The sequence below is a fragment of the Asticcacaulis sp. genome, from assembly GCF_027484505.1.
Lineage (GTDB): Bacteria > Pseudomonadota > Alphaproteobacteria > Caulobacterales > Caulobacteraceae > Asticcacaulis.
Window position 1 is genome coordinate 1 of the sequence record NZ_JAIXSV010000279.1, and the last position, 43,675, is coordinate 43,675.

Here is a 43,675-nt window from a genome sequence, read left to right on the forward strand (position 1 = left end):
ATTTTACAGGCGCTGGCCGAAGCGGGGGCCAGTCCGTTCGGCGCCTTTATGCGCTTTGGCGACCGCGCCGTCGTGTCGAACAGCCCGGAACGCTTTATCCGGCTTGAGGCCGACGGGCGGATGGAAACGCGGCCGATCAAGGGGACACGCCCGCGCGGGCACACGCCGCAGGCCGATGCGGCGCTGGGTCAGGATCTGCTGAACAGCGCCAAGGACCGCGCCGAAAACCTGATGATCGTCGATCTGATGCGTCACGACCTGTCGAAGGTCGCTGAGGTCGGGTCGGTGCGCGTTGAGGCGCTGAATGCGCTGGAATCCTATCCCAATGTACACCATCTGGTGTCCGTGGTGACGGCGCAGCTCAAGGCGGGACACACGGCGGCGGATGTGCTGCTGGCCACCTTCCCGCCCGGCTCGATTTCCGGGGCCCCCAAGGTGCAAGCGATGAAGGTCATTCAGGCGCTGGAGGCGCCGCGCGGTCCCTATTGTGGCTCACTGTTCTGGGTGGACGCGTCCGGGGCCATGGACTCGAACGTGCTCATCCGCACGGCGGCCTGTGAACGCGATGCGCAGGGTCGATGGCACTTAAGGGTCAGCGCCGGGGGCGGCATTGTCGCCGACTCCGATCCGGCCGATGAACGCCGCGAAACCGAAACCAAGCTGTCCCTGTTCCGACAGGTGCTGGAGCGCAGATATTAAGGTTTCAACGGGATCTGACTGCCCGACCGCGGATGATGGTAGGTCGTCGATTTGAACGTCGTATTGATGGGCAGGAACTTGCCGATCGGCGGCGTGAAGTCGTAGATGACCTCGGTGACGATCAGGGTCTGTCCCGCGGGCAACTGATCGGTGGTCAGGCCTTTGGTGTCAAACGGTAGGGTGCCCTGCCAGTTTTTGCTCGGAGCCGGTGTCCAGTCGGCGGCGATAACGCCGGTGGTCGCATTTCGCGTTACACTGGAGATGCGCATATGTAACTTGGTCCCGGCAGGAAAGGGATCAAGAATACTGCTGCCGATTTCAAAAATATCGTCCACATTGGCCTGAGTCAGGCTTTCGGACTGTGCGACCAGGTCTCCCATGCTGGCGGCCAGGTGCGACGTGCGGCGACTGGCCATCAGGCCGAGGCTGAGATCGGCCAGCCCCCAGTAGATGACAATGAGAACCGGCGCGATCAGGGCGAATTCCACTGCCGCCGTACCGCCTTGCGCCCGGAGGCCAAACCGCAGGTATTTACCCAGACATCTCAGCATCAGAAGGGCTCGTTTCTGAAAACGATAGTGGAGGAGACAACCATTTCCCCGCTGCTCAGAGCGCCGAGACCGGGCTTCATAAACGGCGAAACGACCCGCCAGGGATAGTAGACGCGCACCAGTTGGATCTGGCTGCTGGACCCTGCCGTATATTGCAGGTTGGCAAATTCACCGTTCACGATGACGTTGGGGGCTTCGGTCACCATCTTGAAATTGGTGAAGGTGCGGACATCGGCGCGCATCTTGGATGTGCAATCCGACCCCAGCCACGCCATTTCCGCGCAGACCTTGGTGATGAAAGCGCTGGACGTGGTCGGCTTGGTGGACTGGCCGGTCCGCAGCTCACGCGACACCTTGCTGGCGGCCAGATCGAGCGACACGCCGGCAACCAGCACGATCGCCAGTTCAAGACAACCCATGATCAAACCAAAAAAGGGCAGGGCAATAATGGCAAATTCCACCGCGGTTGAGCCCCGGCGGTCACGCCATAAGCCAAACCGGGCGCGCGTTGCGGAAGGTGTGAAGCGGCTTTCGCCGGGCGCTCCGGGGCGGCGGCGAAAAATCGCGATTTTGGTCAGAAGTCTGCGCACCCTGTCAGCCTCGTCAAAAGAAATGTATCCACATCCTAAACGAGAGGGAGTCAACAGGGGGTTAAATTGAGGGATTAACTCGCCGGCGTGGGCTGCGGTGCCGGCGCGGGCGTGGAAGACGACTGCATCCCGTCGGTCTGCTCAATACAGGTACGACCACAGATCAGGGTGCTGGACTTCATGCCCTTATAAACGGTAACGCCGCCCTCGACCGGCGTGCCCACCATCACATCGGCGTCAAAAATATTGCGACCCGTGCTGTCGGTGACCGATACCGAAGACCGGCCAAAGCCACGACCGATTATATATATAGTGCGCGAATCGACGACGGTCACATCGGCCACATCGGGATTTCCGACGATCACCGATCCGGCAGGTGCCGGCAGGACCACCCGTGCGCTGTGATTTTTCTCGACCACGATCTTGCTGGCGGCCTCGGCCGCACCGACAGGTAAAAGCGCCGCCACAGCCAGATATGCGGCCATTATCATCTGTTTCGTCATCTTTGCCTCCATCTGCAAAGGCGCTGGACGATTGTGCCCCCGGCGCAGCTTCCAGCCTGCCTCAGGAATATGAGCTTCAGGTTAGGAACACAGGTAAACAAGATATGTTTAAAAATGCTGAACGTAATATTAATGGAAAAAATTTCGACCAAATTTCAATATACAATATCATTTACAAGAATTAACCTTAACGAAAATTTACAGTAAATCATTATTAACTATAGAAAAATCGCATAAAATTTTCGTTGTTTACTTCATATTAATTGCGATTGCCTATTCTGCATTCGTGTTCGGGAGCAAGTGAGCCAAACAACTCACCACCCCGGTACAAAGTTAAACCTCACTTGCTTAGCATTCTACTCTAATGGAGACTCTCATGACCAATCTCATCAAGAACTTTGCCAACGACGAATCGGGCGCCACCGCTATCGAATACGGCCTGATTGCCGCCCTGATCGCCGTCGTTCTGATCAGCGTGCTGACCACCATCGGCACCAACCTGAAGGGCAAGTTCGAAGAAATCAAAACCGCCGTTCAATAATTGACCGCGGTTTAGCAACCCAGGCGAAGGGCCGCAGATCGATGTCTGCGGCCCTTTTTTTTCAGGACCTCGTCGATGCCCACGCTCAAAACCTTCTGGACAGATGAGACCGGCGCAACCGCTCTTGAATACGCCCTGATTGCGGCCCTGATCTTTCTGGTCGCATCGACAGCTATACTGGCCTGGGGCGACTCGATGAAAGATCACTATGAAACGCTCGGCGATAAAATCGGTGGCGCGCTGACTGACTAAAGCAGCGGTCAGGTCTTTAATTTTATCACCTCTATTGGCAGCAAAACACTCTCTTAACCCTGTTCGGTCTATGGCTTAGCCTCTGTGAAATCGCCATCGAGAGCCTCTGACCGATGCCTGCCGTTCTGATCCCCGCCCTGTTCTGCATCGTCTATCCGGCCTGTCTCGTCTGGGCGGCCATCAGCGACCTGCGTTCGATGACCATTCCGAACCGCCTGAGCCTGATCCTTGCCGGCGTCTTTTTTCCCGCCGCTTTGCTTCTGGGCCTGACACCCCTCAGCATAGCCGTCCATACCGGCATCGGCATGGGCATTCTTGTTGTGGGCTTTGCCGCCTTCGCCTTCAAGGTTTTAGGCGGTGGCGATGCCAAACTTCTGGCGGCAACAGCTCTGTGGTTTCATCCGGAAGGCGTTCTGGCCTTTCTGACCTATACCGCTCTGGTGGGCGGGGCCTTTACCCTGTTGCTACTGCTGGCGCGGCAGTTCCTGCAAATCTATACCCCCACCCTGCCTCAGTGGCTGCAAACCCTGCTCAAGCCGCAAGGGGACATCCCCTATGGCGTGGCCATCTGTGCCGGGGGCCTGCTGGCCATTCCCTATAGCGACCTATGGCCATTGCTGAGCAAGCTGGCCGGATAGGCAGGTCAGACGGATAAATGGGTGTTTCCGGTATCATTTTCACAAATTCGTCCGGCCGTTAGCTTTCTTTAGGCTCCCGTTAACCACCGTTAAGCCAAGATTCGTTGCAATTGCCAATTGACTGGCTATCCGTGCGCGCCAGAACGCCGCCGGGGCTTTGAAGGGGAACCTCCATGAAGGCGTCACGTTTTGTCGTAATGGGCATAGCCGCGGTCGCAGCGCTTCTGCTGGCGCTGGTCGTGCGCGGCATGATCGGCGGCAATGGCGCATCCAACGCCAATGCCTCGCAAAAGGTTTCAGCCGAGGCCCCTGCCGTGAAGGTGCTGGTCGCCGCGCGTCACCTGAAGGTGGGGGAACGCATCGCCGAAGCTGACCTGGCGTGGAAGGCGTGGCCGGAAGATGGCATCACCGAGTCCTATTTCACCGACCGGCCGGTAACGCCCGTGGCCGCTGCCGAAGCCAAGTCCGCCGAAGACAAGGCGCTGGACAAAAAAGTCCAGACCGGGGCCGCCAAGGTTGCCGATGCCGCTGACAAGGTGCTGAACCCGACGCGCGGCATGGACGCCGTGCTGGGCGGGGTGGTACGCGAGGAAATGCTGGCCAATGAGCCGATCGTGGCGCGCAAGGTCGTGCGCGCCGATGCGGGTGGCTTCATGGCCGTCATGCTGGCCCCCGGTATGCGCGCCATGGCCGTGCCGGTGACCGTCGAAAGCACGGCCGGCGGCTTCATTCTGCCCGGCGACCGCGTCGATATCGTCGTGTCGATGGAGGTTCAGAATAATGGCCAAAGCTCGCACGTGGCCAAGCCGGTCCTGCGCAATGTCAAGGTGCTGGCCGTCGATCAGACGGTCGAAGCCAAGTCCGATCAGCCCTCGGTCATCGGTGCTACCGCCACCTTAGAGGTTCGTCCCGAAGAAGGCGAGGCTCTGGCGCAGGCCAAGGCGCAGGGGCCGCTGTCGCTGATGCTGCGTTCCTACGCCGATGTCGGCGGGCCCTCCGGTCGCGTCGGGCCTTCCCCAGCCGGCGCCGGCAACAAGGTGGTCGTCTATCGCAATGGCCAGGGCACCGATGTGCCGGTATCCCGATGAGAGTTTCGATGAAGAGACGTTTTGACATGGCACGCGCCCCTCTCGCCGTTACCGTTTTTGCCGCTGGCCTGCTGATGAGCAGTCTGGCGGCCACCGGCGTTCAGGCCGCCCCCAAACCCTATACCTCGCTGGGCGGCCCCATGAGCGTGCAGACCCAGACCTCAGGTGCTCGCACGCAGGTGCTAAACCTCGCCAAAGGGCGCTCGGCGGTGATCGACCTGCCCGTGGATGCCGCCGACGTCTTCGTCTCCAACCCGGCTGTCGCCGATGCCGTACTGCGCACCCCGCGCCGAATCTTCGTTCTGGGGGTCACCGCCGGTCAGTCGGATGCCATCTTCTTTGACGCGACCGGCCGTCAGATCCTGAACCTTCAGGTCCGCGTCGGTGTCTCTACCGATCAGTTGTCGGACACGGTACGCAAGCTCTATCCGCAGTCAGATGTGCAGGTGCAGAGCGTCAATGGCTATGTGATCCTGTCGGGCGTGGTGGCGAACGCCAGCGAGTCCGAAGCGATCCAGCGCCTGTCGGTAGCCTTCGCCGAAAAGCCGGAAAACATTATCAATATGCTGGCCATCGCCGGCAAGGATCAGGTCAGCCTCAAGGTCCGTATCGTCGAGGTCCAGAAGTCCTCCATCAAGCAGATGGGCTTCAACTTCAACGGCCTGTCGGGACAGACCGGCGAAGTGCAATACGCCCTGCAAAACACGCCGACCTATGGCACCAATGGCAAGGCGCTGGGCGGCATGAAGATCGGCTATGCCGACAACTTGCTGTCGGCCTCGCTTCAGGCCTTTGAGCGCGTCGGTCTGGTGCGCACGCTGGCCGAGCCCAATCTGGCGGCGGTTTCGGGTGAATCGGCCAAGTTTCTCGCCGGTGGGGAATTCCCCGTGCCCGTGGCCAAGGATGCACAGGGCCGCATTACGGTGGAATTCAAAACCTACGGGGTGGGACTGGGGTTCACGCCGGTGGTTCTGTCCAACGGTTCAATTTCGCTGAAACTTTCGACCGAAGTATCCGAGATCGTGAATACGGGTGCCTTCACGCTGGATGACACCTTCACCATTCCCGGTCTGTCGGTGCGTCGCGCCGAAACCACCGTCGAACTGCCGTCGGGCGGCTCGCTGATGATCGCCGGTCTGCTGCAATCGAAATACAAGCAGAGCATTGACGCCCTGCCCGGCATGACAACGATACCGGTGCTGGGGGCCCTGTTCCGCTCACGCGACTTCCTCGATGAGCAAACAGAAATGGTCGTCATCGTCACGCCCTATATCGTGTCTGCAAAATCACCGGACGCCTTCCAGACCCCGGCTGACAACTTCCAGGTCGCCTCCGACCTCGAATCCGTCTTCCTCGGACGCCTGAACAAATCCGTGCGGGCCAAGCGGGGCGAAGTCGCCGAAGCGCCACCTCCGGCCGGCAGCTATCAAGCCCCCATCGGCTATGTGATCGAATAGGAACCCGCGACATGCCCATGAACCGCCCGGCCACCTTCAGACTCACCGCCCTTATCCTCGGTACCGCCCTGCTGTCGGCCTGCGCCTCAAACGCCCCGCCCAGCCTTCAGTCTCTGGCACCGACGCCACTGGACCAGTATCCGCTTCAGGCCGAGTCGCGCACCGATGCCCTGCATTTCAAGATTCACCCTAAGAGTGGCCTGTCCGAAAATCAGCGCCGCGCCCTTGATCAGGTGGCCCGCAAGGCCAGTTGGAACGGCGGCGAGGCGGTTGATATCACCATCCTGACTGCCAATACGCCCGACGCCCTGCGCGCTGGCGCGGCCATTCGCGCCTATTTCAACGACCATCAGGTCAGCGTCCACGCCGTATCGCAAACGACCAGCACAAGCCAGCCCGCCGATGTGGTCAGCCTGATTACGCGGGAATACCGCGCCGTGGTCAACGACTGTAATCAGGAATGGGAAAATCTGGCGGCCACCCGCCACAATGCCGCGCCACAGAATCTGGGCTGTGCCATCAATGCCAATCTGGCGGCGCAGATCGACGATCCGCGCGATATCGCCGCGCCACAGCCGGCGACACCCGGCGACGCGGGACGCCGCAGCATCATTATCGACAAATATCGCAAGGGCGAGGTTACCTCGGCGGCCAAGGATGATGCCGCCAAGAGCAATGTCGCCCAGGTCATCAAGTGAGCCCGTCCATGTCCTCTACTGCCAGACAGACCGACCCGTTCGACAACTTCGACGACGCCGACGACAGCTTCACGCAGAATTACGAGGCGGCAGATGCCCTCGATCTGGGCGACCCTTTCGAGGATCTGCCAGAAGAGGATCTGCACCCGCTGACGCCCGCGCCGGGTCTGCCGCGTCAGGCCCTAACCGCCGCCAGTTTCGCCGCCGTCGAGCCCACGGATGAACTCGGTGCGGTGTCCATCCCGCGCATCGGCATCCACTTCTTCCCCGAAAATGACGCCACGCTTCAAGCCTGCGACACGGCGGCACTCGACCGTCGCATGGCGCGCGCCCAGTCTCTGGTCCGCCGCGGCGGCATCGAAGAAGCCATCGCCGTCTATCAGCACGAACCGACTCCGTCGCTGCTGATCGTCGAATCGAAGCAGGCGGCGCATGGTCTGCTGGAACAGCTTGGGCGGCTGGCCGAAGTGTGCGACACTAATACCAAGGTGGTGGTGATCGGCGCGCACAACGACATTTCTCTGTACCGCGAACTGATCCGTCAGGGTGTGTCGGAATATATGGTGGCACCGGTCAAGCCGCTGCAACTCATCAAATCCATCTCTACCCTGTTCAACGATCCGGAAACGCCATTCGTGGGCCGCGCCATTGCCTTTATCGGCGCGCGCGGCGGGGCCGGCTCCTCCGTTTTGGCGCACAATTTCGCGCACAGCCTGTCGGAAGTGATGCAGGCCAATACGGTCATTGCCGATTACGATCTGCCGTTTGGGACCGCCGGGCTCGACTTCAATCAGGACCCGCTGCAAGGCATGGCCGACGCCCTGAACGAGCCCGACCGCCTCGATCAGGTGCTGCTGGACCGCATGCTGACGCGCTGCACCGAGCGCCTGTCGCTGTTCTCGGCGCCGGCCTCGCTCGATCAGGACTATCTGGCCGATGAGGAGGCCTTCGAAGAGGTGACGCGCAAGGTTCGTTCCGTCGCGCCGTTCATCGTGATGGACCTGCCGCATGTGTGGACGCCGTGGTTGAAAAAGTGCCTGATCGCCGCCGATGAGGTGGTGATCGTCGCCACACCGGACCTCGCCAGTCTGCGCAATGCCAAAAACCTGATCGAACTGCTGAAATCCTTCCGCCCGAACGATAACCCGCCGCGCGTCGTCCTCAATCAGGTCGATATGCCGGGTCGTCCGGAAATCCCGGTCAAGGACTTCACGGCGGCCCTGGGGGTTGCCCCCGTCTGCACCATCAGCTTCGATGCCAAGACCTTCGGTCAGGCCGCCAATAACGGACAGATGATCGGCGAATGCGCCCCGGCGTCCAAGGCGCACGAGGCGCTTCTGACCCTGACCGCCACCATCACCGGCCGTACGGCGGAAACGAAAAAGAAGGCGGCCTCCACCTCGCTGATCGGGAAATTCTTCCCGAAGAAGAAGTGAGGCTGACAGGTGTTCGGAAAGCGCCCCACGGACTCATCGGGTAAACCCGCCGGCTTCGGTGCCGCGCGCGCGGCCGCCCCGTCACCGGGCGCGCAGGCCGCCGCACAGATGCGCCCGCAGGCGCTAAGTGGTGGCAATGCCTCCGCTGACAAGCCCAAAGACATCAAGGGTGCGCCCCCGCCTGCCAAGCCGGCCGGCGATATTGCTACGCGTCCGCAAGGCGTCGCTGAGACCTCGCCCGCGGCCGAAGACCGCCGCAGCACCGACAAACCGGCCGTCAAAGGCGGCAAGCTGGCCGCCGGTATCGACCAGATGCACAAGGCGCAGGCGGTCACTGAGATCGTGCGTGAGCAGTCGGACTATTATCACGCCACCAAGACGGCGATCTTCAACGCGCTTCTGAACACTATCGACCTGTCACAACTGGCACAACTGGACCAGAAGGCGGCATCGGAGGAAATCCGCGACATCGTCTCGGAACTGGTGACGATCAAGAACGTCTCCATGTCCATCGCCGAGCAGGACGCGCTGGTTCAGGACATCATCAATGATGTTCTGGGCTATGGGCCGCTGGAACCGCTGCTGGCGCGCGACGACATCGCCGACATCATGGTCAATGGCGCGGGCCGCGTCTTCATCGAAGTTTCGGGCAAGGTGCAACTGACCAATGTGCGCTTCCGCGACAATGGGCAGTTGATGAACATCTGTCAGCGCATCGTGTCGCAGGTCGGTCGCCGCGTCGATGAAAGCTCGCCCATCTGTGACGCCCGTCTGCCGGACGGTTCGCGCGTTAACGTCATTGCGCCGCCTCTGGCGCTGGATGGCCCGACGCTCACCATTCGGAAGTTCAAAAAAGACAAGCTGACCATGCGCAATCTGGTGGAGTTCGGCTCCATCAGCCCGGAAGGGGCGCGCGTTTTGGGTGTCATCGGGGCGTCGCGCTGTAACGTGCTGATCTCTGGCGGTACGGGTTCGGGCAAGACAACGCTGCTCAACACCATGACGGCCTTCATCGACCCGACCGAGCGCGTCATCACCTGCGAAGACGCTGCCGAACTGCAACTTCAGCAGCCGCATGTGGTGCGTCTGGAAACCCGTCCACCCAACCTCGAAGGTCAGGGCGCGATCACCATGCGCGATCTGGTCAAGAACTGTCTGCGGATGCGCCCCGAACGCATCATCGTCGGCGAAGTGCGCGGCCCGGAGGCCTTCGACCTCCTGCAGGCCATGAACACCGGCCACGACGGTTCGATGGGCACGCTGCACGCCAACTCCCCGCGCGAAGCCATTTCGCGCCTGGAGTCGATGATCACCATGGGCGGTTATGGCCTGCCGTCGCGCACCATTCGTGAAATGATCGTGGGCTCGGTGGACATCATCGTTCAGGCCGCGCGTCTGCGCGACGGGTCGCGCCGCATCACCCACATCACCGAAGTTCTCGGCCTTGAAGGCGACGTCATCATCACGCAGGACCTGTTCCTGTATGAGATCGAGGGCGAAAACAAGGAAGGCAAGATCATCGGTCGCCACCGTTCGACCGGGATCGGTCGTCCGCGTTTCTGGGACCGTGCGCGTTATTACGGTCTGGAGCGCGAACTGGCGGAGGCGCTCGATGCTGCGGAATAAGCCCGTCATCTGGTCCTGCGCCACAGGTGTCCGGCCATGATGATCGTCCTCATCGCCTTTCTGAGCTTTGTTATCCTCGCCTCGCTCGGCTTCGTGCTGACCGGTGGTGGCGGCTCAGAGGTTGCGACCAAGCGCGCGCAGGCCATCGCGGTGGGCGCCACCTCGGCCGCCAAGCGCAAGAGCCAGCGCACCGCCGCCAGCCGCACCCCTGAGGAGCGCCGCAAGCAGATTCTTCTGCAACTCAAGGAATCCGAGCAGCGCGAACGCAAGGCACGCCTGTCGCTGACGGCGCGTTTGCAGCACGCCGGCCTGACGCCCAATGTGAAAACCTTCTGGATCTGGTCCGTTGTCGGGGGCCTGATCGCGGCGGTGATCGTTCTCGTCCTCAGCCGAAACGCTCTGGCGGCGCTGGGGGCCGGTTTCGCCTTTGGTTACGGCGCGCCGCGCTGGGTTCTGTCGTTTCTGGCCAAGCGCCGCATCACCAAATTCACTGCCAGCTTTGCCGACGCCATCGACATTCTGGTGCGCGGCATCAAGTCGGGCCTGCCGGTCCATGACGGCCTGAAGGTCATTGCCAGGGAACTGCCCGCGCCTCTGGGGCCGGAGTTTCAGCGTCTGAACGAAAATATCGCCATCGGCATGGGGCTGGACATGGCGCTCGAAAAGATGTGCGAGCGCATGCCGACCCCGGAACTGCGCTTTTTCACCATCGTCATCGCCATCCAGCAAAAGACCGGCGGCAATCTGGCCGAAGCGCTGGGCAATCTGTCGCACGTCCTGCGCTCACGGCGCATGATGCGCGAAAAGATCAAGGCCCTGTCGTCCGAAGCCGTCGCCTCGGCCTGTATCATTGGCGTCCTGCCGCCCGGCGTCGGCACTATGATCTACATCACCAATCCCGGCTACATGGCGCCGCTGCTGTCCGATCCGCGCGGCAATCTGATGCTGCTGGGCGGGGCCGTGTGGATGGCCTCCGGCATCCTGATGATGCGCAAAATGATCAATTTTAAATTCTAGGGCGGGTGATTTTCAGATGAAAGACCTGGCCTACACCCTCATGCAGCCGGCCAATCTGATCGCCATGGTGGTCGCGATACTGGCCTTCTTCGCCGTGCTGACGCTGATGCGTTCGTCCCTGTCCGGTGAGCAGTTGGACAAGCGGATGAAGGCCGTGGCGCAACGCCGCGAAGAACTGCGCCGGCAAGCCCGTCAGTCCATGGTTCAGTCCGGCAGCAGCGGCCTGCGTCAGACCGATGAAAGCCTCTATAAGCGCATCGTCGATCGCCTGAATCTGAAGACCCTGCTCGAAGACCCCAAGGTGGTGGACAAGCTGGCCATGGCGGGCTTCCGCGGCCCCAAACCGGTCACCACCTTCTATTTCTTCCGTTTCCTGATGCCCTTCGTTCTGGGGGCGTTTGCGGCCTTCTACATCAATGTGGTCAACGATTTCGGTCAGCCACAGAACATCAAGCTGCTGATCTGCGTCGCCATGTTCGTTGCCGGCTATTACGCGCCCAACATCTATATCAGCAATGCCGCCTCCAAGCGCCGCGCCTCGATCGTCGCCGCCTTTCCCGATGCGCTGGACCTGCTGCTGATCTGCGTCGAAGCCGGCATGTCTATCGAAGCTGCCCTGCAAAAAGTGTCGCAGGAAATCGGTTCGGCCTCCATCGAACTGGCCGAAGAACTGTCTCTGCTGGTGGCGGAGCTGTCCTACCTGCCCGAACGCCGCATGGCCTATGAGGGGCTGGCGCGCCGCACCAACTATCCGGGCATCAAGTCCGTCTGTACGGCGATGATTCAGGCCGAAAAGTACGGCACACCGCTGGGCACGGCGCTGCGCGTCATGGCCAAGGAAAACCGCGAACTGCGCCTGTCGGCGGCGGAAAAGAAGGGGGCGGCCCTGCCCGCACAGCTGACCGTGCCGATGATCGTCTTCTTTCTTCCCGTGCTGTTCGTCGTCATTCTGGGCCCGGCCATCCTGAACATCATGGACATGATGCATAAGAAGTAGGCGTTGCGACGGCTTGCGTGGCGAGACGAGAACATATAAAGAACATGATGACACGTCAGAAAGTCGATCATGTCGCTTTTTCCTGCCCTGCCGCCGACCTATTACCACGCGCATTTCAGCGAGATGCTGGCCTTTGTGCGCGACGTCTATGCCAGCGTTCTGGGTGAGGCTGAACACAACTTCATTGCGGATTTTACGGGTCTGAGCCTTGAGGCGCAGTGCCTGTTTATCCGCATGTCGAACCGCAAGCGGCCGGTGTTTACGATCGCTGACCTCGTCTATGCCGAAATCGGTGAGATCGAATGGCGGCTGGAGGAGCTGGCCGAGGCCGGGTTCGCGCGTCGCGCTTGCGCCGAAGATTACCGGTCGTGGCTCGACACCCTGACGCGGCCCGTACTTGAGCAGATGGCGCGCGACCACGACATCGCCCTGTCGCGCCAATGGTCGAAGGCGCAGGTGGCGCGGGCAGTCGAGGCGACCCTGCCGTTTGACGATTTCGCTGCGGGCTTTTCACAGACCACCTGGGTGCCGGGGCATCGGGAGACGGTGGGCTTTCTGCTCTACCTCTATTTCGGCAAGCTGAGCGACAATCTGACGGCCTTTACTCTGCGTGACCTGGGCGTCGTCTCAGTGCGCGGTCAGACGGCCTATCAGGCGCGCTTCGTCAGCCGCGAGGAGGCACTGGGCGGCCATGCCTATACGCAGGCCTTGCGGTCATTAAAGGGGGCGACGCCAGAGGATTATCAGCGTCTGGCCGAACGCGCGGGGACCCTCCCCTCCCCCGCCACGCCGTTTGTCGAAGGCCTGCGCGACCGCCTGATGCACGATCTGGGGCGCTTCTTTGAACGCCAGAAGGACACGGATCAGGCCATCGGGTTTTACGCGCAATCGGGCCTGTTCGAAAGTCAGGAGCGTACCATTCGCCTGCTGCACGGGCGCGGCGAAACAGAGCGCGTTCTGGGCTTGCTGGAGTCCATGCTCGATGCCCCGGCGCACGATGAAGCCTTCCTGTTCGCTGACGACTTTTACCGTCGCAAGTTCGGCAAGAAACGCACCAGCGCGTTTACGGACCTGCTGCGCGACGGCGAAGAGATCAGCGCCGATGACCTCTATCGCGGCCTGCCGGAGCTGGCGGCCATCCGTCATTACGAAGCACGCGGCTGGACGGCGCACCACGTCGAAAACGGCCTGTGGCCGGCCCTGTTCGGCCTGCTGTTCTGGGAAGACCTGTTTGAGCAGCCGGGATCGCTGGCCTCAGAATTCGACTGGATGCCGCAGGCCCTGAAAGACAATCGCTTCGCCACCCTGTTCCCGCACGTCGTTACAGAGCGTTTGGGCGCATTGGAAACGGGCCGCGGCTGGCCGCTGATCGCCGACACCCTCGCCCGCCACGAAGGCCGGGAGAATGGCGTCTTCGGCTGGTGGCCGGGTCTAAGCGACCTGATGCACGACTTTCTGAGCGCCGCCCCACCCAAGGGCGTGCGTGACATAGTGGCGGCCCTGTGCAACGATTTTCAGGGGTTGCGCGACGGCTTTCCCGACCTGCTGCTGATCGGCCACGGTGGCGTGCGGTTCGTCGAGGTCAAGGGCGAGGGTGATCAGGTGCGCCGGCATCAGTTGGCGCGGCTCAACCGGCTGCGGCAGGCCGGATTTGAAGCGGGTATACTGCGCGTCGCCTTCCGCCCCGACCCGGATCAGGTCTATACGGTGGTCGATATCGAGACCACCGGCGGACAGGCGGCCTATGAGCGCGTGACGGAAATCGGCGCGGTCAAAATCCGCAATGGTGAGATCATTGACACCTGGCAGAGCCTGATCAATCCCGAACGCCGCATCCCGCCCTTTATCACCGAACTGACGGGCATCAGCAATGCGATGGTCCGCGACGCCCCGCGCTTTGCCGACATCGCCGACGACTTCGAGGCCTTCCTGAAAGGCACGGTCTTCGTCGCCCACAATGTCAATTTCGACTACGGCTTCCTGTCGGCGGAATACCGGCGGCTGGAACGGCCCTTCCGCTATCCCAAACTGTGTACCGTTTCCTCGATGCGGCGGCATTTTCCAGGATTGGCGGCCTATGGACTGGCACCGCTGTCGCGCGAATTTGGTATCGAGCTGACCAACCACCACCGCGCCCTGTCAGACGCGATGGCGGCAGCGGAATTGCTGAAACTGGTCAATGAAAAGCGGCTGTCTGCCCTTACGGCTTTTTGAACTTCAAGGTCATGCGGTCCGACTCACCGATGGCGTCAAACGCGGCGCGTTGTTCGGGCGTCAGGGCAGCGTCACCCTTGCCACTGCTGCGGATGGGTTTCAGCGTCCACACGCCAAACGGATGGTCATGGTCATCCTTCGGATTGGCGTTGATCTCGCTCTTGCCCACCAGTACGAAGCCCGCCTTTTTTGCCGCCTCGATGACGTAGCTTTCCGGCACATAACCCGTCCCGGCCTTGGGGTCTGAGCCTTCCGGCGCGCGATGCTGTTCGACCGCCAGAATACCGCCAGGCTTCAGCGCCTTGAACGCGGCCTCCAGATGGCGTTCCGTCGCCCCCTCCTGACGCGCCCAGTTGTGGAAGGCGCGCGCGATCAGCACCAGATCGGCCTTGCCCGCTGGCAGGGCGTCGAGCGTGGAGGCACTGACCTCGCCATAGATCGACTTGTCCGCCACCTCAGCCCAGAAGGCGGCATCATTGGTGTTGTTCATCACGCCGGTGTAGCGCCCCTTGGTCTTATGGGCGTAAGGGGCGAGGATTTCCGTCCACCAGCCTTTGGCACCGGGATAGAATTCCACAATATCGGCACCCGGCTTGAGGCCCCAGAAGGCCAGAGATTCCGCCGGGTGGCGGTAGGGATCGCGGGCCTTGTTTTCCGGCGTGCGCCACGCACCGTCGATAGCGGCTTTCAGCGCCGCATCCGGGGCCTTGGCGTGGGCTTCGTGATGATCGTGGCCTTCGTGGGCCAGAACGGGCGCGACGGCCCCCAGGGTGAGGGCGCCGGTCGCGGCGATAAGGGCGATAAGGGTGCGGGCAAGGCGCATGGAAGTCCTCCTGTGATGGACGACCAAGGTGCGGCGAATTATGGCCTTTTTGCGGCAACTCCCCAAGGCTATCGTTTGCACATACTCAGATAAAAACGCTCGACGACTGATCGACATAGACGCTCATGGCACATTCCAGATCATAGACCACCAGCCGCGTCAGATGGCGGATCAGAATGGCTACAGCCTGCGCTTCGGCGTCCGGATAGGTGGCGCTATAGGTCTCCATGATGGCGGCACACAGATAGTCCAGAATCAGGCTGTAACCGGCGATATGCAGCTTGGGTGACAGGCCGATGCGGAAATGTGCCTCCCCCACCCGCGCCACCGAGGCCGAATAGACGTCGTCGAATTCCGCCGACAACACGCAGTCCCAGTGCTTTAACTGTCCGCTGATCAGCCGTGCGGTCCGCTCCTCGCCGCCGAAAAAATCGTCCAGTTCGGGAAAGCGCCCCAGATGCGCATAGAAGCGTTCCAGACACGCCGGCAGCAGGTCCATCAGATACATCCGGTGCGCCCGCACGTTTCGGCACATATCCCCGTCTATGCCATAAAGCGCCAGACGGCGTGCCCCGACCAGCGGGTCGTGCAGGGCGGTGGCGGAAAAGAACGAGGCTGACATGCGGGTACTCCAGACGAGATGGTGAGCCGCACAGCCTGCATCCAATTGTTTAAACAGCTCCCAAGGACAGGTGAAAAGCGCCTGCGTCATGGTGTCACGCTACCGCTCCAGCCTCGCCACGACAACCATTGCCCTTGGCCAGCCGCCCCCCTATAACCGTAAGGCTATGCTCCGGAGTACTGCCCCATGACCGACATCCACGGCACCGTCCCCGCCCGCTTCGCCGCCGTCAAGGACCGCTTTGCCCGGCATTTTGCCGAAGGCCCGGACGGCCTGAGCGAAAAGGGGGCGCGTTTCACCGTGGTGCAGGCCGATGAGGTCATTCTCGACCTGTGGGGCGGGGTGAAAAACCGCGAGGGCACCGAAGCCTTTAGCGAGACCACCCTCACGCCGGTCTTTTCATCGACCAAGGCCGTGACCGCGCTTATGATTGCGCGGCTGGTTGATCAGGGGAAGCTCGACTACGCCTATAAGGTCTCTGTGCTGTGGCCCGAGTTTGGCCGCAAAGGCAAGGAAAACATCACGCTGGGGCAACTGATCTCGCATCAGGGGGGGCTGTCGGGGTTCAGCCCGCCGATTGATCCGACCACCTGGTTCGATATTCCGGCCCTGCTGGAGGCCCTGTGCGATCAGGCGCCCCTGTGGACGCCCGGCGAGGGGTCCGGTTACCACCCCATCACCATCGGCTATCTGCTGGGGGAAATCTTCCGCCGCGCCGATGGGCGCACGTTGGGGACGGCCCTGCGCGAAGACATCGCCACGCCGTTCGGGCTCGACCTGATGATCGGCACGCCGGATAGCGAATTTTCTCGTATCTCGGAAATGTGGAAACCTACGCGCGCCCCGGACCTGGGTCCGCTTGATGCGATCAAACAGGCCGCCTTCCTCGACAAGGGCTCATCGCCGGCCGGGCGCGGGTCGGCGGACTGGCGGCGCATGGAAATCCCGTCGGCCAATGGGCACGCCACGGCCGAGGCTCTGGCCCTGCTGATGCAGGTGGTGGCCAATGGCGGCACGCTGATGGGGCAGCCGCTGCTGTCGGAAAAGACGCTGAACGACGCCACCAAGGAGCGTGTGTTCGGGCGCGACCGCGTCCTGCCGTTCGACCTGTCGTGGGGGGCGGGCTTCCTGCGCAATCGCGGCATCGGCATCTATGGCCCCAATGCCCGCGCCGTCGGCCATTCGGGCTGGGGCGGGTCATGTGTGATGGCCGACCCGGACAAGCGCCTCAGCATCGCCTATGTGATGAACCGTCAGTCGCACTACCTGATCGGCGATCCCCGTCCTGTCGGGCTGATCAATGAGGTGTACGCGGCGCTGTAAGCCCGACAGGACAAAGCCAAAAAAACTCCGGTCGGGCTGATTAATGAGGTTTATGCGGCGCTGTAAGCCCCTCTCCCTGCGTGCGGGGAGAGGGGGATTTTACCCCACCCGCATCTGCTTGGCGCGCCGCCACGCCCCGAAGGCAAACACCCCTGCGCCGAACCAGATAAAGGCGAAGGACAGCGCCCGCAGCGGCGTGAACAGCTCACCCTGAAACAGGCCGATCATGAAGGCAATCGTCGGGGCCATGAACTGAATAAAACCCATGGTCGAAAGCGGCAAACGACGCGCCACGTAAGAAAACAGAAACAGCGGCAGGACCGTCACGGGCCCGGTCAAAGCGAACCAGAAGGCGTGCGACAGGCCGCCGAAGAAGTGCCCCTGCCCCGTCCCTTCGAACCACACCAGATAGAGGATCGACGGCACAAACAGGAAGACGCATTCGACAAACAGCCCGGCCAGAGCCGACACCGCCAGTTGCTTGCGGATAATGCCATAGGTGGCAAACGACAGGGCCAGAGTGAGCGCGATATAGGGCACATGGCCCAGAGCCAGCGCCTGAATACCCACACCGACAATGGCCAGACCGATGGCGGCCTTGCCCCAGTTATCGAGGCGTTCCTTGAACAGGATCGCGCCCGCCGCCATGTTCAGCAGCGGGTTGAGATAATAGCCCAGCGCCGACTCGATGGTGTGGTGTTTGGTCACCGCCCACACGAAGACGCCCCAGTTAATGGCGATCATCAACGCCGCCACCAGCAGGGTCAGCGCCACCTTCGGCGTGCGGAAGATGGTGAGCACTTCCGGAAACTGCCGGGTGATCAGCACCAGCCCGCCCGACCAGATCAGCGCCCATACCGATCGGTGCGCCATGATCTCCAGTGCCTCTGCGCCAAAGTCTTTCATCGGCAGATAGACGAGCGGCGCAAAGCCCCACACGGCATAGCACAGTATGGCCAGACCGATGGGCGAAGCGAAAAACGAAGGCGAAGGGGCCGCGGGCTGAGCGGTGGACATAACGTATCCGATCAAAAAGATGTTTCGTGCGAAACAGGTAAGGCAATAGAGACGACAGGGCGTGTCAGCAACGAAAAAACCGGCGGAACCCTGGAGGTCCGCCGGTCTAAACGATCACTTAAGGTAAGTAAGGTTTAGGCTGTGACTGGCGTGATAACCCCGCGTTCGTCGAGAAGCTGTGCAATCTGCACGGCATTGAGCGCCGCGCCTTTGCGCAGATTGTCCGAGACGCACCAGAAGGCGAGACCGTTCGGCACGGACGGATCGTTGCGCAGGCGCGAAATGAAGGTGTCGAATTCCCCGACACATTCCTTCGGCGTCACATAGCCGCCGTTTTCGCGCTTATCGACCACGGCGATGCCGGGGGCTTCGCGCAGGATTTCGCGGGCTTCGGCCTCATCCAGCGGGTTTTCGAACTCGACATTGATGGACTCAGAGTGGCCGACGAACACCGGCACGCGCACGCATGTGGCAAAGACTTCGATATTCGGATCGAGGATCTTCTTCGTCTCGACCTTCATCTTCCACTCTTCCTTCGTCTGGCCGTCTTCCATGAAGACGTCGATGTGCGGAATGACATTGAAGGCGATTTCCTTGGTGAACTTCTTGGCCGGAACGTCACCCATGCCGTAGATGGCCTTGGTCTGGTTCCACAGTTCGTCCATGCCTTCCTTGCCCGCACCAGCGGTGGCCTGATAGGTCGAGACGACAACGCGCTTGACGCGCGCGGCATCGTGTAGCGGCTTCAAAGCCACGACCATCTGAATGGTCGAGCAGTTGGGGTTGGCGATGATGTTCTTCTTCTTGCAGTCCCAGACGGCATCCGGATTTACTTCGGGGACGATCAACGGCACATCCGGGTCCATGCGCCAGGCCGACGAATTGTCGATAACGATCGGGCCTTGCTTGCCGATCTTTTCCGACCATGCCTTCGACACGTCACCGCCGGCAGACATCAGCACGATATCGACCTTGGAGAAGTCGAACTGCTCAAGGTCTTCGCAACGCAGGGTGCGGTTGGCAAAGCTCACCTCAACGCCCAGCGATTTGCGCGACGCCACGGCGTAGATGTCCTTGATCGGAAAATTCACCTCTTCGAGCGTGGCAAGCATCTCACGGCCAACAGCGCCGGTGGCGCCGACAACGGCGACACGATAGGTCATCGGAAAACTCCAAAACTGAATGAGGCGGGCGCAAATAAACAAAAAGGCATCGCGCCTGAGGCGCGTGCCTTATCAGAGAAAGCCAGAGGGGAAAACGTCTTTTTTCTGTGCCCTCGACTCAGTCAGACTTATGTGAAGTCTGACTGAGTCAGTGGTTTCTTATGAGATTATTTCAGGCGTGCGCCGCCATGCCGCCCGGATAGGAGGGTGTAGTCGGCATGTGGCGGATACGATCCAGCGCCGACAGCAAGGCTTCGCGCGTGAAGGGCTTGGGCAACAGACCGTCGCCACCGACGTTTTGGCTGACCTCACGCAGGCGCGCCTGTTCTTTGCTGGTAAGAAACAGGATCGGCGTATGGCCCAGATTATGCCCCTGCTCGATCTGACGGATTTCACGCACCGCCTCGATACCGGACATGACGGGCATTTCAACGTCCATCAGAATGGCGTCGTATTCAGAGATTTCGTAGGCTTCGACGGCTTCGCGCCCATTGGCGGCGAAATCCACATCCATACCTGTGGGGGACAGGACGCAATCCATCATCTTACGCAGTGCGGAATTGTCCTCAACGCATAACAGTCTCATCTGGGTACGCTCCTCCGGAACTGTCTCTTCTCACGAAACATGCTCCCATGTTACAGTTTATTTCATACAAGTCCTATCAATTCCCTAATGGGTACTGATAAATTTATCGGCAAAATCCTTGCCAGATAAGTGATTTCGCCGCTTTATAGCCGCATGACCGCCGCATTCCCGCCATTCACGAATCATTCCGAAGACGTTGCATTCGAAGCGATTGTCATTGGGGGCGGGCCAGCGGGTTGCGCCTGCGCCCTGTGGCTGCACAAGCTGGGGGTTCGCGCGCTTCTGGTTGAGGCCAGTGACACACTGGGTGGTCTGCAAAGACGCAGTCCCTACGAAAATTTGTGGATTCCCGGCCTTATGGGCCACACCGGGGAAGAGGTGGCCGGCGCCCTGCATCGCCATGTCCATGCGATCGGCGTGCCCTGCCTGCTCAACAGCCGCGTAAGCCGCATCGAAGCCGCCGATGGCGGGTTCAGTCTTCGGGTCGAAGACGAGGCTGTACGCGGACACTACAGGACACAACATCTGGTAATAGCTACAGGGACGCAACCGGTGAGAGGGCACTTCCGTCCGGCGCACAACGTCGCCATCGGACCCGGTTATCCTATGGAAAACCTTGAGGTGCGCAATTGTAAAATTGCGATACTGGGCGGGGGCGATAACGCCTTCGATCAGGCGCGTTTTGTGCTGCAACGCGGCGCAAAATCGGTGACGATTTTCTCTCGCACGCCCCCGAAAGCGCAAATCGGACTACAGCAGATGATCCCGCAGGCTACGGTGCGCATTGGCCCCTACACCGCCGATCAGCAGGCCATGACGATCGATGGAGAGGCCTTCGATGCCTTTGGCGTCATGTATGGCTTTGAGGCGCAGGTGCCCGACGGTCTGCCCCAAGACCTTGAGTTGAAAAATGAAAACGGTTACATCGCGGTTAATCGACAAGGCGAGACGGCGCTTACGGGACTGTGGGCCTGTGGTGAGATGACCGACTACTGGCACCCCTGCGTGACCACTTCGGCGGCGCATGGCATCCAGGTGGCCAAGCAAATTTCGCTGCGCCTTGGGCGCTAAAGGGGCGCGGCGTCATTTACGCTTATGCAGCATTTTTTTAACCGCAAACCCACACTTGTCTGCTAGTTTGCGCCCCACAGCTTTTTATCACAATTTCGTGACACTTTCCGCCCCATGCCCGGTTCCGTTAAATCCGCCTACAAGCAGCTGATCAAATCGGGTCAGATCGCCGCCGATCCGGGGCAGGCCGAGGCCGTAGAGGTGCTGTCAAAGCTTGAGCGCACCTTGCGTGACAGCGCGGGCTTCTGGCAGGGCCTGTTTGGCGGGGCGCATTGCTACGGCCTGTACCTGTGGGGGCAGCCGGGGCGCGGCAAGTCCATGCTGATGGACCTGTTTTACGAACACCTCGCCTTTGAGCCCAAGCGCCGCATCCACTTTCATGCCTTTATGGCCAAGGTGCATGAGCTGGTGCAGGTGTGGCGTCAGGGCGATGCGAAGCAACGTCAGTCGGTCTTTGGCACGTCGAAGGGCGATGACCCGGTCGCCCCGGTGGCCCGACTGATCGCCAAGGAGTCAAAGCTGCTCTGTTTCGATGAGCTTCAGGTGACCGACATTGCCGACGCCATGATTCTGGGGCGGCTGTTTGAGGCTCTGTTCGCGCAGAAGGTGACCATCGTCATCACCTCCAACCGCGCGCCCGAAGCCCTCTACAAGAACGGCCTAAACCGCGACCTGTTCGTGCCGTTCATCGACATGATCCGCGCCCAAATGACGGTGCACGAGGTCAGGGGGCCAAAGGATTTCCGTCTGGATCGCCTCAGAGGGGCGCGCGTCTATTTCACGCCGGACGATGCGGCATCCGAGGCCGCCTATGACGCTCTGTGGCGCGACATGGTCGGGCCGGGCAAGGCGGTCCTAACCACGCTGAGCGTCAATGAGCGCAAGCTGACGCTGAAACGCACCTGCGGGCCGCTGTTGCGCGCCAGCTTTGCCGAACTGTGCGCTGAAAATAACGGCCCGGCGGACTATCTGGCCATTGCCGAGCGCTTCACCACCGTCTTTATCGACCACATCCCGCAACTGGGACCGGAAAAGCGCAACGAAGCCAAACGCTTCGTCACCCTGATCGACGCGCTCTATGAGGCCAATACCAAGCTGGTCGTGCTGGCCGCGGCTGAACCGGAGGCGCTTTATCCGGCTGGCGATGGCGCGTTCGAGTTTGAGCGCACCGTGTCGCGCCTTGAGGAAATGCGCTCGCAGACCTATCTCGAAAAAGTCGCCGACTGACCTTTTTTCTGTCACCGGACTGTCATCGGCACCCGTTACAGGCACGGCCATTGTCGGTCCACGTCTCTTGCGGGGCCGTCGCTTTCAGGGGCTCCTGCCATGTCCGTCCGCGTCCTCACCCTGCTTTTCGCTGCCCTCAGCCTGCCGCTTTCGGCGGTCGCGCAAACCGCACCAGCCACCCTTCCCGCCACGCGTGACCTGACGCAGGACGCCGGTTTCAAAGCGCAGAAAGCCGCCATCGAGGCCGCCGCGGCCCAGATGCCCAATACGGGTCGCGCCAAAAACGTCATTCTGTTTATCGGCGATGGCATGGGCATCAATTCGGTGACCGCCGGACGCATACTGGCCGGGCAGGTGCGCGGTCAGGACGGGGCCAGCTACGTACTGTCGTTCGAAGCCCTGCCCTATACGGCGTTTTCCAAGACCTATTCGACCAATAATCTGGTCACCGACTCCGCCAATGGCATCTCGGCCATCACCACCGGCGTCAAGACGATCAACGGCGCCATCGGCGTCAATGGCGACGTGAAGAGTAAAAGCTGTGAAGGCGTCGCGGCCGCCCGCGTCCTGACCATCGCCGAGCAGGCCAAGCTGTCGGGCCGCTCGGCCGGCGCCGTCACCACATCCGGTATTACGGACGCGACCCCGGTCGGCACCTATGGCCACACCTCGACGCGCAACTGGCGCTCGGACACCGACCTGCCGCCCGAAGCCGTGGCCGCAGGCTGCACCGATCTGGCCCGACAACTGGTGCAGGCCCCGGCGGCGCTGCGCCTTGACGTCGCCATGGGTGGCGATCTCGAAGACTTCCTGCCCGTGACCGCCGGTGGCGTGCGCAAGGACGGCCGCGACTTAACCGCCGAATGGAAGGCGCAAAAAAACGCCGCCGTCCTGACCGGCAAGACGCAGCTTGCGGCGCTGAACACCCAAACCGCCGGGCCGGTTCTGGGCCTGTTCAGCAAGGGCGACCTGCCCTCGCCGCTCGATAAGCCGCAGGACGTGCCGGGTCTCGATGAAATGACCGCAAAGGCCATCGACCTCCTGTCGCGCAATGACAAGGGCTACTTCCTGCTGGTCGAATCCGCCTCGATCGACAAGTGGCACCACCGCAATGACGCCCACCGCGCCCTGCACGATGTCGATGAACTGGCCAAGGCGGTGAGCGTCGCCCTGGCCAAAACCGACCCGAAAGACACGCTGATCCTGATTACCGCCGACCACAGCCACGGCCTGACCCTATCCGGCTATGCGCCGCGCGATGGCCGCATCGACGGCGTTTCGGGTCAGGGTGACAAGGCCTATCCGCTGCTTAGCTACGCCACCGGCCCCGGTGGCGAGCACCCGCACGCGGGCGGCTACACGGCTGAGGAAACCGAGGCGCTGGGCTTCACCAATCCGGCCCTGTTCGGCATGCCGAGCGCGGCGCATGGCGGCGAGGACGTGCCGGTCTATGCGCGCGGCCCGCAGGCCTATCTGGTGCGCTCGACCGTGGACTCGACCTATCTCTATCAGGTCATGGCCCGCGCCCTGTTCGGCACGGACGCGGCTAAGACGAAGTAGGCTCGGATCTTAAGCGCCTCGCCTGTAATCAGGGGAGGCGCTGACCAGCCGACCCCAGCCAGCGCTGCGCCGTGGCGAGGTGCATCCGCTCGACCATCTCGCCATTGACAGACACCACGCCGCGATCAGCGTTTTCAGGTTGCGCAAAGGCCGCAACCACGGCGCGGGCCCAGTCGAGCTGCTCTGCCGTGGCTGCAAAGACCGCATTGGCGACGGCGATCTGCGCCGGATGGATCAGCGTCTTACCGTCAAAGCCCAGCGCCTGGCCATTCGCGCATTCACGCCGCAGCCCCTCGTCATCGCGGAAGGCATTATAGACGCCGTCGATGACACTGAGGCCGAAGGCGCGACCATGCAGCACAATATGGGACAGGGCCAGTTGCAACTCGGTACGTTCCGGAGTCGGTGAAACGCGCAGATCGGCGCGCAGATCATTCGGCCCGGCGATCAGGCCCTGAAGCCCCGGCGCCGTGCAAATCTCACGCAGGTTCAGCACACCCTTCGCCGTCTCGATCATCGCCCACACCGGCGCTTCGTAGCCATGCAGATGCACCGGCAAACCCACCTTGGGCACGACATAGCCGTGTAGCCCGTGCCCGACAAAGCGCGTCAGGGCCTGCAAAATCGGCGTCTTCAGCGCTGGATCGACCCGCACGAGGACCACCGGCGCAGCAAACCCACCGGCCTCAAGGGCGCGAACGACGCGCTTCAGCGCCTCAGCCTTCTCTGCCTCACCGGCGGAGTCCTCCAGATCGAGGATCAGGGCATCGGCTTCCAGCGCCGCCACCTTTGACATGGCCTTGTCATTGGCGGCGGGGACAAACAGGACGGAGCGGAGCGGCAAATGCATCATGCAGGCATTTTACGCCGCTTTGGCCACGCCTGAAACCTCAATCCGGTGAGCGCCCTCCAAAACCTCAGATTATGCAATCTTTTGCATGAATTAAATCGATTGTCGCGTCGCCTCCGGCCATGGCCTCACCCTTGTCATAATGGGGGTTTAGCCTCATATTAGGTCTCAACAGGCCATACCGGCCCAACCCACAGGGATTTACAATGAACGACTTTCGCAGTCACAATCCGGCCAACGCGACCGTACAGGACATGTCGGTCGATGCGGGCCTGCGCAGCTTCATGCTGGGCGTCTATAACAAGATGGCTCTGGGCCTTCTGCTGACCGGCGCGCTCGCCTGGGCGGCCGCCAACGTCCCGGAAATCACGAACCTCATGTTCCGTGTGACCGCGGAGGGTCGCCTGGCAGGTTATACCCTTATGGGCTACATCATCTCCTTCGCGCCGGTGGTCATCCTGCTGGGGTCGGGCTTTGTGATGCGTCAGCCGACGGTTGCGTCTACCAGCATCCTGTACTGGCTGGTTGTGGCCCTGATCGGCCTGTCCACCGGGGCCAACTTCCTCGTTTACACGGGCGGCTCTCTGGCCTCGACCTTCTTCGTCACCGCCGCCGCCTTTGGTGCACTGAGCCTCTACGGCTATACCACCAAGCGCGACATGAGCGGGTGGGGCAAGTTCCTGTTCATGGCCGTCATCGGTCTGATTATCGCCAGTCTGGTCAACCTGTTCCTGCAAAGCTCGATGCTCTACTTCATCGTCAGCGGTCTGGGCGTGCTGATCTTCTCCGCCCTGATCGCTTTCGAGACGCAGAACCTCAAGCACACCTATTACCAACTGGGTGGTAATGAAGCGGGTATGGCCATGGCCACCAACTATGGTGCACTGAGCCTCTACATCAGCTTCGTCAACCTGTTCCAGTTCCTGCTGGCCTTTATGGGCGTGCGTCGCGACTAGAGCGCTTTCCGAAAAGTGTGACGCACTTTTCGGATAAAAAAGCGCGTTAAACCATGAACTTAGAGCGCTATTTCGATTCAGAATGAACGAAATACGCTCTAAATCAGCCGTAGGCCTGAACATAAAACCCCGCCGGAACGTTCTGGCGGGGTTTTTGTTTGGCCGAAAGCGATGAGGGAAGCACGGATCAAGCGCGCAGCGTTCGTGTCTTTTCGTGTTTTTCGTGGCCAGACACCTTTACCCGATCACATCCAGCTTCGTCTTGTCGAGCACGCTCAACACCGGCTCCAGTTCGCGCCCGCGCTTAAGCACCATGCCGTTCTGATTGAAGACCGCAAATGCCCCCTGCTTGCGCGCCAGCGACGGGCGCTTTTCGATGCGATAGACGGGGGCCTCGCCGCTACGCCGGAAGATGTTGAAGACCACCACGTCGGTCAGACTGTCTATGCCATAGTCGCGCCAGTCGCCCGACGCCACCTTGCGTCCATACAGTCTGAGGATCAGCTCCAGTTCGCGCCGTTCAAAGAAGACCGGCCCTTTCGGCGCGGTGATAAACCCTGTGCCCTGATCCTGAAAGCTCATGCGGCGAACCTTTCATCAACCCAGCCTATAGTCGCCCGATCCTGTAAAAAGACAAGTGGCATGACGCTCCCCGGCGCAACCCGCCCATGCAAACGGTGGCATCACGATCACGTTTCCAAAAGAAATGAACCCACCCCAAAATGACCTCATTTCAGCCGTTTAGGCGCCCATATTGGCCTATACAAGATGAGTGTCGGCCGGATCGGTTCGTCGGGTCCACCCCCTGAACAGCCCCCCAGCCCAGGACCTGACCGCCAGTCAATGGCAGCTCCCCTCCGGCCGACATGCCCTCTTTTGTCCCCCCTGAAAACGAGGCAAAAACGCACCGCCCCCTCCCCGGCCGGTGCGTTTTTTATTGAGCCGATTACAGAATGCCTGCGACCTTTGCCGCTTCGTCCAGACTGTCGCCAATAAGGGCCAGATTCTGGATGGCCGACAGGCCCCACTGCGCCGTGCCATTGGTCGAGAGGGTCGGGTCTTCGTCCAGCGGACGCAGGACCGCCGGGCCGTCGATACGCTGTGTGCGGCGTTTCAGCCCGCCATCGGATTCGCGCCCGTCCTTGCCGAAAAACTCGCTCCAAGCCCGCAGCGCCAGCGCCTTGTCCCGCTCATGGAAGGCGGCAAAGGCCGTCAGGCGCGAATGGGCATCACGCAGATTGCGTCCGCCGGGCACGCTTCCCAACAAGGCCTTAAGCTCATCGTTGGGCGCGTTATAATAGCGGCAATATTCCAGCCACGCCTTACGATAGGCCGGCACATCGACCAGTTCCCACAGCTCTGAGGTCATTTCGACCACACCGAACACGGCATTAAGGTGCGAGACGCTGATATAGTCGCCATCGCCCAGAAACTTACCCGTCTTCAGATCATAGGGCGCTTCGCCCGCGAACCAGCGCCGCTTCAGCCCGGCAATGGTGGTCATGCCGTTGACGATCCGGTCGCGCCAGCGCGTATCCTGCGTGCGCTCCCATTCGGTCAGCCATGCCCCCAGAAACGCCCCCCACGACGTGCCGAAGCCTGAGGCCACGACGCCCTTCGGGCGCTCCCGGCCCGGTGCGGGTGGCAGCTTGCGCGAAATATCGACATTTTCCAGCGCGTAGTCGGAATCGACCAGATCACGCATCAGATCACCGACGCGCTCATCGGCGGTCAGATAGTAGTAGATGCGGCGATAGGCGACGTTCGAGACGCGCGGCTGCTTGGACGAATCCGACCACGGCTGCACACCGTGGCGCGTGCCAAAGCCCTTGAAGCGGCCGAGGTGATAGACATCAACTTCGCCCGTTTGCCGCGTCATGGCCTCGGCGAATTTGAACACGTCGGCGCGGCCCGTGCGCAGATAGGTGTACCAGATCCACAGGTCGGTCGAGAGTTCGGAATTGTCCCAGGCATAGCCGCCGATGTCATAGCGCCACATGTGACGCTCATGATCGTAGGTGTGCATGACATCGCCATAGGTCCAGAAGCCGTACCAGCGGCGCTGATCGACCTCCTTCATATAGTAGTCGATCTGATAGGTCAGGCGGTCTTCGAGGATTTTGCGCGCCGGGGTCGATGAATTGGCCACGTCCCAGTCACCAAAGACGCCGCATTGGTGGATGCGTTCCGGCGACAGGACCAGACGCGCCGGATTGGCCACCTGTTCGGCCATGTCGGAGAAGACCTGATGCGAGGGCGTCGCCCCCAGCACCCACAGGTTCAGTTCCGAGGTGCGCGCCACGCCGGTCGCGGTGTCCCAGCCCTTTTCGTAGTCCTCATAGGTGATGTTGAGGCCTTCGATCTCTTCAGGATGGGTGTCCATGCCGTCGGCCGAGCGATAGGGGCGCACATCCATGGCCGGGGCGTCCGGCGACCACAGCCACGCCGTGATCTCGGCCATCTCGGTATGGGCATTGCGCACATCGAGCTGCGTAGGCGAGCGCTGCCAGAAGTCCTTGAAGCCCAGCGCCACGCCGCCGCTCGCGCCGCCGACATAGGCCAGCCCCTTGCTGCGCGTTCCGGCATTGGAGTCGATCCAGGCGTGACCGGCGCGCGTGCGCTTTTTGATGGTGTAGCCATCGGGCGTCAGTTGCGACAGCGTGAAGTCGCCCCATTCCGGTATCCATTTCAGCCCGTCCTGCACTGGCTTGGCCATGTCGGCCACGGCCACGGCCTTGCCTTCGACCTGAGCGACGCCCAGCCCCTTGCCCACCGGACGGCGCAGGCCGGTCAGCGGACGCACCGCCTCACCCCACACGCCCACACCGTCGCCCGTCAGGCGGATATGGCGGTTGTGCGTCTCTTCGGTCATCGGCGTCTTGGCGGTAACGCCCAGACCGCGGATAAAGTCCTTGAACGGGTCCCCATCATAGATGAAGGAATGCACGATGCGCACATTTTCGGAACCGGCATAGAAATAGAGCCGCACCGAGAAGGGCAGCCAGTCGCGGCCATTTCCGGAATGCACACCCTCAATCTTGAGCACCGCGCGCACAGGCCCGGTCTGTTCGACCGTGACCTTGCTGACCTTGCTGCTGAAAGTCTGCTGGCTGACGCTGCCCGTGGCGTCGAGATCAGGCTGGTTTTGCCACAGGGCGACCAGCTTCATCTCTTTGAGCGTCAGGCGGCCCGCACGGGTGGCGGTGGCGATCAGATGCTCACCCGACGTCGGCACCACCCACACCAGATCGCCTGAAGTCACCGTGACCGCAGCGGCCTCCTGTTTGACGCTAACGGCCTTGGCAGGGGCGGTCGCCTTGCCCGGCGCGAGCGATAACCCTGCGGGTTTGCTCCCCGCCGGCACCGCGTGCGCCGTCCATTTCAGCGACCCGTCAGGCCAGTAGGCCAGCGGCCACGACTGCACCGGCACCTCACCCAGTTTGAAGTCCGGCACCTTGCCCCTAGCGGGCTTCACCGTGCCGCGCGGCCACGGCACACCCAGCGTCGCCCCTTCAAAAGCCGCCGGTGCCCCGTCCAGCCATCTGAGATCGGTCGAAGCCACAGGCGTTGCCTTTACCGGAGCCGCCTGAGCCACAGCGGGCAGGACGCTCAGGGCCGACAGGGCGACAGCGGATTGCAGGAGATGGCGGCGCGAAAGAGAGGTCATGGTTCCCAGCCCTTAAATAAAGTCAACGACTTGAACGCTGACGGCGGTCGTTTCCGGCGCACTATCGCTCAATTTTGTCCAAAATTGATCACGCAACCCTGTCCGTCAATAAAAAACCGCCGCCCGGAGTTCCGGACGGCGGTAAGACGCTTTAACTGAACACCAACTATTCGAACTTGGCGCGGAAGCCCACAAAGAAGCGACGGCCCGTGTAAGACGTATCAAGCGTTATAGGAATAGACCCAGCCTTATCGAAGCTTAGGTAATCAGAGTAGTCGCGGCTGAGCACTTCGTTAGTCAGGTTTTTACCTTCCCAGAACAACTCGATCGTATTGTTCAGCTTGTAGGCGACACGGGCATCGAGATAACCCGTTTCACGGCGGAAGATCGGCGAACCTGGATAGTAGTTGTTGTTGACGCCTGCAGCGCTAAACGGAGACAGCCCATTGGCATTTCGCAAGCCGCCAAAGGTCTGATAGAATTCCGAACGGGCCTGCCAAGCTACGCGAGCATTGATACGGCCATCATCATACCACAGGTTGACATTGTAGTAGTATTTGGACTGCGACCGCAACGGCAGGTCCCGACCCGTGAGCGGGTCTATTTCGGTAGAACTGCCGGCGATTTCCGACGTGCCAAAGTTAAATCCACCCCCTGTGTACTTCAGATTCCAGGGCAGATAAGTGAAGGCCGAACGTGCCGCAAATTCATAACCTTCCGTTACACTCCCCGGACCATCGATATAGGTCGGCAGATCGTATTTTTTACCATTAAATTCCACATCGTTGTACGTGATATTGATGGGCGCGCCAACCGTCGTATTGATACGGAACACCCCAACGCTGACTTGCGTATCCTTGTTGGGATACCATTCGAGGGACAGGTTGGTTGTACGGGCCTTATACCCCTGAAGTGCCGGATTACCGATACGCGATGAACAGGTGGAGTCGATGTCGTTGCCATCCACATCGGTCAGGTTTTCATACTGTTCGCCGATTTCACGACAGGTTACAACCGCACCACCCGTGACCTCTTGCAAGCGGGGGCGTGCCGCCACCTTGGCCAGCGAATAGCGAACCACCAGCTTGTCCTCAATCGGCCAGGCCGCAAGGTTAAAGCTGGGCAGTACATCCTCACTGCTGCGTTTGGTTGAATTCTTCACCAACTCTCTGAGAGTATACGTGTAGTCATATTGCCCAGGCACGGCTCTCGGAGTAGGCACCGCATTCTCGAAACGAATGAAGTTAGTTCCAGACGCATCCCATTTGTTATAACGAACGCCGATATTACCCGTGAAATCAACCCCAAAGAGGCGTTGCTCGAAATCAGCCATCAGATAGGCGGATTTAGATTGCTCTTCCCCCGTGTAGGCGGGTTGTTCATAAACCTTGCCATCTGAGCCCTTACAGGTCTTCAGGCAGTCCATATTATAATTGTTCAGACCGAACCATCCCTGCATCATGCTGAAGGCTTGGGGAACGTCAATGGATGCCCAGGTTGTCGGCAACGAACCGCGATCCGAATAACCCGACATGAATTCCTTGCCCGGCAAATCGATCAGGGTATTTGTTACCAAAGAGAGATACTGTTCAGGTGTCAGGGTATAAAGGTTGCGCAGAGAACTGGTGCCCGTACCCGGCACGGTGGCGTAAGAACAAGGCACCGTAGTCGTCGCATATTGCGTATAACAGGTACGGAAATTGTCCTGCAGGAAGGCCGCCGGCAAGGTCACACCATTGCCCAGTTCAGCCCCCGGACCGCCCCAGCCTCTCGCCTCATACTGACGCGCTTGGACGCCAAATTTGAGCGTTTTGAGCGGCCCGAATGAATTGAACCTCTTCGTAACATCGATCTGTGCTACGTCTTCGGTGGTTTTGCCCATGCTGGGCGTGTAATCAATACGCACATTGCTCGAATAGGGGTTGCGCGCTGTACCGGCAAGCGTTGGCGCTATGGCAAGAGGCATATAGGCCGCCGGATTCATCGTATCCACGGATGAAGGCAGGCTATATACCCACAGACCGTTGGTCGGATCGACCTTCCACGTAATCGAAGGAATGCCGGAAATCGAATACGAGATGACGTTGGACTCTGACTGAGACTCAGCCTCGGAACGCCCAAAACGGCCCGTGATAAGCAGGCTGTCCTTCTTGTAATCGAAGCCGGTCTGAATGTATGTTGTGCCCGTTTCAGTAGAAAAATCGCGCGCTTGGGTCGTCAGACCCAGTGTTGAAGTCGCGGTGGGCACCAGTGTCATGCCGGTCAGGAAGTGCTTGTCGCTGAACGTTGCATTGGTAAAGCCCGCCGTCACAACGGTTCCCGTCGAGTTCAGGACTGCCGGCGGCGTGTTCAGACTGAAATTATTATCGTTATTACGACGTTCAATACGGTTTGGGTTATAGTTGAGGAAGAGGCTCAGATTATCCGTTGCCTTATAGTCAAAGCGCAGTTGCAGTGACTGGCGGGTGTCGTAACGCAGCCAGCGGCTGTAGCGCGGAAGCGACGGGACGTAATCGTTCCACTGTTGATAGCAGTTGGCGCGGCTGTTGATGCCGCTGGCGGACAGAGCCGCGCAGCCTGCCTTGGTCGTCACCGCCGCCGCCGCCGCATCCCACGCGGTGGGAACGGTGTAGGTCTTTTCCAGCGATCCATCCAGATCAGCCGTCAGAATGTAACCCTGATTGTTGTTTGAGGTGCGGGCGATGTCGCCGCCGAAGTAGGATTTGTCGTAGCTGTAGTTAAACAGGACACCCAAACGATTATCGAGGAATTTGCGCGAGGCCACAATGGTAGCGCGCGGCGACCAACCGTCCAGCATGCTCATCCGCTGATACTGGAGATTTAGCTGAACATAGGGTTTTTTGAAATCGAGACCGGTGCGCTGCTCGATACGAACTGTACCGCCGATACCGCCCGATGTCATATCCGCGGTCTGACCCTTGACCACGTCAACGCTCTTGATGAGGTCAGAGGAAAGGTCGGTCAGGTTGGCGGCGCGACCATCACCACCGGTCCCGAGCGTAGACATACCATTCACTTCGATGCGCACGAGTTCTGCGCCCATACCCCGGATAGAGAGCCCCCCCGTGCCGCCATCGTCGTTGCGATCCAGCGCCACCCCGGCGATACGCGAAATCGCTTCGCCGACGTTTTTATCCGGAAACTGAGCCACGTCATCAGCAACAATCGAGTCTTGAGTGGTTGCCGCGCGCTTTTTGCGATCAATCGCGGAGCGTTCCGACTTACGCACACCCACGACGATAACGTCCTGAATTTCATCTTCCTTTTTTGGCGCGGCTTCCTGCGCATAGGCGGCGCCGGAAACGGCCAGCATGACGAGGCCCGAACCGGCCATCAGATACTTCGCGAAAGACGACTTGGGTGACTTTGGGGGCAATGTCTGCACTTTATTCCTCCGATATGCCGTCTGAACGGCACGTCCCTTAAGAACTGCGTTGGTTCCTAGACTGCACGGGGAATAAACAGTACGACGCACACGACGGCGCGTCGCTTACACAGAAAACGACTCCAGACGACAGAACAGACCCCGCCTTTGTGGTTAGGCGCAGGCACACACACATATCCCGTCAGTTCGGAAACGCCTTCCGGCTTTTCACTCCCCTGCCAGGGCCCTTTGTTTTTGTGCGGGCCTCTGACGCAACAACCTGTTGGATGACAGTGATCCTCATTGATCGAAGGTGATAAGTCAAGCCACAATGTGATCATAATTGGCCTTAAGTCCGACAATAGAGTCGCATTGCCGCCCAAAAGTAACACAAATGTCACACAATTGCGGCCGTTTGGACAAATTATTCAAAACTTACAATCATTTATACGGCTCACGCGAGGGTTGCGAGCGGCGTTTGAACGGCTGTCGTTTTCATATTTAGTTGTTTTGTTTCAACGTACTGCATAGGCGACAAGACGATTGTCGCATTCTGGCCCGCCGCGCTGAGTACGCCGCATTTCAATGGCCACTTAAACCATTCAAAAAATCATTTTCGATCAATTTCGATTGGAAGGGCACAAATTTGTGCTATCGCTGGCGACAGATCGGCTCAACTGGCGCGTAAAACGTCCCGGAAAGCAGCGGCACGCGTGAACAAGGCCACGCATCGGAGGAATATATGACAAACCCGACACTCAAGGCTTCTCTTCTGGCGGGCGTCGCCCTGATGCTCGGCGCGGCACCAGTGATGGCGGCCGACGCACCAAAGGCCAAGGTCGAATATCTGGACCGTGGCGCGGTCGCAGTGACCGCCGAAAAGGGCGTGCTGGTCAGCTGGCGCGCGCTGGTGACGGATGATGCCAAACTGGGTTTCAATGTTTATCGCGACGGCCGCAAGCTGAATACGAAGCCGATCACGACGACGACCAGCTTCAAGGACGAGGCGGGCTCTAAGACTGCGGCCTACGAGGTGCGCGAAGTCAACGGCGGCAAGGAAGGCCCCGCCTCCAAGGCCCTGCGGATCGACGGTTACCTGTCTATCCCGCTGAACAAGCCCGCTGACGGGACGACGCCGGACGGGCAGGCCTATAGCTACACCGCCAATGACGCTTCGGTCGGTGATCTGGATGGCGACGGGCGCTATGACATCATCCTGAAGTGGGAGCCGACCAATGCCAAGGACAATAGCCAGGGCGGCTACACGGGGCCGGTGCTGCTCGATGCCTATACGCTGGACGGCAAGCAACTGTGGCGCATCAATCTGGGGCGCAATATCCGCGCCGGGGCGCACTACATGCAGTTTCAGGTGGCCGACTATGACGGCGACGGCAAGGCCGAGCTGATCGTCAAGACGGCGGATGGCACCACCGACGCGCAGGGCAAGGTGATCGGCGACGCCACCGCTGACTGGGTCACACCTTCGGGGGAGATCGAGAACAAGGACCGCACCGGTTCGCGTCAGACCGAAGACGGCAAGCTGATGGCGCGCCTGACCGGTCGCGTGCTTAAGGGGCCGGAATATCTCAGCGTGTTCGAAGGCGCGACGGGCAAGGTGGTCGATACCATCGCCTATCCGTCGCCGCGCGGTCCGAACGGCGACAATCCGACCGATGCCGAAGCGACGGCGCGCTGGGGCGATGCCTATGGCAACCGCAGCGACCGCTTCCTGGCCGGAACCGCTTGGCTGGACGGGCAGCACCCCAGCGCCATCTTTGCGCGCGGCTACTACGCCCGCACCACTATTGCCGCCGTTGATTACAAAAACGGCAAGCTGACCAATCGCTGGTACTTCGACTCCGAAGCCGCCGGCGTGCCGTCCGGCTATTCCGGGCAGGGCAATCACCAGTTCAGCGTCGCCGATGTCGATGGCGACGGTAAGCAGGAAATCCTCTACGGCGCCATGGCACTGGATGACACCGGCAAGCCTTTGTGGACCACCGGCATGGGCCACGGCGACGCCATGCACGTCTCTGACCTCGACCCCAATCGTCCGGGCCTCGAAAAGTGGGGCGTGCATGAGAATATGAAGATGTCGGGTAATACCGGCGCGGCGCTGCTCAATGCGCGGACCGGCGAAGTGATTTTCAAGGTGCCTGCGGAAAAAGACACCGGCCGGGGTGCCGCGGGCGATATCGACCCGCGCCATGCGGGGGCCGAATTCTGGGGGTCAAACAGCGGTAATCTGTACGACGTCAAGGGCAATGTCATATCCGAAAAGCGCCCGCGCCAGATGAACTTCATGGTGTGGTGGGACGGCGATCTGCTGCGTGAACTGCTGGACGGGAACAAGGTCTATAAGTGGGACTGGAATACGTCTGAGTCGAAGGTGATTCTGGACGCGCAGGGTGCCACGTCGAACAACGGCACCAAATCGACGCCGGCCCTGTCGGCGGACCTGTTCGGCGACTGGCGCGAAGAGGTGATGCTGCGCAGCGAGGACAACACGTCCTTACGCATCTATTCCACCAACATCCCGACGACCCACAAATTCACCACCCTGATGCAGGACCCGCAATACCGCGCCGCCATTGCCTGGCAGAACACCGCCTATAACCAGCCGCCCTGGCCGTCCTACTTTATCGGCGAAGGCATGAAGGCACCGCCGAAGGCGTCAGTCAACGTCACCAAAGCCCAATAGATTTTCTATTTCGCTCTGGTGCAAGCTATGAGCCCCGTCGTCTCCGACGGGGCTCTTTTTTGCATCAAAAACGCGAATGAAAGGCAATAACCGTAACAAAAACAATCAAATTTATGTGCTTTCAGTTTGCGTTTAAATCTCTGTAAGGTTGTGAGGGCGTATAAGTAACCGGTTCATGGGATTGCAAAAGCCGCCCATGAGCCTAGTTCAGGCGTACCCTGGGGCCACGGTATGCAGCGAAGCGTAAGCGGTATAGTTTTCCATTAAGGCACGGAGCCCAACATGCAAAAATATCAGATAAGGAGCATGACCGAGATGGACCCGGCGGAGGAATTCAAGGACTTCGCCTACATCGTGTCGCACGATCTGGCCGGGCCCGTGCGGTCCCTGGTCGAGTTTTCGCGACTGCTGGTCGAACAGGCCTCGGTGCCCGAAACGGACGACGCGCGCACCAATCTGTCCATGGTTCTGGAAAGCGGGGAAAAGCTACAGGAAATCCTGCACGGCCTGCTCCAGTTCTCACGCCTCAACACTGTGCCGCGTCTGGATCAGAAGGTCGATCTGGAAGAAATCGTCGCGCGCGTGCATATGAACCGTCAGACCGATCTGGATATGATTCGCGGCACGCTAAACGCGGGCAATCTGCCGGAGGTCACTGGCGACCCCAATCGCCTGTATCAGTTGTTCTACATGCTGATCGACAACGCCATCAAATTCCGCCGCCGCAATCAGCCGCTGATCATCGACATCACTTGCGAAGAGACCGAGCAGGCCTACTGGATTTCGATCACCGACAATGGCATCGGCATTGACCCGATGTTCCATGACGATGTGTTCCGCCCTTTGCGCAAACTGCATAATGACGACGTCTATGACGGGGCTGGCATGGGCCTGACCCTGGCGCGCAAGATTGTCCTGATGCACGGTGGTCAGATCGGTATTGGCTCATCGGATGACGGCACGGCCATCTCGTTCAGCCTGCCCAAGGCCTGAGTTTCAAAGACTGTGCGGCAGGCCGTCCGGGAAACGAAAAGGACCGCCACGACCGGAGGCGTCCATCGTGAACCTGCGTAAAGCCTGAGCCAGATCGTCAAAGGCGTGCGGGGTGTCGGGCTTTTCGATATGGCCGTCCGAACCGCAGCGCTCGCCTTCGGCCACATGCTCCGGCGTGACCAGACCCGACATCAGCAAAATACGCACCGCTTTCAGAGCCGGATCGGTGCGGACCTTTTCCAGCACCTGAAAGCCACTGAGGCGCGGCAGGCGGCAATCGAGCAGAACCAGCACGGGTAAAGGTTTTCCGCTATACTCCCCTTCGCCCAGCAGGCGCTGCAAGGCCTGCTCACCTGATCGCGACGTCTCAATGACCGCCTCGCTCAACACTGAATTCAAGGCGCGGGTGAGCAGCACCGCGTCGCCGCGATTGTCATCGACAATCAGGATGTGCAGCTCAGGCGGTGTCATCCGGCGGGGCCCTGAGGGTATGTTCAGGCTTCGCAATATGCTGTTATTCGGACCTTTTAGCAAATCCATTTCATTTGACACCCCGCGACCGCTTGACACGGCTTAGCCGCCCGCACAGGTTCGTCCGATGCGTTTGCCCGATCCGTCTGCCGCCGATCCCGCCCTGTTTGATCCGTTAGGGGCCGAATTCACCCGCAACCCCTATCCGGCCTATGCACGTCTGCGGGCCCTGAACGCGCCCTATTACTTTGCGCCGTTTGATATCTGGTTGTTCTCGCGCTTTGCCGACGTACAGGCGGCCGCCCTCAACCCCCTGTCGCTGCGGTCGCTCGACCATCGTCTGAGCGCCGAAGAGATCGAAGCCGACCGCCGCGCCCAGAACTGGCACGACATGCCCTACCATGCACGCTTCGTGCAGTTTTCCCTGCTCAATTCCGATGGCACGATGCACCAGCGCCTGCGCCGTCTGGTGTTCGGCGAATTCACCCCGTCTCAGGTCGAGCGTCTGAAGGCCGGGGTCGAGGCCTATGTGTCGGCGCTGTTCGACGCGGTGGGCTCAGAGTTCGACTTTATCAACGATCTGGCCGTGCACGTGCCGGGGCGCGTCATCGGCCGCTTTCTGGGCGTGCCGGATGCAGACTGTGCGCAGTTGCGTGTGTGGTCTGAGGACATCGTGCAGTATTTCGACATCGACCGCACCGAGGCGCGCAAGGCCCTGGCCGAGCGCACCACCCAGACCTTCTATGATTACCTGATCGACCTGTCTCAAGAGCGTCGCAAACGCCCGCAGGACGACCTGATTTCGCGGCTGCTGAGGCGCTGGGACGCGGGCGAGTTGAGCGAGGACGAATATATCTCGACCTGTATGCTGATCCTGATGGCCGGGCACGGCTCGACTATCGACGCCATGGGCAACGGCCTGACGGCGCTGCTGAACCACCCGGATGAACTTCAGCATCTGCGCACCGATCCCGGCCTGATGCCGACAGCCATTCAGGAGATGTTCCGCTATGACGCCCCCCTGCCCTTCTTCCATCGCCTTGCGGCGGAGGATATGGAGGTCAATGGCTGGGAGATACCGAAGGGCACGAAGATCGGCCTGCTCTACGCCTCGGCCAACCGCGACCCGGAGGCCTTTACCGATGCCGACCGCTTCGATATTGGGCGCACGCCCAACCGCCATCTGGCCTTTGCCGCCGGGCCGCACTTCTGCCTCGGTAACCACCTGTCTCGCATGAATATGGAGGCGACCTTTGCGACGCTTCTGTCGCGGTTTCAGAGCATCGAGCTAACCGCCGAGCCACAGTTCAAGCCCAGCCTGTCGCAGCGCGGACCAAAAGCGCTGCCCCTGCGCGTCGGTTAACCCCGCATTAACCCTGATCGTTCACGGTTTGTGCAGGGAGTGTGTCCATGCGTAAATCGGAGTTTTCCGGCCTCAGACTCTATGACCGCGCGCTGGTCGAAATCGTTGGACAGGTGCGCCCGCAGACGGCGCAGCGCGATGAGACTCAGGCCGGCATCTATCGCATCGGCGGCTTTGCCTATCGGGAAAACGGCACGCCCCTGCCCTCGACGCCCCCGGCGCCGTCGCTGCTGCTGGTCTATTCCGCCGGGTGCACGCTGGTCCGGGGGTGACAGGGCGTCACGTCTGAACTAAGGTCGTCTTATATTTTTCCGGGGGGGGGATCTCATGTATCATATGCTTGGTCTGGCGGGTATTGCCCTTGCCATTGCACTCACGCCCGTCAGCGTGTTCGCGGCTACCGCCGCGCACACCACACCGGTTAGTCAGCCGCAAACCCTCGAAAGCCTGTTTGCGAGCCTCGACCGTCAATTGAAGGCCGAACAGTACGGGGACGCTAACACCTCTCTTCTGGCCATCACAGCTCATCCGCAATTTAGCCAATTGCCCTCAGAGGTTCAGTTGGCCTGCTACAGGTTGCTCGCGCTTATACAGTTGGATGCTGGCGCGCTTGACGCATCCTATGGCTCGCTGTTGAAGGCTGGAAATCTACCCGGTGAGGTACTCGACTCGGACTACTGGCACTTGCGCGCCAAGCTTGCCTTGCAACTCAAGAAAAAAACGGACGCCGTTTCTGCGATGACGGCACTGGCTTCGCGATTCCCGCAAGAATTACACACGATGGACCGGCACTTCATCACCTCCATCGTGCGGCTAAGCGACGAAATCGAAGATGGCAAGGTCAGCAAGCGCAAGCTTCTGGAGGCGCTGCATGCCGCGGTCTATACGCCGCAGGACAGCGCCTATTCGGCGGAATGGCTGTTTTTCGATCTGTTCGAAATCTACGTAGCAGACAAGGCCACAGAAAAAGCCACTGACATCGCCGCCGAGATGATCGAGCCGGAAAACCTCATCCGCTTTCGCATCGACAAGCGGTATGCGACATACCGTCAGGTGACGGATGCTGAGATTGCTGCGGCCTTCGAAGCGCAACTGGTCCGTCACCGCGCCTTCGCCGACAGTCATCCCCGCCTTCTGGCCGGTCCGAGCCTCGTGGCCGGCGACCTCGATAACCTCGCGCGCTCGGAAGAGGGGTTGAAACTCATCGACGAAGCGCTCGCCAAAATAGCCGCCGCCCCCAAGGATAAGCCCGCTTACGACGATCTGGCCGACCAGCACAACTGGGCTCTGGATACCAAATACCGTCTCCTGACCCAACTGGGGCGCTATGCCGAGGCCGAACAGGCCCTGAAACAAGGCCGCGACGCCGCCATCGCTGCCGGCGACGATCTTGTCAGCCAAAAGATCAATCTGGGGGGCTTCTACAATGTGCTGGGACGTCCGCAGGAAGCGCTGAAAGAAGTCGCAGACATCAAGCCCGAACACGCCAGCATCTACGGGCAGATGTCGGCGGAAGAGGTGCGCGCCTGCGCCTATGCGCAAACCGGCGAGACCACGAAACTGAAAGCCTCGCTCGATCTGATGCTTAAGAATGCCAAGGACGCCTACTGGCCGCTCGAAACAGCTCTGCTGTGCGCCGGCGAAAGCGATACCCTAGCCAAGGTCATCATCGCCCAGATCGAAGACCCCGACACGCGCACCGGTGCCCTGATGAATATACAAACCTATCTGCCCGACGGACACCCCACACCCGCAGAAGCGGCGCGTGAGGCTCTACGTCAAAAGACCCTAGCCCGGGCGGACCTACAGGCCGCCGTCCGAAAACACGGCGAGATCGCTTCGCTGCCGGTGCGCCGCTTCCCTTATTAATGCCGGACAAGACGGCGGCTATAGAACGCCAATAACAAAGGGCTCCGGAACACCGGGGCCCTTTGTTATTTTCACCCCTTCGCCACCCGCACCGCATAGACGTGGATAGGGCCGTGCATATTGGAGCGGAAGACGATCCACTTGCCGTCCGGCGTGAATTGCAGGTTCGGCTCGGTGTTATAGTTATGCGTCTTGAGGTTCACCAGCTTGGTGGCGCGCAGCACACCCGGCCGCACCAGCTCCGCCGCATTGGGGGCAGAGACGCCGAGGTCGTCGATAATCTCCGGCTGGAACAAATAGAGCCATTTGCCGTCCGGCGCACGCGCCACCATGTCGGCATCGCCGCCGTCACCGGCGAACAGCTTACCGTCGCGGCTGATCTGGAAGTGCACCGACCATTCGTTGCGCTCCATATGATACCAGATGCGCTTGTGCGTTTTGAGGTCATAGCTGGCCAGCCAGAAGTCTTCACCGCGCGGCGTTTGCAGGTCATACAGGATGCGTTCACCGTCAAACGAGAAGAATTCGTGCCCGGCGATCTCCATATTCATCATACGCTTATGGACGTTTTCCTTGCCCGTACCGTCGGTTTTGATCGTCCAGATGCGATCGACGCTGTGCCACGGCCCTTCGTGGCAATACATCAGGCGGTGCGGATCGGTCGGCGAAAACTGCACATGGTTGAGCCAGTCGGTCGAGGCCGTGACCACCTTGCGTTCGCCGGTCTGAATATCCAGCGTGAAAATCTCCATCGGGATGTTCTGCGCCAGCCGCTCGGCCATGCGCACCTCCTTGGCCGCCTGAAAGCTCAGCGGCTTGCCGTCCGGGCCTATAGCGTTATAGCCGCCGTCCGTATTGGCGACCTTCGGCCCCGGCTGAAGCTGGTATTCGCGCTCGGCCCAGGTTCCGGCCAGCAACGTATCATCCGCATTAACCGTGGTCACATAGCCCTTGATGTCCTTAGCGATGGTGCGGATCTTGCCCGTATCCATGTCGATGGCGACGATCTCAATGCCGGCACGGCCCTTATCGTCGGCACTCTTCTTTTCGCCGCCGGGGAATTTGCGCGCGTAGCAGATGTTTTTGGTGTGCGACACCATCAGGCTGCCATAGCCTCTCGGGGTCAACTGACGGATTTTGCGCGTCGCCAGCTCGACCATCTGAATACCGGACGGGCTGTCGAAGATCATCCACTTGCCATCGGCCGTGAAGGCATTGTCATGGAAGTACAGGGATTTGGAATTGTCATCGTCCGACAGACGCACAATGCGGTGGCCCGTGTCCGCATCTACCCAATCGCGCGGGATGTCGGTTTTCGGGACGGGCGCCGGAGTGGTTTGCGCCAGCGCAGGCGCCGCAAAGGCCGCGGCGGCGGCCCCCAGAAGAAAGTCTCGCTTATGCACGTCCAATGCTCCCTGAAATCCGTATGGTCTGTTTAGGGCCATACTAGGATAGTCATGGCCGAACTCAATGTCAGAACTCAGCATCTTCACGCAACTGTGCGCAAAATCCGTCGCAAAGGCTCCGTATGATCCTTAACAAACGCCGGCTGCTGGGCAGCCTTGTCATCGGTAGTGGTCTGGGCCTGCTGTTGTCGGGCTGTTCGACCCTGTCGGCCTTCAACACCCTGACGCCCAAGGATGGCGGCTCACGCCGCATCGCGCAGGATGTGGCCTATGGCGATAAGGCGCGTCAGCGTTACGACGTCTATGCCCCAACCTCCGGGACGAAGCCGCCAAAAGGCTGGCCCGTACTGGTCTTCTTTTACGGAGGCAACTGGGATTCGGGCAGCAAGACCGACTATGCGTGGATGGGGCGTTCACTGGCCTCGCTCGGCTATCTGGTGGTCGTCGCCGATTATCGCCTCTACCCGGAAGTCGTCTTCCCCGACTTTATGCAGGATGCAGCATCCGCCGTGCGCCATGTGCAAAAACAGGCCGTCAACTGGGGCGGCGATGCGGCGCGTCTGGGGGTCATGGGCCACTCCGCCGGCGCCTATATCGCTATCATGCTGGCGCTGGATGAGCAATTTCTCAAATTCGATCCGCTGGCCTCTAATCCGATACGGGTGGCCATCGGCGTCTCCGGCCCCTACGACTTCTATCCGTTCGATGTGGACGCCACGCGCAACAGCTTCGGCAGCTATGCGCGTCCGCTGGAAACCCAGCCGATCCAGCACGCCACCAAAAGCACGACGCGCTTCCTGCTTCAGCACAGCCGCGCCGACACCGTGTGCCGCCTGAGCAATTCGGTCAATCTCGATGCGGCGCTGACAAAGGTCGGCACGTCGTCGCAACTGATCGTCTATGAGGGCCTCAGCCATTCGGACTGCGCGGCGGCCTATTCCCTTCCGTTTCGCGGCAAGGGTCCGCTGCGCGCCAACTGCGCCGCATTTCTGAAAGCGAATCTCTGATCCAAATTCCTCACGCCGCCTGTAACCGGGTTACAAAATGTGTGGGCCATGGCCTTTTCACAGGGAAAAAGGCGTGGCACAATGGAATATGGAAAAGCAAAGAAAAGCGGCTCGTGGCGCCGAAAGCCACCGTTTCGAAAATCTGACCGCCGCCGAGGCCGTCGCCCGCCTGAGAGACATCTACGTCGCCGCCGTCAAGGCGTTGCAAACCGATCTTCAGGCCTATCTCACCGACCGCAGCAAACCGTCGAAAGCCGCCCGTGAACAGGGCCGCTACTGCTATCCGCGCCTGATCGTGGTGTGGAAGGGCGTCGATGAAGAAGATGACGACGCGCCGCTGCACCTGCGCCATCCGGTCGTCAACCGCGCCTTTGCCCGCTTCTCACGGCCCGGCACCTATTCCTCCTCGATCACCCGCCCGGACCTGTTCGGCGAAGAGATCCGAACGCAGCTTGAGTTGCTGCAAATCGACTATAATGCCGAAATCAGCGTCGGCGTGTCAGATCAGGAAATCCCCTATCCTTACGTGCTGGATGGCGCGGGCCTTGACCTCAACAGCGTCTCGGCCTTCGATCTGGCGCGGCACTTCCCGACCACCGAACTGGCCCTGATCGGCAACGAAGTCGCCGACGGTATGGAGCTTCTGGATGCCGAGGGGCATCGTCCGCTGGCTCTGTTCGACGGGTTGCGTACCGATTTCTCGCTGGCCCGCCTGAAACACTATACGGGCACGCCGGCTGAGCATATCCAGTCCTACATCCTGATGACCAACTATCATCGCTATGTCGATGTGTTCGTCGCCTACGCGCTGGAGCAACTCAAGCGCCCGGACAGCCCCTATACGGCCCTGTCCTGCTGCGGCGGCATCGTCATCACCAGGGACACGCCGAACCCGCTGGAGCTGATCGCCAATTCGCCCTGGCGTAAATTCCAGATGCCGTCCTATCACCTGCTGTCCCCCGACCGTCAGGGCATCAGCCTCGTGAATATCGGCGTTGGCCCGGCCAACGCCAAGAACATCACCGACCACCTCGCCGTCATGCGCCCGCATGTGTGGCTGATGATCGGTCACTGCGGCGGCCTGCGTCCGTCGCAAAGCATCGGTGACTACGTACTGGCCCACGCCTATTTGCGCGACGATCACGTGATGGACAATGTGCTGCCGCGCGAAATCCCCATCCCGCCCATCGCCGAAGTGCAGGTCGCCCTGCAACAGGCGGCGGTCAATATCACCGGTCAGGACGGCGACGCCCTCAAAAAGCGCCTGCGCACCGGCACGGTGGTCACCACCGACGACCGCAACTGGGA

General features: G+C 60.5%; 38 protein-coding genes. 24 read left to right on the plus strand and 14 right to left on the minus strand.

Annotated elements, in window-relative coordinates; translation table 11 throughout:
- Positions 1-699, plus strand: a 699-nt coding sequence (locus Q0072_RS16170; RefSeq protein ID WP_298332230.1) for an anthranilate synthase component I family protein, incomplete at its 5' end; no start/stop codon positions are given.
- Here the strand turns inward: Q0072_RS16170 and Q0072_RS16175 are convergent.
- The 3 genes from Q0072_RS16175 to Q0072_RS16185 all read right to left on the minus strand — a co-directional run bounded on the left by Q0072_RS16175 (position 696) and on the right by Q0072_RS16185 (position 2,343).
- Entirely contained in the window at positions 696-1,250 is a 555-nt protein-coding gene (locus tag Q0072_RS16175; RefSeq protein WP_298332233.1) for a TadE/TadG family type IV pilus assembly protein, read from the minus strand. The two genes, Q0072_RS16170 and Q0072_RS16175, sit on opposite strands and share 4 nt — an antisense overlap.
- Positions 1,250-1,840 carry a TadE/TadG family type IV pilus assembly protein gene (locus tag Q0072_RS16180; RefSeq protein ID WP_366941834.1) on the minus strand — a complete coding sequence of 197 codons (591 nt, stop codon included), beginning with the start codon at positions 1,838-1,840 and terminating at the stop codon, positions 1,250-1,252. The genes Q0072_RS16175 and Q0072_RS16180 overlap by 1 nt, the downstream gene beginning before the upstream one ends.
- A gap of 74 nt (positions 1,841-1,914) precedes the next feature.
- Positions 1,915-2,343, minus strand: a complete 429-nt coding sequence (locus Q0072_RS16185; RefSeq protein ID WP_298332238.1) for a pilus assembly protein N-terminal domain-containing protein — start codon at positions 2,341-2,343, stop codon at positions 1,915-1,917.
- 376 nt (positions 2,344-2,719) lie between these two features.
- Between Q0072_RS16185 and Q0072_RS16190 the strand changes: the two genes are divergently transcribed.
- The 11 genes from Q0072_RS16190 to Q0072_RS16240 all read left to right on the plus strand — a co-directional run bounded on the left by Q0072_RS16190 (position 2,720) and on the right by Q0072_RS16240 (position 14,307).
- Positions 2,720-2,884, plus strand: coding sequence for a Flp family type IVb pilin (locus Q0072_RS16190; protein ID WP_298332241.1), 165 nt, complete (start codon positions 2,720-2,722; stop codon positions 2,882-2,884).
- Positions 2,885-2,959: 75 nt separating this feature from the next.
- A complete protein-coding gene (locus Q0072_RS16195; protein ID WP_298332243.1) occupies positions 2,960-3,136 on the plus strand; it encodes a Flp family type IVb pilin in 177 nt (58 codons plus the stop codon).
- 113 nt (positions 3,137-3,249) lie between these two features.
- Complete coding sequence (locus Q0072_RS16200) at positions 3,250-3,774, plus strand: prepilin peptidase (protein WP_298332246.1); 525 nt, start codon at positions 3,250-3,252, stop codon at positions 3,772-3,774.
- Positions 3,775-3,947: 173 nt separating this feature from the next.
- Positions 3,948-4,862, plus strand: coding sequence for a Flp pilus assembly protein CpaB (gene cpaB / locus Q0072_RS16205; RefSeq protein ID WP_298332249.1), 915 nt, complete (start codon positions 3,948-3,950; stop codon positions 4,860-4,862).
- A gap of 8 nt (positions 4,863-4,870) precedes the next feature.
- Entirely contained in the window at positions 4,871-6,319 is a 1,449-nt protein-coding gene (locus Q0072_RS16210) for a type II and III secretion system protein family protein (RefSeq protein WP_298332251.1), read from the plus strand.
- A gap of 11 nt (positions 6,320-6,330) precedes the next feature.
- Positions 6,331-7,017, plus strand: a complete 687-nt coding sequence (locus tag Q0072_RS16215) for a CpaD family pilus assembly protein (RefSeq protein WP_298332253.1) — start codon at positions 6,331-6,333, stop codon at positions 7,015-7,017.
- A gap of 8 nt (positions 7,018-7,025) precedes the next feature.
- Positions 7,026-8,453: an AAA family ATPase gene (locus Q0072_RS16220; RefSeq protein WP_298332256.1), complete on the plus strand. Its 1,428-nt coding sequence runs from the start codon at positions 7,026-7,028 to the stop codon at positions 8,451-8,453.
- Between the two features lie 9 nt (positions 8,454-8,462).
- On the plus strand, positions 8,463-10,079 hold the full coding sequence (locus Q0072_RS16225) for a CpaF family protein (protein ID WP_298332259.1): 1,617 nt from the start codon (positions 8,463-8,465) through the stop codon (positions 10,077-10,079).
- Between the two features lie 36 nt (positions 10,080-10,115).
- Positions 10,116-11,096: a type II secretion system F family protein gene (locus Q0072_RS16230; protein ID WP_298332261.1), complete on the plus strand. Its 981-nt coding sequence runs from the start codon at positions 10,116-10,118 to the stop codon at positions 11,094-11,096.
- Between the two features lie 16 nt (positions 11,097-11,112).
- Positions 11,113-12,093: a type II secretion system F family protein gene (locus Q0072_RS16235; RefSeq protein ID WP_298332264.1), complete on the plus strand. Its 981-nt coding sequence runs from the start codon at positions 11,113-11,115 to the stop codon at positions 12,091-12,093.
- 69 nt (positions 12,094-12,162) lie between these two features.
- Positions 12,163-14,307, plus strand: coding sequence for an exonuclease domain-containing protein (locus Q0072_RS16240; protein WP_298332267.1), 2,145 nt, complete (start codon positions 12,163-12,165; stop codon positions 14,305-14,307).
- Here the strand turns inward: Q0072_RS16240 and Q0072_RS16245 are convergent.
- The gene (locus Q0072_RS16245; RefSeq protein ID WP_298332270.1) at positions 14,294-15,130 is read right to left on the minus strand and encodes a methyltransferase domain-containing protein; all 837 of its coding nucleotides are present in this window, start codon (positions 15,128-15,130) and stop codon (positions 14,294-14,296) included. The two genes, Q0072_RS16240 and Q0072_RS16245, sit on opposite strands and share 14 nt — an antisense overlap.
- Before the next feature lie 85 nt (positions 15,131-15,215).
- Positions 15,216-15,752 (minus strand): protoglobin domain-containing protein, encoded by a 537-nt coding sequence (locus Q0072_RS16250; RefSeq protein WP_298332272.1) that lies wholly within the window; start codon positions 15,750-15,752, stop codon positions 15,216-15,218.
- 186 nt (positions 15,753-15,938) lie between these two features.
- Between Q0072_RS16250 and Q0072_RS16255 the strand changes: the two genes are divergently transcribed.
- Positions 15,939-17,075 carry a serine hydrolase domain-containing protein gene (locus tag Q0072_RS16255; RefSeq protein WP_298332274.1) on the plus strand — a complete coding sequence of 379 codons (1,137 nt, stop codon included), beginning with the start codon at positions 15,939-15,941 and terminating at the stop codon, positions 17,073-17,075.
- A gap of 99 nt (positions 17,076-17,174) precedes the next feature.
- On the opposite strand, the gene rarD is transcribed toward Q0072_RS16255, so the two are convergent.
- The 3 genes from rarD to Q0072_RS16270 all read right to left on the minus strand — a co-directional run bounded on the left by rarD (position 17,175) and on the right by Q0072_RS16270 (position 19,841).
- The gene (gene rarD / locus Q0072_RS16260; RefSeq protein ID WP_298332276.1) at positions 17,175-18,092 is read right to left on the minus strand and encodes an EamA family transporter RarD; all 918 of its coding nucleotides are present in this window, start codon (positions 18,090-18,092) and stop codon (positions 17,175-17,177) included.
- Positions 18,093-18,226: 134 nt separating this feature from the next.
- Positions 18,227-19,255, minus strand: a complete 1,029-nt coding sequence (locus Q0072_RS16265) for an aspartate-semialdehyde dehydrogenase (RefSeq protein WP_298332279.1) — start codon at positions 19,253-19,255, stop codon at positions 18,227-18,229.
- 172 nt (positions 19,256-19,427) lie between these two features.
- Positions 19,428-19,841, minus strand: a complete 414-nt coding sequence (locus Q0072_RS16270) for a response regulator (RefSeq protein ID WP_298332281.1) — start codon at positions 19,839-19,841, stop codon at positions 19,428-19,430.
- A 153-nt stretch (positions 19,842-19,994) separates the two neighbouring features.
- Between Q0072_RS16270 and Q0072_RS16275 the strand changes: the two genes are divergently transcribed.
- The 3 genes from Q0072_RS16275 (at position 19,995) to Q0072_RS16285 (ending at position 23,699) form a co-directional block, all read left to right on the plus strand.
- Entirely contained in the window at positions 19,995-20,912 is a 918-nt protein-coding gene (locus Q0072_RS16275; RefSeq protein WP_298332283.1) for an NAD(P)/FAD-dependent oxidoreductase, read from the plus strand.
- Between the two features lie 114 nt (positions 20,913-21,026).
- The gene (gene zapE / locus Q0072_RS16280; protein ID WP_298332286.1) at positions 21,027-22,139 is read left to right on the plus strand and encodes a cell division protein ZapE; all 1,113 of its coding nucleotides are present in this window, start codon (positions 21,027-21,029) and stop codon (positions 22,137-22,139) included.
- A gap of 99 nt (positions 22,140-22,238) precedes the next feature.
- Positions 22,239-23,699 (plus strand): alkaline phosphatase, encoded by a 1,461-nt coding sequence (locus Q0072_RS16285; RefSeq protein WP_298332289.1) that lies wholly within the window; start codon positions 22,239-22,241, stop codon positions 23,697-23,699.
- Between the two features lie 28 nt (positions 23,700-23,727).
- Here Q0072_RS16285 and Q0072_RS16290 read toward each other — a convergent pair whose 3' ends face one another.
- Positions 23,728-24,552 (minus strand): CoA ester lyase, encoded by an 825-nt coding sequence (locus Q0072_RS16290; RefSeq protein WP_298332291.1) that lies wholly within the window; start codon positions 24,550-24,552, stop codon positions 23,728-23,730.
- 203 nt (positions 24,553-24,755) lie between these two features.
- Here Q0072_RS16290 and Q0072_RS16295 point away from each other — a divergent pair, with 203 nt between their 5' ends.
- On the plus strand, positions 24,756-25,505 hold the full coding sequence (locus Q0072_RS16295) for a Bax inhibitor-1/YccA family protein (RefSeq protein ID WP_298332293.1): 750 nt from the start codon (positions 24,756-24,758) through the stop codon (positions 25,503-25,505).
- Positions 25,506-25,742: 237 nt separating this feature from the next.
- On the opposite strand, the gene Q0072_RS16300 is transcribed toward Q0072_RS16295, so the two are convergent.
- The 3 genes from Q0072_RS16300 to Q0072_RS16310 form a co-directional block, all read right to left on the minus strand.
- The gene (locus Q0072_RS16300; RefSeq protein ID WP_298332296.1) at positions 25,743-26,087 is read right to left on the minus strand and encodes a DUF2794 domain-containing protein; all 345 of its coding nucleotides are present in this window, start codon (positions 26,085-26,087) and stop codon (positions 25,743-25,745) included.
- Between the two features lie 364 nt (positions 26,088-26,451).
- Complete coding sequence (locus tag Q0072_RS16305) at positions 26,452-29,172, minus strand: Tat pathway signal sequence domain protein (RefSeq protein WP_298332299.1); 2,721 nt, start codon at positions 29,170-29,172, stop codon at positions 26,452-26,454.
- 166 nt (positions 29,173-29,338) lie between these two features.
- Positions 29,339-32,527 (minus strand): TonB-dependent receptor, encoded by a 3,189-nt coding sequence (locus Q0072_RS16310; RefSeq protein ID WP_298332302.1) that lies wholly within the window; start codon positions 32,525-32,527, stop codon positions 29,339-29,341.
- Between the two features lie 772 nt (positions 32,528-33,299).
- Here Q0072_RS16310 and Q0072_RS16315 point away from each other — a divergent pair.
- Entirely contained in the window at positions 33,300-35,258 is a 1,959-nt protein-coding gene (locus Q0072_RS16315) for a rhamnogalacturonan lyase (protein WP_298332305.1), read from the plus strand.
- A 306-nt stretch (positions 35,259-35,564) separates the two neighbouring features.
- Complete coding sequence (locus tag Q0072_RS16320; protein WP_298332308.1) at positions 35,565-36,251, plus strand: ATP-binding protein; 687 nt, start codon at positions 35,565-35,567, stop codon at positions 36,249-36,251.
- A gap of 3 nt (positions 36,252-36,254) precedes the next feature.
- Here Q0072_RS16320 and Q0072_RS16325 read toward each other — a convergent pair whose 3' ends face one another.
- Positions 36,255-36,722, minus strand: coding sequence for a response regulator (locus Q0072_RS16325; RefSeq protein ID WP_298332311.1), 468 nt, complete (start codon positions 36,720-36,722; stop codon positions 36,255-36,257).
- Positions 36,723-36,849: 127 nt separating this feature from the next.
- Between Q0072_RS16325 and Q0072_RS16330 the strand changes: the two genes are divergently transcribed.
- The 3 genes from Q0072_RS16330 to Q0072_RS16340 are packed head-to-tail and all read left to right on the plus strand — an operon-like array spanning position 36,850 to position 39,954.
- Entirely contained in the window at positions 36,850-38,085 is a 1,236-nt protein-coding gene (locus Q0072_RS16330) for a cytochrome P450 (RefSeq protein WP_298332313.1), read from the plus strand.
- Between the two features lie 47 nt (positions 38,086-38,132).
- Positions 38,133-38,357 carry a hypothetical protein gene (locus Q0072_RS16335; RefSeq protein WP_298332315.1) on the plus strand — a complete coding sequence of 75 codons (225 nt, stop codon included), beginning with the start codon at positions 38,133-38,135 and terminating at the stop codon, positions 38,355-38,357.
- A 55-nt stretch (positions 38,358-38,412) separates the two neighbouring features.
- Positions 38,413-39,954 carry a hypothetical protein gene (locus Q0072_RS16340; RefSeq protein WP_298332317.1) on the plus strand — a complete coding sequence of 514 codons (1,542 nt, stop codon included), beginning with the start codon at positions 38,413-38,415 and terminating at the stop codon, positions 39,952-39,954.
- A 71-nt stretch (positions 39,955-40,025) separates the two neighbouring features.
- Here Q0072_RS16340 and Q0072_RS16345 read toward each other — a convergent pair whose 3' ends face one another.
- Entirely contained in the window at positions 40,026-41,357 is a 1,332-nt protein-coding gene (locus Q0072_RS16345) for an oligogalacturonate lyase family protein (protein WP_298332319.1), read from the minus strand.
- Positions 41,358-41,482: 125 nt separating this feature from the next.
- On the opposite strand from Q0072_RS16345, the gene Q0072_RS16350 reads away from it, so the two are divergent.
- Entirely contained in the window at positions 41,483-42,367 is an 885-nt protein-coding gene (locus Q0072_RS16350; protein ID WP_298332321.1) for an alpha/beta hydrolase, read from the plus strand.
- Positions 42,368-42,455: 88 nt separating this feature from the next.
- A partial coding sequence (locus Q0072_RS16355) for an AMP nucleosidase (protein ID WP_298332324.1) occupies positions 42,456-43,675 on the plus strand: 1,220 nt, incomplete at its 3' end.

What these genes read in the sequence shown, in the direction of transcription:
- Q0072_RS16340 (WP_298332317.1), top strand. Translation starts at nt 38,413, where the DNA reads ATGTATCATATGCTTGGTCTGGCGGGTATTGCCCTTGCCATTGCACTC.
- Q0072_RS16270 (WP_298332281.1), bottom strand. Translation starts at nt 19,841, where the DNA reads ATGAGACTGTTATGCGTTGAGGACAATTCCGCACTGCGTAAGATGATG.
- Q0072_RS16350 (WP_298332321.1), top strand. Translation starts at nt 41,483, where the DNA reads ATGATCCTTAACAAACGCCGGCTGCTGGGCAGCCTTGTCATCGGTAGT.
- Q0072_RS16245 (WP_298332270.1), bottom strand. Translation starts at nt 15,130, where the DNA reads ATGCGCCTTGCCCGCACCCTTATCGCCCTTATCGCCGCGACCGGCGCC.
- Q0072_RS16265 (WP_298332279.1), bottom strand. Translation starts at nt 19,255, where the DNA reads ATGACCTATCGTGTCGCCGTTGTCGGCGCCACCGGCGCTGTTGGCCGT.
- Q0072_RS16255 (WP_298332274.1), top strand. Translation starts at nt 15,939, where the DNA reads ATGACCGACATCCACGGCACCGTCCCCGCCCGCTTCGCCGCCGTCAAG.
- Q0072_RS16175 (WP_298332233.1), bottom strand. Translation starts at nt 1,250, where the DNA reads ATGCTGAGATGTCTGGGTAAATACCTGCGGTTTGGCCTCCGGGCGCAA.
- Q0072_RS16195 (WP_298332243.1), top strand. Translation starts at nt 2,960, where the DNA reads ATGCCCACGCTCAAAACCTTCTGGACAGATGAGACCGGCGCAACCGCT.
- Q0072_RS16240 (WP_298332267.1), top strand. Translation starts at nt 12,163, where the DNA reads ATGTCGCTTTTTCCTGCCCTGCCGCCGACCTATTACCACGCGCATTTC.
- rarD (WP_298332276.1), bottom strand. Translation starts at nt 18,092, where the DNA reads ATGTCCACCGCTCAGCCCGCGGCCCCTTCGCCTTCGTTTTTCGCTTCG.
- cpaB (WP_298332249.1), top strand. Translation starts at nt 3,948, where the DNA reads ATGAAGGCGTCACGTTTTGTCGTAATGGGCATAGCCGCGGTCGCAGCG.
- Q0072_RS16250 (WP_298332272.1), bottom strand. Translation starts at nt 15,752, where the DNA reads ATGTCAGCCTCGTTCTTTTCCGCCACCGCCCTGCACGACCCGCTGGTC.
- Q0072_RS16235 (WP_298332264.1), top strand. Translation starts at nt 11,113, where the DNA reads ATGAAAGACCTGGCCTACACCCTCATGCAGCCGGCCAATCTGATCGCC.
- Q0072_RS16210 (WP_298332251.1), top strand. Translation starts at nt 4,871, where the DNA reads ATGAAGAGACGTTTTGACATGGCACGCGCCCCTCTCGCCGTTACCGTT.
- Q0072_RS16310 (WP_298332302.1), bottom strand. Translation starts at nt 32,527, where the DNA reads ATGGCCGGTTCGGGCCTCGTCATGCTGGCCGTTTCCGGCGCCGCCTAT.
- Q0072_RS16330 (WP_298332313.1), top strand. Translation starts at nt 36,850, where the DNA reads ATGCGTTTGCCCGATCCGTCTGCCGCCGATCCCGCCCTGTTTGATCCG.
- Q0072_RS16220 (WP_298332256.1), top strand. Translation starts at nt 7,026, where the DNA reads ATGTCCTCTACTGCCAGACAGACCGACCCGTTCGACAACTTCGACGAC.
- Q0072_RS16335 (WP_298332315.1), top strand. Translation starts at nt 38,133, where the DNA reads ATGCGTAAATCGGAGTTTTCCGGCCTCAGACTCTATGACCGCGCGCTG.
- Q0072_RS16315 (WP_298332305.1), top strand. Translation starts at nt 33,300, where the DNA reads ATGACAAACCCGACACTCAAGGCTTCTCTTCTGGCGGGCGTCGCCCTG.
- Q0072_RS16215 (WP_298332253.1), top strand. Translation starts at nt 6,331, where the DNA reads ATGCCCATGAACCGCCCGGCCACCTTCAGACTCACCGCCCTTATCCTC.
- Q0072_RS16200 (WP_298332246.1), top strand. Translation starts at nt 3,250, where the DNA reads ATGCCTGCCGTTCTGATCCCCGCCCTGTTCTGCATCGTCTATCCGGCC.
- Q0072_RS16230 (WP_298332261.1), top strand. Translation starts at nt 10,116, where the DNA reads ATGATGATCGTCCTCATCGCCTTTCTGAGCTTTGTTATCCTCGCCTCG.
- Q0072_RS16295 (WP_298332293.1), top strand. Translation starts at nt 24,756, where the DNA reads ATGAACGACTTTCGCAGTCACAATCCGGCCAACGCGACCGTACAGGAC.
- Q0072_RS16290 (WP_298332291.1), bottom strand. Translation starts at nt 24,552, where the DNA reads ATGATGCATTTGCCGCTCCGCTCCGTCCTGTTTGTCCCCGCCGCCAAT.
- Q0072_RS16325 (WP_298332311.1), bottom strand. Translation starts at nt 36,722, where the DNA reads ATGACACCGCCTGAGCTGCACATCCTGATTGTCGATGACAATCGCGGC.
- Q0072_RS16305 (WP_298332299.1), bottom strand. Translation starts at nt 29,172, where the DNA reads ATGACCTCTCTTTCGCGCCGCCATCTCCTGCAATCCGCTGTCGCCCTG.
- Q0072_RS16275 (WP_298332283.1), top strand. Translation starts at nt 19,995, where the DNA reads ATGACCGCCGCATTCCCGCCATTCACGAATCATTCCGAAGACGTTGCA.
- Q0072_RS16185 (WP_298332238.1), bottom strand. Translation starts at nt 2,343, where the DNA reads ATGACGAAACAGATGATAATGGCCGCATATCTGGCTGTGGCGGCGCTT.
- zapE (WP_298332286.1), top strand. Translation starts at nt 21,027, where the DNA reads ATGCCCGGTTCCGTTAAATCCGCCTACAAGCAGCTGATCAAATCGGGT.
- Q0072_RS16300 (WP_298332296.1), bottom strand. Translation starts at nt 26,087, where the DNA reads ATGAGCTTTCAGGATCAGGGCACAGGGTTTATCACCGCGCCGAAAGGG.
- Q0072_RS16190 (WP_298332241.1), top strand. Translation starts at nt 2,720, where the DNA reads ATGACCAATCTCATCAAGAACTTTGCCAACGACGAATCGGGCGCCACC.
- Q0072_RS16320 (WP_298332308.1), top strand. Translation starts at nt 35,565, where the DNA reads ATGACCGAGATGGACCCGGCGGAGGAATTCAAGGACTTCGCCTACATC.
- Q0072_RS16285 (WP_298332289.1), top strand. Translation starts at nt 22,239, where the DNA reads ATGTCCGTCCGCGTCCTCACCCTGCTTTTCGCTGCCCTCAGCCTGCCG.